The 56,229-nt window shown below is 64.7% G+C and carries 54 protein-coding genes (2 of these 54 running past the window's edge); 31 read left to right on the plus strand and 23 right to left on the minus strand.

All coding sequences use genetic code 11. The annotated features are described in order from the left end of the window. A protein-coding gene (locus tag ACVWZM_RS26425; RefSeq protein ID WP_057015947.1) for a single stranded DNA-binding domain-containing protein crosses the window boundary here: on the plus strand, positions 1-587 show its 3' portion. It extends 22 nt beyond the left edge of the window; the window shows 587 of its 609 coding nt (coding positions 23-609); the start codon falls outside the window, past its left edge; the stop codon is at positions 585-587. 175 nt (positions 588-762) lie between these two features. Here the strand turns inward: ACVWZM_RS26425 and ACVWZM_RS26430 are convergent, their stop codons facing one another. Further along, a complete protein-coding gene (locus ACVWZM_RS26430) occupies positions 763-1,899 on the minus strand; it encodes an alpha-hydroxy acid oxidase (RefSeq protein ID WP_016846679.1) in 1,137 nt (378 codons plus the stop codon). A 142-nt stretch (positions 1,900-2,041) separates the two neighbouring features. On the opposite strand from ACVWZM_RS26430, the gene ACVWZM_RS26435 reads away from it, so the two are divergent. The 12 genes from ACVWZM_RS26435 (at position 2,042) to ltrA (ending at position 15,471) form a co-directional block, all read left to right on the plus strand. Then, positions 2,042-2,215: a hypothetical protein gene (locus ACVWZM_RS26435; RefSeq protein ID WP_162832399.1), complete on the plus strand. Its 174-nt coding sequence runs from the start codon at positions 2,042-2,044 to the stop codon at positions 2,213-2,215. Between the two features lie 216 nt (positions 2,216-2,431). Beyond that, positions 2,432-3,778, plus strand: coding sequence for a phosphoglucosamine mutase (glmM, locus tag ACVWZM_RS26440; RefSeq protein ID WP_016846677.1), 1,347 nt, complete (start codon positions 2,432-2,434; stop codon positions 3,776-3,778). 305 nt (positions 3,779-4,083) lie between these two features. Beyond that, a complete protein-coding gene (locus tag ACVWZM_RS26445) occupies positions 4,084-5,334 on the plus strand; it encodes an MFS transporter (protein WP_057017932.1) in 1,251 nt (416 codons plus the stop codon). Between the two features lie 301 nt (positions 5,335-5,635). Further along, entirely contained in the window at positions 5,636-6,481 is an 846-nt protein-coding gene (locus ACVWZM_RS26450) for an outer membrane protein (RefSeq protein ID WP_057017933.1), read from the plus strand. Positions 6,482-6,854: 373 nt separating this feature from the next. Continuing rightward, positions 6,855-7,568, plus strand: a complete 714-nt coding sequence (locus tag ACVWZM_RS26455; protein WP_456856776.1) for an outer membrane protein — start codon at positions 6,855-6,857, stop codon at positions 7,566-7,568. Positions 7,569-7,649: 81 nt separating this feature from the next. Then, positions 7,650-8,240 (plus strand): glutathione S-transferase family protein, encoded by a 591-nt coding sequence (locus ACVWZM_RS26460; RefSeq protein ID WP_057017935.1) that lies wholly within the window; start codon positions 7,650-7,652, stop codon positions 8,238-8,240. An 18-nt stretch (positions 8,241-8,258) separates the two neighbouring features. Next, on the plus strand, positions 8,259-8,729 hold the full coding sequence (locus ACVWZM_RS26465; RefSeq protein WP_057017936.1) for a GNAT family N-acetyltransferase: 471 nt from the start codon (positions 8,259-8,261) through the stop codon (positions 8,727-8,729). 168 nt (positions 8,730-8,897) lie between these two features. Next, the gene (locus ACVWZM_RS26470; RefSeq protein ID WP_057017937.1) at positions 8,898-9,110 is read left to right on the plus strand and encodes a hypothetical protein; all 213 of its coding nucleotides are present in this window, start codon (positions 8,898-8,900) and stop codon (positions 9,108-9,110) included. A gap of 78 nt (positions 9,111-9,188) precedes the next feature. Continuing rightward, complete coding sequence (locus ACVWZM_RS26475; RefSeq protein WP_057017938.1) at positions 9,189-10,361, plus strand: phosphoserine transaminase; 1,173 nt, start codon at positions 9,189-9,191, stop codon at positions 10,359-10,361. 228 nt (positions 10,362-10,589) lie between these two features. Beyond that, entirely contained in the window at positions 10,590-12,179 is a 1,590-nt protein-coding gene (serA, locus tag ACVWZM_RS26480) for a phosphoglycerate dehydrogenase (RefSeq protein WP_057017939.1), read from the plus strand. A 260-nt stretch (positions 12,180-12,439) separates the two neighbouring features. After that, positions 12,440-13,612, plus strand: coding sequence for a thiolase family protein (locus ACVWZM_RS26485; protein WP_057017940.1), 1,173 nt, complete (start codon positions 12,440-12,442; stop codon positions 13,610-13,612). 482 nt (positions 13,613-14,094) lie between these two features. Continuing rightward, positions 14,095-15,471, plus strand: a complete 1,377-nt coding sequence (gene ltrA / locus ACVWZM_RS26490) for a group II intron reverse transcriptase/maturase (protein WP_456816111.1) — start codon at positions 14,095-14,097, stop codon at positions 15,469-15,471. Positions 15,472-15,561: 90 nt separating this feature from the next. Here ltrA and ACVWZM_RS26495 read toward each other — a convergent pair whose 3' ends face one another. Further along, the gene (locus tag ACVWZM_RS26495) at positions 15,562-16,020 is read right to left on the minus strand and encodes a MarR family winged helix-turn-helix transcriptional regulator (RefSeq protein ID WP_076830085.1); all 459 of its coding nucleotides are present in this window, start codon (positions 16,018-16,020) and stop codon (positions 15,562-15,564) included. Positions 16,021-16,101: 81 nt separating this feature from the next. On the opposite strand from ACVWZM_RS26495, the gene ACVWZM_RS26500 reads away from it, so the two are divergent. The 3 genes from ACVWZM_RS26500 (at position 16,102) to ACVWZM_RS26510 (ending at position 20,333) form a co-directional block, all read left to right on the plus strand. Then, entirely contained in the window at positions 16,102-17,535 is a 1,434-nt protein-coding gene (locus ACVWZM_RS26500) for an MFS transporter (RefSeq protein WP_253589067.1), read from the plus strand. Positions 17,536-17,716: 181 nt separating this feature from the next. Next, positions 17,717-19,390 carry a mucoidy inhibitor MuiA family protein gene (locus tag ACVWZM_RS26505; RefSeq protein ID WP_253589068.1) on the plus strand — a complete coding sequence of 558 codons (1,674 nt, stop codon included), beginning with the start codon at positions 17,717-17,719 and terminating at the stop codon, positions 19,388-19,390. A gap of 169 nt (positions 19,391-19,559) precedes the next feature. Beyond that, on the plus strand, positions 19,560-20,333 hold the full coding sequence (locus ACVWZM_RS26510) for an enoyl-CoA hydratase-related protein (protein WP_456855302.1): 774 nt from the start codon (positions 19,560-19,562) through the stop codon (positions 20,331-20,333). Positions 20,334-20,772: 439 nt separating this feature from the next. Here ACVWZM_RS26510 and ACVWZM_RS26515 read toward each other — a convergent pair whose 3' ends face one another. The 5 genes from ACVWZM_RS26515 to hemP form a co-directional block, all read right to left on the minus strand. Further along, positions 20,773-22,125: an esterase-like activity of phytase family protein gene (locus ACVWZM_RS26515; protein ID WP_057015588.1), complete on the minus strand. Its 1,353-nt coding sequence runs from the start codon at positions 22,123-22,125 to the stop codon at positions 20,773-20,775. Positions 22,126-22,233: 108 nt separating this feature from the next. After that, entirely contained in the window at positions 22,234-23,037 is an 804-nt protein-coding gene (locus ACVWZM_RS26520) for a heme ABC transporter ATP-binding protein (RefSeq protein ID WP_456855303.1), read from the minus strand. Next, positions 23,034-24,134, minus strand: a complete 1,101-nt coding sequence (locus tag ACVWZM_RS26525; RefSeq protein WP_456855304.1) for a FecCD family ABC transporter permease — start codon at positions 24,132-24,134, stop codon at positions 23,034-23,036. The genes ACVWZM_RS26520 and ACVWZM_RS26525 overlap by 4 nt, the downstream gene beginning before the upstream one ends. Continuing rightward, entirely contained in the window at positions 24,131-25,081 is a 951-nt protein-coding gene (locus ACVWZM_RS26530) for a heme/hemin ABC transporter substrate-binding protein (RefSeq protein WP_076829927.1), read from the minus strand. Before ACVWZM_RS26530 ends, ACVWZM_RS26525 begins: the two co-directional genes overlap by 4 nt. A gap of 8 nt (positions 25,082-25,089) precedes the next feature. After that, positions 25,090-25,296 carry a hemin uptake protein HemP gene (gene hemP, locus ACVWZM_RS26535; protein ID WP_057015592.1) on the minus strand — a complete coding sequence of 69 codons (207 nt, stop codon included), beginning with the start codon at positions 25,294-25,296 and terminating at the stop codon, positions 25,090-25,092. Between the two features lie 251 nt (positions 25,297-25,547). Here hemP and ACVWZM_RS26540 point away from each other — a divergent pair, with 251 nt between their 5' ends. The 6 genes from ACVWZM_RS26540 to ACVWZM_RS26565 all read left to right on the plus strand — a co-directional run bounded on the left by ACVWZM_RS26540 (position 25,548) and on the right by ACVWZM_RS26565 (position 31,132). Beyond that, a complete protein-coding gene (locus tag ACVWZM_RS26540; protein ID WP_456855305.1) occupies positions 25,548-27,893 on the plus strand; it encodes a TonB-dependent hemoglobin/transferrin/lactoferrin family receptor in 2,346 nt (781 codons plus the stop codon). Between the two features lie 147 nt (positions 27,894-28,040). After that, complete coding sequence (locus ACVWZM_RS26545) at positions 28,041-28,373, plus strand: antibiotic biosynthesis monooxygenase family protein (RefSeq protein ID WP_021080657.1); 333 nt, start codon at positions 28,041-28,043, stop codon at positions 28,371-28,373. Then, a complete protein-coding gene (hutX, locus tag ACVWZM_RS26550) occupies positions 28,370-28,894 on the plus strand; it encodes a heme utilization cystosolic carrier protein HutX (protein ID WP_456855306.1) in 525 nt (174 codons plus the stop codon). Before ACVWZM_RS26545 ends, hutX begins: the two co-directional genes overlap by 4 nt. A gap of 225 nt (positions 28,895-29,119) precedes the next feature. Then, complete coding sequence (gene exbB / locus ACVWZM_RS26555; RefSeq protein ID WP_375167051.1) at positions 29,120-29,857, plus strand: tonB-system energizer ExbB; 738 nt, start codon at positions 29,120-29,122, stop codon at positions 29,855-29,857. 3 nt (positions 29,858-29,860) lie between these two features. Then, a complete protein-coding gene (exbD, locus tag ACVWZM_RS26560; RefSeq protein ID WP_076829938.1) occupies positions 29,861-30,307 on the plus strand; it encodes a TonB system transport protein ExbD in 447 nt (148 codons plus the stop codon). 3 nt (positions 30,308-30,310) lie between these two features. Further along, positions 30,311-31,132 carry a TonB family protein gene (locus ACVWZM_RS26565; protein ID WP_456855307.1) on the plus strand — a complete coding sequence of 274 codons (822 nt, stop codon included), beginning with the start codon at positions 30,311-30,313 and terminating at the stop codon, positions 31,130-31,132. Positions 31,133-31,329: 197 nt separating this feature from the next. Here the strand turns inward: ACVWZM_RS26565 and ACVWZM_RS26570 are convergent, their stop codons facing one another. The 4 genes from ACVWZM_RS26570 to ACVWZM_RS26585 all read right to left on the minus strand — a co-directional run bounded on the left by ACVWZM_RS26570 (position 31,330) and on the right by ACVWZM_RS26585 (position 35,835). Beyond that, on the minus strand, positions 31,330-32,172 hold the full coding sequence (locus ACVWZM_RS26570; protein WP_016840579.1) for a carbohydrate ABC transporter permease: 843 nt from the start codon (positions 32,170-32,172) through the stop codon (positions 31,330-31,332). Positions 32,173-32,218: 46 nt separating this feature from the next. Continuing rightward, positions 32,219-33,175: a carbohydrate ABC transporter permease gene (locus tag ACVWZM_RS26575; RefSeq protein ID WP_026193343.1), complete on the minus strand. Its 957-nt coding sequence runs from the start codon at positions 33,173-33,175 to the stop codon at positions 32,219-32,221. 128 nt (positions 33,176-33,303) lie between these two features. Further along, the gene (locus ACVWZM_RS26580) at positions 33,304-34,650 is read right to left on the minus strand and encodes an ABC transporter substrate-binding protein (RefSeq protein ID WP_057015596.1); all 1,347 of its coding nucleotides are present in this window, start codon (positions 34,648-34,650) and stop codon (positions 33,304-33,306) included. Positions 34,651-34,791: 141 nt separating this feature from the next. After that, positions 34,792-35,835: a C-terminal binding protein gene (locus tag ACVWZM_RS26585; protein WP_028340530.1), complete on the minus strand. Its 1,044-nt coding sequence runs from the start codon at positions 35,833-35,835 to the stop codon at positions 34,792-34,794. Between the two features lie 276 nt (positions 35,836-36,111). Between ACVWZM_RS26585 and ACVWZM_RS26590 the strand changes: the two genes are divergently transcribed. Continuing rightward, positions 36,112-37,797, plus strand: a complete 1,686-nt coding sequence (locus ACVWZM_RS26590) for a methyl-accepting chemotaxis protein (RefSeq protein WP_057015598.1) — start codon at positions 36,112-36,114, stop codon at positions 37,795-37,797. Positions 37,798-37,908: 111 nt separating this feature from the next. Here ACVWZM_RS26590 and ACVWZM_RS26595 read toward each other — a convergent pair whose 3' ends face one another. Together ACVWZM_RS26595 and ACVWZM_RS26600 are read right to left on the minus strand one after the other, a co-directional pair. Next, a complete protein-coding gene (locus tag ACVWZM_RS26595; protein WP_229160502.1) occupies positions 37,909-38,880 on the minus strand; it encodes a Bug family tripartite tricarboxylate transporter substrate binding protein in 972 nt (323 codons plus the stop codon). A gap of 263 nt (positions 38,881-39,143) precedes the next feature. Continuing rightward, positions 39,144-39,527, minus strand: a complete 384-nt coding sequence (locus ACVWZM_RS26600; protein WP_456782594.1) for a nuclear transport factor 2 family protein — start codon at positions 39,525-39,527, stop codon at positions 39,144-39,146. Between the two features lie 135 nt (positions 39,528-39,662). Here ACVWZM_RS26600 and ACVWZM_RS26605 point away from each other — a divergent pair, with 135 nt between their 5' ends. Beyond that, complete coding sequence (locus tag ACVWZM_RS26605) at positions 39,663-40,619, plus strand: LysR family transcriptional regulator (protein ID WP_076829948.1); 957 nt, start codon at positions 39,663-39,665, stop codon at positions 40,617-40,619. A gap of 1,996 nt (positions 40,620-42,615) precedes the next feature. Beyond that, the gene (locus tag ACVWZM_RS26610; protein WP_253589081.1) at positions 42,616-43,143 is read left to right on the plus strand and encodes a hypothetical protein; all 528 of its coding nucleotides are present in this window, start codon (positions 42,616-42,618) and stop codon (positions 43,141-43,143) included. Between the two features lie 10 nt (positions 43,144-43,153). Here ACVWZM_RS26610 and ACVWZM_RS26615 read toward each other — a convergent pair whose 3' ends face one another. The 3 genes from ACVWZM_RS26615 to ACVWZM_RS26625 form a co-directional block, all read right to left on the minus strand. Next, positions 43,154-43,387, minus strand: coding sequence for a hypothetical protein (locus ACVWZM_RS26615; RefSeq protein ID WP_253589082.1), 234 nt, complete (start codon positions 43,385-43,387; stop codon positions 43,154-43,156). A 176-nt stretch (positions 43,388-43,563) separates the two neighbouring features. After that, positions 43,564-44,532, minus strand: a complete 969-nt coding sequence (locus ACVWZM_RS26620) for a DMT family transporter (protein WP_253638666.1) — start codon at positions 44,530-44,532, stop codon at positions 43,564-43,566. Between the two features lie 225 nt (positions 44,533-44,757). Then, positions 44,758-45,603 carry a metal-dependent phosphohydrolase gene (locus ACVWZM_RS26625; protein ID WP_253638667.1) on the minus strand — a complete coding sequence of 282 codons (846 nt, stop codon included), beginning with the start codon at positions 45,601-45,603 and terminating at the stop codon, positions 44,758-44,760. A gap of 129 nt (positions 45,604-45,732) precedes the next feature. On the opposite strand from ACVWZM_RS26625, the gene ACVWZM_RS26630 reads away from it, so the two are divergent. Next, on the plus strand, positions 45,733-46,134 hold the full coding sequence (locus ACVWZM_RS26630) for a DUF1330 domain-containing protein (RefSeq protein WP_456782591.1): 402 nt from the start codon (positions 45,733-45,735) through the stop codon (positions 46,132-46,134). 122 nt (positions 46,135-46,256) lie between these two features. On the opposite strand, the gene ACVWZM_RS26635 is transcribed toward ACVWZM_RS26630, so the two are convergent. Beyond that, complete coding sequence (locus ACVWZM_RS26635; protein ID WP_253625434.1) at positions 46,257-46,871, minus strand: TetR/AcrR family transcriptional regulator; 615 nt, start codon at positions 46,869-46,871, stop codon at positions 46,257-46,259. 75 nt (positions 46,872-46,946) lie between these two features. Between ACVWZM_RS26635 and ACVWZM_RS26640 the strand changes: the two genes are divergently transcribed. Beyond that, positions 46,947-47,351: a hypothetical protein gene (locus ACVWZM_RS26640; protein WP_456855308.1), complete on the plus strand. Its 405-nt coding sequence runs from the start codon at positions 46,947-46,949 to the stop codon at positions 47,349-47,351. 205 nt (positions 47,352-47,556) lie between these two features. Here the strand turns inward: ACVWZM_RS26640 and ACVWZM_RS26645 are convergent, their stop codons facing one another. From ACVWZM_RS26645 to ACVWZM_RS26665, 5 genes are all read right to left on the minus strand, one after another. Continuing rightward, complete coding sequence (locus tag ACVWZM_RS26645) at positions 47,557-48,774, minus strand: alpha-hydroxy acid oxidase (protein ID WP_456855309.1); 1,218 nt, start codon at positions 48,772-48,774, stop codon at positions 47,557-47,559. Positions 48,775-48,919: 145 nt separating this feature from the next. Next, entirely contained in the window at positions 48,920-49,729 is an 810-nt protein-coding gene (locus tag ACVWZM_RS26650; protein ID WP_057015610.1) for an MlaD family protein, read from the minus strand. A gap of 257 nt (positions 49,730-49,986) precedes the next feature. Then, the gene (locus tag ACVWZM_RS26655; protein WP_028343500.1) at positions 49,987-50,916 is read right to left on the minus strand and encodes a DMT family transporter; all 930 of its coding nucleotides are present in this window, start codon (positions 50,914-50,916) and stop codon (positions 49,987-49,989) included. A gap of 218 nt (positions 50,917-51,134) precedes the next feature. After that, complete coding sequence (locus ACVWZM_RS26660; protein ID WP_456855310.1) at positions 51,135-51,521, minus strand: hypothetical protein; 387 nt, start codon at positions 51,519-51,521, stop codon at positions 51,135-51,137. Positions 51,522-51,933: 412 nt separating this feature from the next. Then, positions 51,934-52,707, minus strand: a complete 774-nt coding sequence (locus ACVWZM_RS26665; protein ID WP_016842683.1) for a helix-turn-helix transcriptional regulator — start codon at positions 52,705-52,707, stop codon at positions 51,934-51,936. A gap of 81 nt (positions 52,708-52,788) precedes the next feature. Between ACVWZM_RS26665 and ACVWZM_RS26670 the strand changes: the two genes are divergently transcribed. From ACVWZM_RS26670 to ACVWZM_RS26680, 3 genes are read left to right on the plus strand one after another with little or no spacing between them, the layout of a single operon-like run. Continuing rightward, a complete protein-coding gene (locus ACVWZM_RS26670; protein ID WP_456855311.1) occupies positions 52,789-53,445 on the plus strand; it encodes an acyl-homoserine-lactone synthase in 657 nt (218 codons plus the stop codon). Further along, entirely contained in the window at positions 53,405-54,769 is a 1,365-nt protein-coding gene (locus tag ACVWZM_RS26675; protein WP_456855312.1) for a cytochrome P450, read from the plus strand. The genes ACVWZM_RS26670 and ACVWZM_RS26675 overlap by 41 nt, the downstream gene beginning before the upstream one ends. A 53-nt stretch (positions 54,770-54,822) precedes the next feature. Continuing rightward, the gene (locus ACVWZM_RS26680; protein WP_244558900.1) at positions 54,823-55,026 is read left to right on the plus strand and encodes a hypothetical protein; all 204 of its coding nucleotides are present in this window, start codon (positions 54,823-54,825) and stop codon (positions 55,024-55,026) included. Positions 55,027-55,079: 53 nt separating this feature from the next. Here ACVWZM_RS26680 and ybaK read toward each other — a convergent pair whose 3' ends face one another. Next, positions 55,080-55,562, minus strand: coding sequence for a Cys-tRNA(Pro) deacylase (gene ybaK, locus ACVWZM_RS26685; RefSeq protein WP_076829980.1), 483 nt, complete (start codon positions 55,560-55,562; stop codon positions 55,080-55,082). 347 nt (positions 55,563-55,909) lie between these two features. Between ybaK and ACVWZM_RS26690 the strand changes: the two genes are divergently transcribed. Next, on the plus strand, positions 55,910-56,229 hold the start of the coding sequence (locus ACVWZM_RS26690) for an adenylosuccinate synthase (protein WP_076829982.1). Its footprint extends 973 nt past the window's final position; the window shows 320 of its 1,293 coding nt (coding positions 1-320); its start codon is at positions 55,910-55,912; its stop codon lies beyond the right edge, outside the window.

Below are 56,229 nucleotides of genomic sequence, written 5' to 3' on the forward strand. Positions count from 1 at the left end.
CCGCATTGCTTCTTGTTGCCTTTGCCTCGGCTGCATCCGCGCAGCAGCCGCCGGCGGTGCGTATCCGCGGCACCATCGAGGCCGTCGACGGCGCGATGCTGTCGATCAAGTCGCGCGACGGTGCCGACATGAAGGTGCGGACCACTGACAACGTCGCGGTGTTCGGCGTCGCCAAGACCGATCTGTCGGAGATCAAGCCCGGTTCCTATATCGGTGTCACCGCGATGCCCGAGCCCGACGGAACGCAGAAGGCGATCGCGGTTCACATCTTCCCGGAGAACCAGCGCGGCGCCGCCGAAGGCTTCCGCCCCTGGGACCTGCGCGCCAATTCGACCATGACCAACGCCACCGTCGCCGAGACCGTGAAGGGCACCGACGGCCAGAACATCACGGTGAAGTACAAGGACGGCGAGAAGAAAGTCGTGGTGCCGCCGGGCACCCCGGTCGTCACCTTCGTCGCCGGCGACAAGTCGGAGCTGAAGCCGGGCGCCAAGATCATCATCTTCGGCGCGCTGAAGAAGGATGACGGCACGCTGGAAGCCAACCGCGTCAATGTCGGCCGCGACGGGATTGCGCCGCCGATGTGAGGCAGAGCAGGCTCCGCTGTCGTCCCTGCGAAAGCAGGACCCATAACCACAGGGTTGAGTTGTTGAAGCGCGCTGTCGCCGCGGCGTTGCGAAACGACGGCCATCGGTGGTTATGGGTCCCGGGTCGCGCTTCGCTTGCCCGGGACGACGTGTTGAGAGAGGCTGCCGCTCCGCGCTAAACCGCCAGCACGTGATCGTCGATCTCGGCGATGGTGTTGACGCCGCACAGTCCCATCGTGGTGGTGAGCTCCTTGCCCAGAATATCGATCGCCTTGGCGACGCCTTCCTGGCCGCCGGCGCCGAGGCCATAGGCATAGGCGCGGCCGATCATGCAGGACTTCGCGCCGAGCGCGAGCGCCCGCATGACGTCCATGCCGGTGCGGATACCGCCGTCGAACATGATCTCGAGCTTCGAGCCGACCTCATCGACGATCTCCGGCAGCACCTCGATCGAGGACGGCGCGCCGTCGAGCTGGCGGCCGCCATGGTTGGAGACCACGATCGCCTGGGCGCCGGTCTTGGCGGCAAGCTCGGCGTCCTCGACGTCGAGGATGCCTTTAAGGATCAGCTTGCCCGGCCAAATGCTGCGGATCCAGTCGATGTCCTTCCAGTTCAGCGAGGTGTCGAACTGCGAGGCGGTCCATTCCGACAGTTTCGTCAGATCCTCGGTGCCTTTGACGTGGCCGGCAATGTTGCCGAAGGTGCGGCGCTTGCCTTGCAGCACGCCTGATACCCAGGCGGGCTTGGTCGCGAAGTCGATCAGCTTCGACAGTGACCATTCCGGCGGCACCGTCATGCCGTTCTTGATGTCCTGGTGGCGCTGGCCGATCACCTGCAGGTCGACGGTCAACACCAGCGCCGAGCATTTCGCCGCGATCGCGCGCTCGATCAGCGACTTGATGAAGCCGCGGTCCTTCATGACGTAGAGCTGGAACCAGAACGGCTTGTCGACGGCGGCGGCGATGTCCTCGATCGAGCAGATCGACATCGTGCTCTGGGTGAAGGGAATGCCGGCCGCCTGCGCGGCGCGGCAGGCATAGATCTCGCCGTCGCCATGCTGCATGCCGAGCAGGCCGACCGGCGCCAGGATCAGCGGCATCGCGGCCGGCTCGCCGAGGATCGTGGTCGCCAGGGTGCGCTTGGACACATCGACCAGGATGCGCTGGCGGAACTTGATCTGCTGCAGATCTTCCGAATTCGCGCGCAGCGTGTCCTCGGTGTAGGAGCCGCGGTCCGCATAATCGAAAAACGCCTTCGGCACCCGGCGCTTGTGCAGCTGGCGCAGATCTTCGATGCAGGTAATGTGCTTCATGGACGGTCCCGGCCCTTCTTCTGTGTCGCAAGTTCGATATCGCGAGCCTTGTTTTAGGCAGCAAGTCTTGCGGGTGTTCGATCTTGCCGTCATCTAGCATGGATGGGAGGCCTGCCAAATCGAAGACGGATGGGAGAGCGCGATGACCCAATCAGGCTCCAAACCGAAAGCAGACGAGAACGCCGAGAAGCGCCGGCTCGACGAGGCCCTGGAAGAGGGGCTGGAGGAGACGTTTCCCGGTTCCGACCCCGTCAATGTCACCCAGCCGGCCCCCAGCAAGGGCGACCAGCACGTCAAGCGCAACGGCAAAGGGTAGGGGACGGCGTTCGTTCCCCAGGTTGCCGAAAGAGTAATAATGTTATATCTTTCAGTGCCTTAATGTAGAGGCACGGGGTTTAGCCCCGGTAATGATTCATCATATTTTTTGAAGTCCTTTTAGCGCCTGGCAGTCTATAAGGCCGATGCACGCTAGACTGGTAGGCGTTCAGGACTCTCTCGCCGGGTGGTTCGAGAGGTCCGTCTTGGGGGTTACATGAGCCGCAAATATTTCGGGACCGATGGAATTCGGGGCCGCGCCAATGGGCTGATCACGCCGGAGCTCGCGCTCAAGGTGGGGCAGGCCGCAGGGTTGGTGTTTCAGCGTGGCGATCATCGCCATCGCGTCGTGATCGGCAAGGACACGCGGCTGTCCGGCTACATGATCGAATACGCCATGGTCGCGGGCTTCACCTCGGTCGGTATGGACGTGCTGCTGGTCGGCCCGATGCCGACCCCGGCGATCGCGATGCTCACCAAGTCGATGCGCGCCGATCTCGGCGTCATGATCTCGGCGTCGCATAATCTTTTCGAAGACAACGGCATCAAGCTGTTCGGCCCGCAGGGCTTCAAGCTGTCGGACGATGTCGAGAAGCAGATCGAGCAGCTGCTCGACGAATCGCTCGACCGCCGCCTGGCGCAGAGCGCGAGCCTCGGCCGCGCCCGCCGCATCGACGGCGTCCATGACCGCTACATCGAATTCGCCAAGCGCACGCTGCCGCGCGATCTCTCGCTCGACGGCCTGCGCGTCGTGGTCGATTGCGCCAATGGCGCCGCCTACAAGGTGGTGCCGGAAGCGCTGTGGGAGCTCGGCGCCGACGTGGTGCCGATCGGGGTCGAACCCGACGGCTTCAACATCAACAAGGAATGCGGCTCCACCTCGCCGGAAGCGCTGTCGCGGAAGGTGCGCGAGATGCGCGCCGACATCGGCATCGCGCTCGACGGCGATGCCGATCGCGTCATCCTGGTCGACGAGCGCGGCCACATCGTCGACGGCGACCAGCTGCTCGCGGTGATAGCGCAGAGCTGGAAGGAGGAGGGGCGCCTCGCCAAGCCCGGCATCGTCACGACCGTGATGTCCAATCTCGGGCTGGAGCGCTTCCTGCAGGGCCTCGGGCTGCAGATGGTCCGCACGCCGGTCGGCGACCGCTATGTGCTCGAGCAGATGCTGAGCGGCGGCTACAATCTCGGCGGCGAGCCGTCGGGCCATATCATCATGTCGGACTATTCGACGACCGGCGACGGTTTCGTCGCGGCACTGCAGGTGCTGGCCGTGGTGCAGAAGCTGCGCCGCCCGGTGTCGGAGATCTGCCGGCGTTTCGACCCGTTGCCGCAAATCCTGAAGAACGTGCGCTATCGCAGCGGCAAGCCGCTCGACGACGCCGAGGTCAAGTCCGCGATCACCGACGGCGAGAAGCGCCTCAACGGCCATGGCCGTCTGTTGATCCGCCCCTCCGGCACCGAGCCGGTGATCCGCGTGATGGGCGAGGGCGACGATCGTATCCTGGTGGAAGAGGTCGTCGACAACATCGTCAGCGCACTCGGCCACGCCGCCGCGGCTTAAGCCCCGTCCGGCCTCGTCAGCTCGTGATCCTGAGGAGCGCGCCCTTGCGCGCGTCTCGAAGGATGCACGGCCCATTGTCGCAATGTGGCGAGCGCCGGGCCGTGGACCCTTCGAGACGCGCGGAGCCTGTCATCGGGCCGCGCTTTGCGCGGACCCGTTGGCGCTCCTCAGGGTGACGGGGATAGAGTTTGGCCGCCGGCTGGCCACACAGCGCATCGCTGCCATCGGCTAACGCAACTGGTTTGCCTCACCTCCGCGTCGTACGACACGGAGGTATTTTTGCGAATCTGTCCGGGAATGCTGCATTGAACAAACCCGTCGTGAGCAAACAGGCGCTGGGCGAGCCGGTGGCGGTGCCGGAGCTGACGGCCGCGAAGGTTGCCGCCGCTGCGGGGCCGGCCTATGTCGTGCTTGCCGGCATCAGCTTCTCGCACTTCCTCAACGACACGATGCAGTCGCTGATCGCTTCGGTCTATCCGATCCTGAAGGACAATTACGCGCTCGACTTCGCGCAGATCGGCATGATCACGCTGGCGTTCCAGTTCACGGCGTCGCTGCTGCAGCCGCTGGTCGGGCATTTCACCGACAAGAAGGCGCAGCCGTTCTCGCTTGCGATCGGCATGGGCTTCACCTTTTTCGGTCTGTTGCTGCTCAGCGTTGCGCATACCTATGGGGTCATCCTGATTGCGGCTTCGCTGGTCGGCCTTGGCTCCGCGGTGTTCCACCCGGAATCGTCGCGTATCGCGCGGCTGGCGTCAGGCGGACGTTACGGTTTCGCGCAATCGGTGTTCCAGCTCGGCGGCAGTTTCGGCACCTCGATGGGGCCGGTGCTCGCAGCACTGATCGTGGTGCCGTTCGGTCAGCCCTCGATCGCCTGGTTCTCCTCGATCGCGTTCCTTGCCATCGTGATCCTCTGGCGCATCGGCGTCTGGTACAAACCGCAGATATCGGGCAAGAAGACGGCCGCCAGCGCGCGGCATCCCGACCATCCGGATCAGCGGCGCGTGAAGATCGCGCTCATCGTGCTGGTCGCGCTGCTGTTCTCCAAGCAGCTCTATGTCTCGAGCCTGTCGAGCTATTACATCTTCTATCTGATCGACCGGTTCGGTGTCTCGACGCAGGCGGCGCAGCTCTATCTGTTCGTCTTCCTTGCCGCCAACGCCGCGGGTGCGTTCATCGGCGGTCCGCTCGGCGACCGCTTCGGCCGCAAATACGTGATCTGGTTCTCGATCCTCGGCGCGCTGCCGTTCACGCTGGCGCTGCCCTATGCCGGCCTGTTCGCCAGCGCCGTGCTGACGGTGGTGATCGGTTTGATCATCTCGTCGGCGACGTCGGCGATCATCGTGTTCGCGCAGGAATTGATGCCGCATCGCTTCGGCATGATCTCTGGCGTGTTCTTCGGCGTCGCCTTCGGGATCGGCGGTCTCGGCGCCGCCGTGCTCGGCAAGCTCGCCGACCACACCTCGATCGCCTTCGTCTATCAGCTGTGCGCCTTCCTGCCGGCGATCGGCCTGCTCGCGGTGTTCCTGCCGAGGATGCCGCGGGCCGTGCGCTGAACGCCCGGCCGCGGACGCGACGCCCGCGTTAAGCATTCGCTAACACACCCGGCCCGCGTGCCTTGCGAACGGCGCGGATGCGTCAACGCTTCATTAGCACTTTTGGCGGGATCGCGATGTTTCGTCGCCAACCTGCGTCATTTATGGACCCATAAGCGACAGCCGCAGAGAAAGGTGAGAGAAAATCAACCTTAAAAATTAGGGTTAAGTGCCGCTTAAACATTTCCTGCCATCGTCCGGGCCGTGAGTTTCAGACGTGGGGCTTTCGTGTCGCCTCACTTGGCCCAAAAGGACGAAGCCAATGCGTAGCGTAAAGACCCTGATTGCCGCCGGTGCGGCATCTCTGTTGTCCTCGGCGGCGTTCGCCGCCGACATGCCCATCATGCCGCCACCTCCGATGGCGTATGCTCCTCCGCCGGTCCAGGATTTCGGCGGCTGGTATCTGCGCGGCGACATCGGCATGACCAACACCCAGGCCAAGCTGCACGTCAACGCCTACGACACACTGCCGGCCGGCACTGCCTTCAACCAGTATGGCCACGGCTTCGACGGCGGCGTGCTCTACGGCATCGGCGTCGGCTATCAGTTCAACAGCTGGTTCCGCGCCGACATCACCGGTGAGTATCGCTCGAAGGTGAGCTTCAACGGCACCGATTTCTTCACGTTCCCCGGGCCCAGCCCGCTGAGCGACGCCTATCATGGCGGCATCCAGAGCTGGGTTGGCCTCGTCAACGTCTACGCTGATCTCGGCACCTGGGGCTGTTTGACCCCGTTCATCGGTGCCGGTGTCGGTGCCGCGACGATCAAGACCTCGGCCTTCTCCGACGTCGCGACGTTCCCGAGCGGGTCGGGCCTCACCAGCTCCTTCATCGCCGATGGCGCCACCAAGACCAACTTCGCCTGGGCGCTGCATGCCGGTGTCGCCTACAAGGTCACCAACAACTTCACGGTTGAACTGGCCTATCGCTACCTCGACATGGGCACTGCCGCCCACGGCCAAGGTCACTTCTTCGACGGCACGCCGGCCGGTCCCTCGAGCTTCCAGTACCGCGACATCACCTCGCAGGACGTGAAGCTCGGCGTGCGCTTCAACTTGCCGTGCTGCGACGTGCCGCCGCCTCCGCCGCCGCTGATCCGCAAGGGTTAATTTCGGGCCTTCACGGTTAACGATTGCAACGGCGCGGGACCATCCCGCGCCGTTTTTCTTTGCCGCGTCATGTCGCGAACTTGCCGCGTCATGTCGCGCACTTCTGCAACTTGCATGCTCGAAAACGGGCGGCGACAACGATTGGTTAAGGTTAACAGGCGATGATCAGCGCGAAATCGGTGCGGTGGATGGAGCGTTGCAATGCGTAGGTTGGTGCTGGCGGCGATGATGATTGGAACGGTGACCCGGCGCGCAGGCTGCCGACCTGCCGGACTTTCCGATCCTGCGCGGCTCCTATGTCGATGCACCGAGCAGGAGCGGGAACTGGGAAGGATGGTACGTCGGCGGCCAGATCGGCTATTCCTCCGGCGACATCGATTTCAGCCACGCGCCAAGCGCGATGACCTCCTTTATGCTGCGCGAGAGCGTTCTGGCCGACCCGGTTTCGGGTTGGGCCCTGCTGCCGAAGAACCATGCGCAGAGCAACGGGTTCGGCGCGTTCGTCGGCCGCAACTGGCAATGGGACGACGTCGTGCTCGGCGTCGAGGCCAACTACAATTACCTGAACGGCCTCGAAAGTTCGGCGGGCGACTCGATGACGCGGCAGATCGTGAATCCCAAGGGCGAGACTCCTCCGAGCGGGCACACCTACACCTACAACACCACGTTGTCGGGGAGCGCCGCCTTGCAGGTCAAGGACGTCACGACCTTCCGTGGACGCGCCGGATGGGCGGCAGGCAACTTCCTGCCTTACATGTTCGGCGGTGTTGCGGTGGGACGCATGTCCGTGTCGCGTTCGGCGACGGTGTCGTTTGACAAGTACGATGCCTGGGCCGAGACCCAGACGGTCGGCAACAACACCGTTACAATTCAGCATAACGACTACCTGGGCTCAGGCAGCGCCGCCCAGACGGAGCAGCGGGTGAACAACTATGCGGTCGGCTGGACCGCGGGCCTCGGCCTTGAATATTGCGTGGTCGGCGGGTTGTTTCTCCGCGGCGAGTGGGAATATGTGCGCTTCGCGGCGGTCAAGAATATCGCCGTCGACATGAACAGCTTCCGGGTCGGCGCCGGCTACAAGTTCTGATCGCCGCTGCCGTAGCCGGCGACGGTTGACAGACCGGGGAGCGACTGCTGCTCTGTCGCCTCACGGTCGGAGCGCGATCACATGAAAATCTACGGCGACGCCAATTCAGGCAACTGCCTGAAGGTGAAATGGGTGTGCGACAGGCTGGCGCTGCCGTACACATGGGTCGAGATCGACACCATGAAGGGCGGCAGCCGGACCGCGGAATTCCTCAAGCGAAACGGCTGGGGCCAAGTGCCGACGATGGAGCTGGATGACGGCCGCACGCTGGCACAATCCAACGCCATCATCCGCTATCTCGCGCGCGGCAGCGACCTGATCCCGAGCGATCCCTATCGCGCGGCGCAGATGGATGCCTGGATGTTCTGGGAGCAGAACAGCCACGAGCCTTATGTGGCCGTCTGCCGCTTTCAGGCCGTGTATCTCGGCAAGGCCATCTCGGAGATCGATCCGAATCTCATCAAGCGCGGCTATGTCGCGCTCGATCATCTGGAGCGGCATCTTGCGGGGACGCAATTTTTGGTCGGAGACGCGTTCTCGCTCGCCGACGTCTCGCTGCTCGCCTATACCCGTGTCGCGGAGGATGGCGGCCTCGAACTCGCGCGCTATCCCGTGATCCGTCGCTGGATCGCCGATGCCGAGCGCGTGCTCGCGCTGCCGCCGGTCCGCTGACCTCAGGTGAATGCCGCCATGACTGAAGCTTCATCCATCACGATCCGCCGCGCTCGCCGCGAAGACGTCGCCGCCATCGTCGGCATGCTTGCGGACGATCCGCTCGGCAGTGCGCGCGAGCGGATCGAGGATCCGCTGCCGCAAAGCTATTACGAGGCCTTCGCGCGGGTCGAGCGTGATCCCAATTTGCAGCTCGTCGTCGCCGTCGACGGGGACGGCGTCGTCGTCGGCTGTCTGCAACTCGCGGTTCTGCCGGGCATCAGCTCGCAAGGCGGCTCGCGCGGCCTGCTCGAGGACGTTCGCGTTGCAAAGCATTGCCGCAGCCGCGGCATCGGCGAGAAGCTCGTGCAGTGGGCGGTCACGGAGGCGCGCGCGAGAGGTTGCATGCTCGTCGAGCTGCTGACGCATCAGACGCGGGTCGATGCGCAGCGCTTCTATGAAAGGCTCGGGTTCGCGCGCAGCCATGTCGGGATGACGATTCGCTTTTGAAACGCGTGCAAGAAGTTGTGCCATCTACCGGGCAATACCTGCAGCAGCGGATAGTCTGCGATCCGGTTAACAGCCAATAAACTAAGCCGGTCTCCGTGATTTTACGGGTCGGAACGAGTCCGGTATGTCGGACGTCTCCCACGGGGCGGCGGGCAACTGGGGATTGGAATGTCGGATTATTCGATCGTGCGGGTCGGCAACGAATACATCGTGCAGGCCGGCGAGAAGCGCATTCTGAAAGTATCGAGCCGGCGCAGGGCAGTTAAGATCATGACTCTGGCGGCAGATTTACTCGATCAGGAGACGATCCAGCACGTCGAGGACGCCCCATCAATCAGCCGTGATGCCCGGATTGTTCCAGACGAGTCTGAACTTTCTTGACGTTTGGGTACCTTTCCACTATCCCCGACCGCGGGAAACCTCTCCCCACCGAGAGGCAGCTATCTGGAAGGGTAGATTATGACTGCAGCGAAGCCCGCTTCGCGGCCTGAAGTGCCGCATTTTTCCTCCGGCCCCTGTGCCAAGCGCCCCGGCTGGAACCCCAACAATCTCAAGGACGCTGCCCTCGGCCGCTCGCATCGCGCGAAAGTCGGCAAGGCCAAGCTCAAGCTCGCGATCGAACTGACGCGCGAGGTGCTTGAGGTGCCCGCCGATTACAAGATCGGCATCGTGCCGGCGTCGGACACCGGCGCGGTCGAGATGGCGCTGTGGTCGCTGCTCGGCGCGCGGCCCGTCACCACGCTCGCCTGGGAATCCTTCGGCGAGGGCTGGGTCAGCGATATCGTCAAGGAATTGAAGCTGAAGGACGTCACCAAGCTCAATGCGGCTTATGGTGAAATCCCCGATCTCTCCAAGGTCGATCCGAAGTCGGATATCGTCTTCACCTGGAACGGCACCACCTCGGGTGTGCGCGTGCCGAACGCTGACTGGATCAGCGCGGATCGCGAAGGCCTGACGATTTGCGACGCGACCTCGGCCGCCTTCGCGCAGCCGCTCGATTTCGCCAAGCTCGATGTCGTCACCTTCTCCTGGCAGAAGGCGCTCGGCGGTGAAGCCGCGCACGGGATGCTGATCCTGTCGCCGCGCGCGGTGGAACGGCTCGAGACCTACAAGCCGGCCTGGCCGCTGCCGAAGATCTTCCGCCTCACCAAGGGCGGCAAGCTCAACCAGGGCATCTTTGAAGGCGAGACCATCAACACGCCGTCGATGCTCTGCGTCGAGGACTATCTCGATGCGTTGAACTGGGCGAAGTCGATCGGCGGCCTGAAGGCGCTGATCGCCCGCGCCGATGCCAACACCAAGGCGCTCGCCGACTGGAAGGCGAAGACGCCCTGGATCGACTTCCTGGCCAAGGATCCCGCGATCCGTTCCAACACCTCGGTGTGCCTCAAGTTCACCGATCCCGCGATCACCTCGCTTCCATCGGACGCACAGGCCGACTTCTGCAAGAAGCTGGTCGCGCTGGTGGAGAAGGAGAACGCCGGCTTCGACTTCGCGTATTACCGCGATGCGCCGGCGGGTCTGCGGATCTGGTGCGGCGCCACCGTCGAGGCCAAGGATGTCGAGCTGCTGACGCAGTGGATCGACTGGGCGTTTGCCGAGACCAAGGCAGCGTTGCCCAAGGCGGCATAAGTTTTCTCTTGTCACCTCTTCCCGTTCTTACGGGGAGAGGTCGGATCGCTCGGCAGCGCAATTGCGCGCCTGAGCGATCCGGGTGAGGGGCCCTTTCGGCTTGTTCCTCGCTCGTGGCTGCCCTCACCCCAACCCTCCCCGCAAGAGCGGGGAGAGGTAGAAGTGATCAGAGACTTCACCAGATCGGTCCAGGAGACCCGCCCGCGGCAGGGCAAAGGAACAATCGAGATGACAAAACCCAAAGTTCTGATTTCCGACGCGCTGTCTCCCGCCGCCGTCCAGATCTTCAAGGATCGCGGCGTCGAGGTCGACTTCCAGCCCAACCTCGGCAAGGACAAGGAAAAGCTCGCCGAGATCATCGGCAATTACGACGGCCTCGCGATCCGCTCGGCCACCAAGGCGACCGCCAAGCTCATCGAGAAGGCGACGAGGCTCAAGGTGATCGGCCGCGCCGGCATCGGCGTCGACAATGTCGAGATCCCGGCCGCGACCGCCAAGGGCATCATCGTGATGAATACGCCGTTCGGCAATTCGATCACGACCGCCGAGCACGCGATCACGCTGATGCTGGCGCTGGCGCGCGAGATTCCGCAGGCCGACGCCTCGACCCAGGCCGGCAAGTGGGAGAAGAACCGCTTCATGGGCGTCGAAATCACCGCCAAGACCCTCGGCGTGATCGGCTGCGGCAATATCGGCACGATCGTCGCCGACCGCGCGCTCGGCCTGCGCATGAAGGTGATCGCGTTCGATCCGTTCCTGTCGCCGGAGCGCGCCAAGGACATCGGCGTCGAGAAGGTCGAGCTCGACGATCTCTTGAAGCGCGCCGACTTCATCACGCTGCATACGCCGCTGACCGAGAAGACCCGCAACGTGATCGATGCGGTCGCGATCGCCAAGATGAAGAAGGGCGTGCGCATCATCAACTGCGCGCGCGGCGGCCTGGTCGACGAGCAGGCGCTGGTCGACGCGCTGAATTCCAAGCATGTCGCGGGCGCCGCCTTCGACGTGTTCGTCGAGGAGCCGGCGACCTCGAACGTGCTGTTCGGCCATCCCAACGTGATCTGCACCCCACATCTGGGCGCCTCCACCACCGAGGCGCAGGAAAACGTCGCGCTGCAGGTCGCCGAGCAGATGTCGGACTATCTGTTGTCGGGCGCGATTTCCAACGCGGTCAACTTCCCCTCGATCACCGCGGAAGAGGCGCCGAAGCTGAAGCCGTTCATCGAGCTTGCCGAGAAGCTCGGCTCGTTCGCCGGCCAGCTCACCGAGAGCGGCATCCTCAAGACTGAGATCACCTATGAGGGCCACGTCGCCGAGATGAAGATCAAGGCGATCACCTCGGCGGTGCTGTCGGGCCTGCTGCGGCCGATGCTGGGCGAGGTCAACGTGGTCTCGGCGCCGGTCGTCGCCAAGGAGCGCGGCATGGTGGTGGACGAGGTCGTCCGCGCCGCGCAGAGCGACTATGAAAGCCTGATCACGGTCACAGTCACCACCGAGCGTCAGGAGCGTTCGGTGTCCGGCACCGTCTACGCCGACGGCAAGCCGCGTCTCGTCGACATCAAGGGCATCCGTGTCGACGCCGAGTTCGGCAAGTCGATGATCTACGTGACCAACGAGGACAAGCCGGGCTTCATCGGCGCGTTCGCGAGCCTCTTGGGTGATGCGAAAATCAATATCGCGACCTTCCATCTCGGCCGCGTCAAGCAAGGCGGCGATGCCATTGCGCTGGTCGAGGTCGACGGCGCGGTGCCGGCGGAGCTGCTCGCCAAGGTACAGACACTGCCGCAGGTGAAGCAGGCCAAGGCACTGACGTTCTGAGCCGCTGACGTTTTAAAGGCGCTGGCGTTTCAAACGCTGTTTGAGCGGTCCTCGTCATCGCCCGGAACGCCCGGCATGACGGAAGGAAGATACCGCTCAAGCAGTCCATATTCCGATCTGCGGAACATGACGCCGTCTCCGGTCCCGGAGGCGGCGTTTGTCGTTCCGGGGCGTCCGGTATTGCTGTTGCGCCCGCCGAAAAATGTGTACGAACGGGCCACGACGCGCCACAATGACCGTCATCTCAGAGGGAGAAAACAATGCGTGAAGCCGTAATCGTTTCCTACGCGCGCACCGGCCTGGCAAAGTCCGGCCGTGGCGGATTCAACATCACCCCGCCGATGTCGCTCGCCGCGCACGCCATCAAGCACGCGGTCGACCGCGCCGGCGTCGACAAGGAATATGTCGAGGATTGCTATCTCGGCAATTGCGCGCATGGCGCGCCGAACATCGGCCGCCAGGCGGCGCTGCTCGCCGGCCTGCCGAAGTCGACCGCGGGCGTCTCCGTGAACCGCTTCTGCTCGTCGGGCCTGCAGACCATCGCGATGGCCGCCAACTCGATCCGTTCCGACGGCTCCGATTGCATCGTCGCCGGCGGCGTCGAGAGCATCTCGATTCCCGGCGGCGGCTCGCCGAAGGAATCGATCGATCCCGAGCTGCTCAAGACCGCGCCCGACATCTTCATGGCGATGATCGATACCGCCGACATCGTGGCCGAGCGCTACAAGCTCAGCCGCGAATACCAGGACGAGTATTCGCTGGAGTCGCAGCGCCGCATGGCCGCCGCGCAGCAGGCCAACAAGTTCAAGGACGAAATCGTCCCAATGAAGACGAAGATGAAGGTGGTCGACAAGGCGACCAAGGCCGAGTCGATCGTCGACTACGTGGTCGATCGCGACGAGTGCAACCGCCCCGAGACCACGCTGGAGGGCCTCGCCAAGCTCGAGCCAGTCAAGGGCCCGGGCAAGTTCATCACCGCCGGCAATGCCAGCCAGCTCTCCGACGGCGCCGCCGCCGTGGTGCTGATGGAGGCCAAGGACGCCGAGAAGCGCGGCCTCAATCCGCTCGGCCGCTTCGTGGCCTGGGCCTCGGCCGGCTGCGAGCCCGACGAGATGGGCATCGGTCCGGTGTTTGCGGTGCCGAAGCTGCTCAAGCGCCACGGCCTGAAGGTGGACGACATCGATCTCTGGGAGCTCAACGAGGCGTTCGCCAGCCAGTGCCTCTATTCGCGCGACCAGCTCGGCATCGATCCCGAGAAGTATAACGTCAATGGCGGTTCGATCGCGATCGGCCATCCCTTCGGCATGACCGGCGCCCGGCTCACCGGCCACCTGCTGCAGGAAGGCCGTCGCCGCAAGGCCAAGTGGGGCGTCGTGACCATGTGCATCGGCGGCGGCCAGGGCGGCGCCGGCCTGTTCGAGATCTACAGCTAAGCGCGATCGACACTGATCGTGTGCGAACGAGCGGCCCGGCGGCAACGCCGGGCCGCTTTTCATGTGTGCCGAGTATGAACGACAGCTTGGAGGTGGAAGTCCTCTATCCAGCCTGATGACGGCGAAGGATTAGCGAAGCGCAAGGGCGTCATCGCGAGGTGGGGTCTGAAGACAGCGTGGAGCAAAGCCGCGGCTCGATGGACAATTACCGGATAACGAGGCCTACCCGGCCGGACGAGCGAGCATGTGATCGCGAAGTCCATAGTCATCAAGGGTCGGGGTGGTAAATCCGGCGAGCGTGCGGTGAAGGCGGTCGGTCTTACCTCGGGAGGTCTGTGCTGTGTCCCGGTAACGGGACTGAGGTCGTCGTAAGGCGACTTGACCGCAGCGCAGAAGTCAGCAGCGGGCATAGTAGGCGGTGGCGTGCCGTCGAAGGCCCAAACGGTGGAAGTGGCCAGTAGAACGGTGATCTCGCGCGAGCCATGCGGCAGAAGAATCAGGTCGAGCTGAACTTGGGCACCGGAGCGAAGGGTGAAGCCCCGAACGCCGCCGCCCAAGAGTCCGAAGCGCGCGCGGCGGCCACCGCCCTCGAACGCCCGGCGGCCGCAGGGCCGTCGATGGAAGCGGTAATCGAGCGTGAGAACCTGAAGACGGCGTTGGCGCAAGTGACGCGCAACAAGGGCGCGGCGGGCGTCGATGGGATGACCGTCGATGAGTTGCCGGCCCACCTGAAGGAGCACTGGCTAGCGATCCGAGCCCAGTTACTTGAGGGCACCTACAAGCCGCAGCCGGTGCGGCGGGTGGAGATACCGAAGACGTCGGGCGGCCTGCGGCCGCTCGGCATCCCGACGGTGCTCGACCGCTTGATCCAGCAGGCGGTGATGCAGGTGCTGCAGGCGGATTGGGACGGGACGTTCTCCGAGACCAGCTTCGGCTTCCGGCCGGGGCGCTCGGCGCATCAGGCGGTGGAACGGGCGCAGACGTACATTGCGGCCGGCCACAGCTTCGTGGTGGACATCGACCTGGAGAAGTTCTTCGACCGGGTCAACCACGACATCCTGATGAGGCTCGTTGCCAAGCGGGTGACTGACAAGCGCCTCCTGAAGCTGATCCGCGGATTCCTGAATGCGGGTGTGCTGGAGAGAGGGCTGGTCAGTCCGACGGAAGAGGGTACGCCGCAGGGCGGTCCGCTCTCGCCGCTATTGTCGAACCTGATGCTGGATGTGCTGGACAGGGAACTGGAAAGACGCGGCCATCGCTTCGTGCGCTACGCCGATGACTGCAACATCTATGTGCGCAGTCGGAAGGCGGGCGAGCGGGTGCTGGCGGGCATCGAACGGTTCCTCGAAAAGCGCCTCAAGCTCAAGGTCAACAAAGCCAAGAGCGCGGTCGCCAAACCGAGCGTTCGCAAGTTCTTGGGCTTCAGCTTTATCGGTGGGAAAGAACCGCGTCGGCGCATCGCGCCGCAGGCACTTGCCCGCTTCAAGGCGAAGGTCCGAGGACTGACACGACGCACCTGCGGCCGAAGCCTCGCGCAGATTGCCAAGGAACTATCGCGCTATCTGATCGGATGGCGCGGCTACTTCGGCATCTGCCAAACCCCGTCGGTGTTGCGCACACTTGACGAATGGCTCAGGCGGCGGTTGCGCGCCATCGCCTGGAAACAATGGAAGCGCGGTGACACTCGCTTTGCCGAGCTGCGACGCTGCGGCGTCGGCCGGGATCTGGCGGCACAAACCGCCGGCAGCCCGCATGGCCCTTGGCGGCTCGCGAACAGCCCCGCGCTCACCATCGCCATGCCAATCGCGTTCTTCAGGGCACTCGGCTTGGCTTCCGTCGCGGCACAGCAGCCCGCATAATCCACCGAACCGCCGGATACGGACCCGTATGTCCGGTGGTGTGGGAGGGGAGAAGCCGCGAGGCTTCCCCCTATCCCGATTTGGAGCCGGCTAGCTCGCCGGTGAGGTAAGCGCGCGCTCGTCAAACTCGAGCGAGGCAATCAGTTCGAGCGTCTGCCGGAGATCGGCGGCCTGCCTTGCGCCGAAGGCGGTCTCGAAGCGCTCCTGCGCCTTGAGCCATGCGGCCTGTGATTCCTCGAGCCTGGCTTCGCCGCGCTTGGTGAGCCGCACCAGCCGGCTGCGCCGGTCGCTCTTGTCGACGGTGATGGTCAACAGACCGTCGCGCTCGAGCGGCTTGAGGTTGTGGTTCAGCGCGGTGCGGTCGAGCACCAGGGCTGCGGCAAGCTCGCCCATCGTCGGCGCGCCCGACCGCCTGACATAGACCAGAATCGCCCGTTGCGTGCCGCGCAGGCCGGATGTCGCAAGGACCTGATCGTAGAGCTGCGACACCCGCCGCGTCGCCTTGCGCAATGCCGTGAGATTACACCGGCTGGGCTCCGTTTTCGCCATCGCTGCCTCCGAGGACTTGACAGATACATGCATATGCACCTAATGGCAATAGATGCATATGCACGTATTTCGGAGGGTGTGATGTCGGAGGTAGAGGCGGAGACCATCGATCTGGTCGTCGAACCTGATGCGCGGCCGCAGTCCGGCGTCGCCACCGCAACCCCGCGCCAGGTGCTTGCGATCGTGTCGGTCGGAATTTGCCTCGCCAATCTCGATCTGTTCATCGTCAATGTCGGGCTGTCGAACATCGCGCAGGAATTTCGCGCCGCCTCGCTTGAGGATTTGTCCTGGATCCTCAATGCCTACGCCATTGCCTACGCGGCGTTGCTGGTGTTCTTCGGCCGGCTCGCCGAACGCCACAGCCGCAATCTCAGCTTCCTGCTCGGCGTCGCGCTGTTCACGGCCGCGTCGGCGGCATGTGCGCTGGCCTCCAGTGTCGAGTTCCTGGTCGTCTCCCGCGTGGCGCAAGCGGCCGGTGCGGCATTGATGACGCCAACCTCGATCGGCCTGCTGCTGGCGTCGTTTCCGCCCGAGCAACGCGCCGGGGCGGTGCGCACCTGGACGGCGATCGGCGGCCTTGCCGCCGCACTGGGCCCGCTCGCGGGAGGCGTGCTGGTCACCTTCGACTGGCGCTGGATCTTCATCGTCAATGTCCCGATCGGCGTCGTCGCACTGATCGTCGGCTGGCTGAAATTGCCCGAAGTGCCCGGTCACGACGTGCCGCGTCCGAGTTCATGGGCTGCGCTGCTGGTGACCTCCGGTATCGGTGCGCTGACATTTGCGATCGTGAAGGCGAACGATTGGGGATGGAGTTCGCGCGGCGTCGTGCTTGGCTTTGCCGTCGCGACCGTCTCGCTCGCCGCCTTCGCGTGGCATTGCCTCAGATCGAGGAATCCCTTCGTCGATCCTGCGCTGTTCGCGGTCAGGCCGTTCACCGGCGCGTCGTTGGTGATGGCGCCTTATTCGGCGGCCTTCGGCGCCATGCTGCTGTCCTGCGCCTTGTGGGAGCAGACGGTATGGGGCTGGTCGGCGTTGAAGACCGGCCTTGCGATCGCTCCCGGCCCGCTGATGGTGCCGATCACCTCGCTGCTGTTTGCCGGCCGGCTGATTGCGCGGTTTGGCGCCGCGGCCGTCGTCTCCGCCGGAATCCTGCTGTTCGCGGCCGGCCTCGCGATCTGGGCGACGCTGCTCGGGGCCGACCCCAATGCGCCTGCCGTCGTCGCGGGCGTGATGCTGATCGGTATCGGCGTCGGGCTGACCTTTCCGACCCTGATGGGCGTCGGCGCCGGCGCGCTGCCGCCGTCGTCGTTTGCCACCGGCTCCGGCGTCATCAACATGATCCGGCAGGCGGCACTGGCGATCGGCGTCGCGATCTTTGTGGCGATCCTTGCAACGCCGGTCTCGATGACCGAGCGGATCGCAGCGTTTCAGCGCGGCTGGTGGATCATGATCGCGATCACCTTGGCCGGCTTCGTGCCGAATTATCTGTTCATCCGGCGCAAGGCAGATCGCTAACGCCCGAAAGACATCGCCGCGCCATGCGGCAGCCGCGGCGGCGCCATCGTCGCGCCGCAGGGAAACCTCAATCGAACCAGTCCCTTCCTCGCTGCGTCTCACCACGAGAAACGGCGCGCAGTCGAGCCCGGCGCGCCGTTCGTCTCGCGCGCGATGCGGCGTTTTTTTCCGGAGGGATGTCATGTGTAGGATTGCGAATTATCTTGTGACCACCAGCCTGGTGCTGGCGGGTGCGCTGGTTGCCGGGCCGCTGCAAGCGGCCAATCTCGATGCGGCCTCGCAGGTCGATGCCGTGACCGTCTATCCCGATGGCGCGAGCGTCACCCGCGTCATCACGCTGGATCTGCCTGCCGGCGACAACACCCTCATCGCCAGGGATTTCCCGATCGGGCTCGATCCGTCCTCGCTGCGGGTCGAAGGCGAGGGCGGAGCGAAGCTCACGATAGGCGCGATCGACACCAAGCTGCCGGGGCCGCTGCTGCCGCAAAATCTCTCCGAGATCGACAAGCGCATCGAGGCGCTGAACGATCAGCGCGCCGATTTGCAGGGACTGATCAGCGCGGCCGAGGCGCGGCGCAAATTTGCCGAGCGGTTTGCCGAGGCGTCACCCGCGGGCCTCGGCGAAAAGGGCGAGGCGCGTCCGCTCAGCGAGTGGCGCGCGGCGTTCTCGGCGGTGGCCGACGAGGTCGCAACCGCCGACAGCGCGATCCGTGACGCCGAGCGCAAGATCCGCGTGATCGACCGCGACCTTGCGCAGCTCGCAGCCGATCGCACCAGCAAGCCGCCGAGCAAGGTCGAGGTGCGGATCGATGTCGCCTCGCAAGCGGCGACCAAGGCGACCTTGCGGGTCACCTATGCGGTTCCCAACGCGCGCTGGACGCCGCTCTATGACGCCCGGCTCGACACCGGCGCCAAAGACCGCAAGCCCGCGATCGAACTGGTGCGCCGCGCTGAGATCACCCAGTCGACCGGCGAGGACTGGTCGAACGTGGCGCTCGTCGTCTCCACCGTGCGGGTCGCGCGCGGCGGCAATGCGCCCGACCTCCGCTCGCTGATCGTGCAATATCCGCAGCCGCCGCGACCGCTGGCGAAGCTTTCGGGAGAGGCCAGCATGCGGTCGCGCGAGGCGCTGGCACCCGCGCCGGCCGCCGACGCGGTTCAGCAATTCCGCTTTGGTGGGGGACGCATGGACGAACTGGAAGCCACCGCCGAGGTCGGCGCCTTCCAGGCCACCTTCAAGATTCCCGGCCGCGTCAGCGTTGCCGCCAATGAGGGCGCGAAGAGCCTGCGCATCTCGACGGCGACCATCACCCCCGATCTCGCGGTTCGCGCCGTTCCGGTGATCGACCCGACCGCGTTCCTGGAAGCGAGCTTCGTGCAGGCCGACGATGCGCCGTTGCTGCCGGGGCAAATCTCGATCTACCGCGACGGTATCTTTGTCGGCCGCAGCCGGATGGCCACCGCCGCCAAGGACGAGACAGTGCGGCTCGGTTTCGGCGCCGACGACAAGGTCAAGATCGAACGCACGGTGGTGAAGCGCAACGAGGGCTCCGCCGGCCTGATCGTGACCACGTCGAAGACCGACGAGCGCGCCTTCAAGACCACGGTGCGCAACGGCCACGACTTCCCGATCAAGGTCGCGGTCCAGGATCAGCTCCCGGTCAGCGAGAACGACGATATCGTGGTGGAGATGCTGCCGTCGTCGACGCCTGCCACGACCACCAATCTGCGCGACAAGCGCGGCGTGCTGGAATGGGCGTTCGAGGCCAAGGCCGGTGATATCAGGGACATCAATTTCGCCTGGCGAATGCGCTGGCCCAAGGACAAGGGCGTCGTGATGGTGCCGGCGGGCTAGAGCCCGTGCCGGGGCTCTAGCGTTGTTGCTTGACGCGTTTTCTTCACGCGAACCGGAACCCACTTCGCTTGAAAACGCTATGAGGACCTGCGTCATCTGCCGATGACAACCCTGCCGATCTCGGGCATCACTTTGCCAAAGGCAACAAAGCCTGAGATCGGGAGGATCCATGAGCTACCAGCACATCATCGTCGATGATCCGCGTCCGCGCGTCCGCCGCATCACGCTGAACCGCCCCGAGAAGCGCAACGCGCTGAACAATCGCCTGCGCGGCGAGATCTTCGAGGTGCTGGAGCAGGCCGACCGCGATCCCGAAATTTCGATCTCGATCCTGCGCGGCGCCGGACCCTGCTTCTCGGCGGGCTACGATCTCTCCGCCGACAATCGCGTCGACCAGCCCTATCACTCGGCATCCGGGCCCGGCCAATGGTCGCGCCATGTCGTCGAGGGCTGGTTCTCGATCTGGGATCTCGCAAAGCCCGTGATCGCGCAGGTGCACGGCTATTGCCTCGCCGGCGGCACCGAGCTCGCGACCGCCTGCGACGTGGTCTACGTCGCCGACGACGCCCAGATCGGCTATCCGCCGGTGCGGCTGATGAGCCCGCCCGACATGCAGTATCACCCGTGGCTGGTCGGCATGCGCCGTGCCATGGAATTGATGCTGACGGGCGACGCGATGTCCGGCCGCGAGGCCGCCGAATGGGGCTATGCGACCCGGTCGTTTCCGCTCGCCGAGCTGGAGACGAAGACGCTGGATTTCGCCGAGCGCGCGGCCAAGGTGCCGATCGAGCTGCAGCAGCTCAACAAGCGTAGCGTCCACCGCGCGATGGAAATCATGGGCGCCCGCGCCGCGATGCGTGCCGGCACCGAGATCCAGGCGCTGGCCTTCACGACCGAGGCCAGCAAGGCCTACATGGCTTCCGCCGCGACGGCGGCAGCGTGAAGGCCCAGCTCGACCAGCGCGACACGACGTTCGGAGATTACCGGACGAAGAAGGAGTGACGATCACGGAAGCCGCGCGCTGAGCTGTATCACCGTCACCCTGAGGAGGCCGCAAAGCGGCCGTCTCGAAGGGCGGCGGCCCGGCTGTCTCCGCGCGGCTGCATCGGTGGCCGTGCATCCTTCGAGGCTCGCCCAGCGGCGCAATTGCGCCGCAAGGCTCGCACCTCCAGCGACAAAGGCGTAGCCTTTGCGCGGGGATGACGGAATGGCCGTCGTGCCGGGATGAGCATCACGCTATCCGCATATTCGCTGTCATGCCCCGCCTTGAGCGGGGCATCCAGTACGCCGCGGCCCATCCACTAAGTTCGGACGTCTCTGCAATACCGGGTCGCCCGGCCGAGCCGGGCAACGACACGCGTGTGATCGGCGAAAGCAGCCCTTCACTTCGCCTTCAGGAACTCGCCGACCTCGAGCAGCACGAACTCGTCGTCATCGGCCTTGTTCGGGTCGCGGCTGGAGGAGAACGGCAGGTTGTTGTCGTTGCCGACGATGATGTGGGTCTCGTCGACCCGGTCGACATTCTCGATGGTGAAGAACGGGAAGGTGTAGACGCCGTCGTTGAGCGGCTTGCGCGCCTTCTTGTTCGGATCGCGGATCTTCATCAGGTCGATATAGGCGATCTTGCGCACCGGCTTGCCGACATTGGCATCGGACAGCTCGATCTTGTAGACGCGCTTGAACTTGGCGAGGTCAGGAAAACAGTTCTCGCCGCGCTGGCCTTGCGGGCAGGCCTTGTCGGCGGTGCCTTCGCCATTGTCGCGCTCGATCACGAGGCCCTGGGCCGGATCGATCATGTTGAAGTCGCCGATCGCATTGCCGTTCTGCTCGAACGCATATTGCCAGTAGCGTCCAGTGAACTTCTCCGCCGCGACGTCGAATTCCAGGATGCGTGAGGCCTCCTTGCCGTCGACCTTCTCCCAATCCTTCTTGTCGGCATCCCACAGCGGCCCCTCGAGCAGGCCGTAAAGGAACTTGCCGTCCTTGGAGGAAGCAAAACCTTCATAGCCCTTGGAGCGGCGCAGGTTGACGTTGGTGTAGCTGGCGCCGGGCGCGCCTGGCGACTGCACCGCCCAGTGATCCGGCGAGCGCACCGGCTTGCCGTCGGCGACGGTCTCGAACACGGCGAGGATCTTGCCGGTCTTGTCGGCCTTGAGGATGTAGGGCCCGAATTCATCGCCGATCCAGAAAATGTCGTTGATGATCTGGAAGCCTTCGGTGTCGAAATCGGCACCGGTCAAATAGCGCTTGGCGGTGTCCTCGTGGACGATGCGGAACGGCACCTTCCTGTCGGGATCGTGCAGGAACACCGTCTCCTGACGCTCGATCTTGCCGCTCGCCCAGTCGATCTTGTGCCGGTTCAGGTACAGCATCGAGTCCGCCGAGTTGTAGCGCGAGCCCATGCCGTTGTCGGTGATCACCCAGAACGAGCCGTCGGGCATCACCTTGATGCCGGAATGGCCCTGCAGCGGCTGGCCCTTGAACGGCAGCGACACGCCGGTCGGCCGCTCGTACGATTTGCCCATCACGGTGCCGATGGCGTCGACGCGCTTGCCGGTGGTGTATTTGCCCGAGGTCTTCAGATCATCAGGGGCGTCGGCGGGCGCGTCGATGAAGCTCTCCGCCGGCATCACGGCGTGTCCCGCCAGCGTCGCCGGGAATTCGCCCTCACCCTGCGCGAATGCCGATGTGGCGAGCAGGATCGAGGCGACGGAGCAGAGCAGGGACAGGCGCATGGTTGATCTCCCAAAGGATAAACGATGCGGTGTTCTCCGAGCCGCCTGTTACAGCCGGCTGACAGTTTTGTGAACCGCGGATGTTGCGGCGGGATAAGGCTTGCGGCGTTACGTCGCCTTGCCCGCCGGCTGCATCGTCTGCGGCAGCAGGAACGGCACGCCGTTTCCGGTATAGGCGATCGCAGCGTCGATCTCGAAGATCTCGCGCAGCGTCTCGGCCTTCATCGCCGCCGTACGGTCGCCGTCGACGGCAAGCCGGCCGCGGTGCAGCAGCAGGATGCGGTCGGCGAACCGCATCGCGAGGTTGAGGTCGTGCAGGATCGCGATCACCGCGGTGCCGCGGGCGGCGCGCCGCCGGGCCGTTTCGACCAGGTCGATCTGGTGGCGCAGATCGAGGCTCGAGGTCGGCTCGTCCAGCAGCAACAGTCCCGGTCCATGCAGCGCTTCGCCGCAGGCGAGCTGCACCAGCACGCGGGCGAAATGCGCCCGCTGCTGCTCGCCGCCGGACAGTGTCGGCAATTGCCTGAAACGGAAACGCGCGAGCCCGACCTCGTCGAGCGCCGCCTCGACCAGCGCGCGCGCCACGGCACGCGGGCTTTCGCCGGCGCCCATGCTGACGATTTCCTCGACGGTGAACGGGAAGGTGACGTTGACATGCTGCGACAGCATCGCGCGGTGCTGCGCCAGCGCGCGCGGTCGGTAAGTTTGCAGGTCGCGCTGCCTCAGCCTGATCGCCCCGCGGGACGGACGCAGGTCGCCCGACAGCATCCGCAGTAGGGTCGATTTGCCGGCGCCGTTGGGACCGACGATCGCGACCATCTCGCCGGCGCCGATCTGCAGCGACACCGCATCGACCAGATCAGTGCCGCCGACCGTCATCGATACCGACTGTGCTTCGAGCAGGGCCGTCATAGCGACACCAGCCCGCGCTGCCGCAGCAGCATGGCGAGGAAGAACGGCGCGCCGATCGCTGCCGTCAGGATACCGATCGGCATTTCCGCGGGTGCCACGATGGTGCGCGCCACGGTGTCGGCGCCGACCAGGAGGATGGCGCCGAGCAGCGCGGAGGCCGGCAGCAGCAGCCGATGCGCGGGCCCGATCACCAGCCGCAACAGATGCGGCACCACGATGCCGACGAAACCGACCACGCCGCAGACCGAGACCGCGACCCCGGTCATCGCCGACACCAGCACGATCGAGATCCGCTTCAGCCGTTCGACGTCGACGCCGCTGTGGAACGCCTCCGCCTCGCCGAGCACCAGCACGTCGAGCCCGCGCGCGATCGAGAGGCAGGCGGCCAGCGCGACCGCCAGCACCGGCGCCAGCGCCGTGAGCTTGCTCCAGGTCGCACCGCTGAGCGAGCCGAGCAGCCAGAAGGTGATGTCGCGAAGCTGGCGATCGTCGGCGACGAACACCAGAAGGCCGATGCCGGCATTGGCGATCGCGGCGATCGCAAGCCCGGCCAGCAGGAAGATCGCGATCGATGTCCGGCCGCCGCGGTTGGCGATGCCGTAAAGCACGACGGTCGTGATCAGCGAGCCGGCAAAGGCCGCGATCGGCAGCAGCTGGTGTTGCAGGAAGCGCAGACTTTCGCCGAGATGGCTGTCGGTGAACACGATCGCGGCCGCCGCGGCAAACGCGCCGCCGGAGGAGACGCCGACCAGCGCGGGGTCGGCGAGGGGATTGCGGAACAGGCCCTGCATGATCGAGCCTGATACGGCAAGGAGGCCGCCGACCATCGCCGCCGCCGCGATCCGCGGGATGCGGATCGACCACACCACGAGTTGGTCGCGTGCGAGCAGCGGGTTGGCGACACGATCAGCCCAAAGCCCAAGCGCCGCCGGAAGCCGAGCCATTGGAATGCCGGCAGCCCCGACCGTCAGGGCGACGAGGGCGGTGCCTGCGAGCGCCGCAAGCAGGCAGAGCAGGGTGAGTGTCGCGGCCGGCCGCAGCGACATGCCGGCGCGCCGTCGTTTCGCACGCCGGCGGCGTTCGGCCAGCACGCTCATTGCCGGCAATTCGCGGTCAGCGCTGCCGGCTTGAAGTAGTCGGCCTCCGGCGCCAGCGCCGGATAAAGCTTGACCGAGAGGTCGCGTGCCGCGGCCGCGGTGCGCGGTCCGAAGCCGAGCAGATAAAGGCCTTCCATCGAGATGAAGGCCTTGTTGGCCGCGACCGGCGTCAGCGCGAAGGCCGGATGCGCGAACACGGCATCCGACGTCAGCGAATCCTTGCCGCGATCGATCGACAGCACGACATCCGGTTTCGCCGCCACGATGGCCTCGTCATTGACCGGCTTGTAGCCGTCGTAACCATCGATGGCGTTGACGCCGCCGGCAAGCCGGATGATCTCGTCCGCCGCGGTCTTGTGGCCCGCCGCCATCGCCCGGCCGTTCAACAGCGACATCACGAACATCACGCGCACCGGCTTCGTTACCTTGGCACGCAGCGCGCGCAGTTGCGCGAGATCGCTCTCCACCGCCGTGGTCAGGCAGGCGGCGCGCGGATCGGCGCCCATGGCGTGGCCCACCAGTCTGATCTTCTCGACCAGCCCGGCCTCCGAGAACGTCTCCGGCACCAGCACCAGCGGCACCTTGGCCGCCTCGAGCACGTCCATGGTCTCCTTCGGCCCTGAGCCCTGCACCGCGAGCACCAGCGACGGGTGCAGGCCAAGCACGCCCTCCGGCGACAGCTGACGCATGTAGCCGACGTCGGGCTTCTCGCGCAGCGCAGCCGGCGGGTAGAGGCTGGTCGCATCGACGCCGGCGATGCGGTCCTCGAAGCCGAGGGCGTAGAGGATCTCGGTGATCGCGCCGCCGATCGAGACGATGCGCGACGGATTGTCGATCACGACGTCGCGGTCGCGCGCGTCATGCACGGTGATGCCCTCGGCCGTCACGGCTTCGATCGGCAGCAGGCAGGAGAAGGCGAGCAAAGCGAGCGTGCGACAAATTGTCATCGGGGCCGTCACTTGGTCAGGATCAGCTTGTTCTGCGAGGTCAGCCGCAACCGGTAATGTTCTTCGCCGTGCATGATGATGATCTCGCGCTCCGCAGCGAACAGGTCGCGGCTGTCGAGACGATTACCGCGCATGATCAGCGTTTTGGCCGCGCCGGATGCAGGCTCGGTCTGCTTTCCGGCTGCGTCGATATTGTCTTCGGAAGCTGCGGACATATTGTGGTGCTGCGCCTGCGAAAATTTTCAAATGGTGTTTGCTTGTATAAGCGGACGAAGGCGCATTCCAACGGCGGCACTTTACAATCGATATAAACAGCGCTGCCGCATTCTTGACCGTTTTGTTGCCGGCTCGTAACCAATCCTCACGCGAGGCAAGCGGTGGCTTGATCGCGATGTAGCCAGCAAGCCGCTCGTCAGAGAGCGCACGCCAGCCAAACCAGAAAAGCGATGATCAGGCTGGGGCTAGAATGGCTGACGGGGCTAGGGTTTCGCGCGCCCTGATTTTGGGCGCGTTGGTATTTTCATTTGTGGCAGCACTGCCGGAACGCGGCTTCGCGCAGACCGCCGATCCGTCGGCGGCGCGTCCTTCGACCGAGCGGCCGAAGCAGGCCAAGCGGAAGCCGAAGCCGGCGGCCGAAGCTCAGGCGGCGCCGGCGGCGATGAACGCGCGGGCGCAGATCGGCGCGGTGCCGGTGCAATCGCTCGACACCATCACGGCGGTGGCCTCCAAGACCGAGGAGCGCGCGATCGATGCGCTGGCGCCGGTCAGCTCCGTCACGCTGGAGAAGATCCAGGGCCTGCAGCCGAACCGGCTCTCGGACATATTCTACAACGTGCCCGGTGTCTCGGTTCAGGAGCGCGGCGACGATCCGGCGACCGTCATCAACATCCGCGGCTTGCAGGATTTCGGCCGTGTCGCTGTTGTCGTTGACGGCGCGCGGCAGAACTATCAGCGCACCGGCCACAACGCCAACGGCTCGTTCTTCCTCGATCCCGAATTGATCGGCGGCGTCGACGTGGTGCGCGGCCCGACCGCGAACATCTACGGCTCCGGCGCGATCGGCGGCGTGGTCTCGTTCCGCACCAAGGATATCGACGACGTGGTGCGTCCCGGTGAGCGCTGGGGTGTCGACATGTCGGGCTCCTACGGCACCAACAAGGACCGCGGCATGGGCTCCGTGTTCGGCGGTGTACGCGTCGATCCGAATGTCGATGTGTTCGGCGGCGCGGTTTATCGCACCCAGGGCAATTACAAGGACGGCGCGGGCACCGAGATCGGCAACACCGGCAACGATATCGCGGCCGGCCTGATGAAGGTGACGTTCCGCCCGGCCGAAGGCCACGAGTTCAAGATCGGCGGCATCTTCCAGGACTACCAGTACAATATCGGTCAGCCGAACCGCGGCCCGACCACGACGGCGGCGCCGCTGGCGGCAATCGCGGGCTCCTCGGTCTACGCTTCCGACGCGAAGAACTACACGGGCACCTTGAGCTGGCGATATTCCAAACCCGGCGACATGCTGTTCGACTGGAACATCTCGGTCTACGGCAACCGCACCGACAACGACCAGGTCAAGACCTACAACAACCGCATCACCACCGGCGGCGGCGTCTGCACGCTCGCCAATCCCGGCAACAACATCTCCGGCTGCGTCGGCGACAAGCGCGGCTATTTGCTGGATACGGTTGGTGTCGACGTCAACAACACCTCGCGCTTCAATTTCGGCGACTGGCGCAACGCCGTGACCTACGGTTTCGACGCCTTCCGCGACGATGTCGAGACGTTCGATTCGCGCGGCAATTCCAACATCACGACGCCGGGCGGCCAGCGCACCGTGTCCGGCGGCTTCGTGCAGCTGAAGCAGAACTATTCGACCTGGCTCGAGCTGATCAGCGCTGTCCGCTACGACCATTACGAACTCAATTCGATCAACACCACGACCAGTGGCGACCGGCTGTCGCCGAAGATCACGCTCGGCGTCACGCCGGTTGCCGGCTTCACGCCCTATGTCAGCTATGCCGAAGGCTATCGCGCGCCGTCCATCACGGAGACGCTGATCGCGGGCGGTCACGCCACCGGCGGCGGGCCGGCGCTGTTCAACTGCCCTGACGGCACCAGCGGCCTGTTCTGCTTCCTGCCCAATGCAGCGCTGCGGCCGGAGGTCGGCAAGAACAAGGAAGCCGGCATCAACCTGAAATATGACGGCATCTTCAACGCGAGCGACTCGTTCCGCGGCAAGGTCAACGTGTTCCGTAACGACGTCGACGGCTATATCGACCTCGTCGCCTCGGCGCCGACCCTGACGCCGTTCGGGCGGTTCAGCCAGTTCTACCAGTACCAGAACATCGCCCACTCCCGCATCGAAGGCTTCGAGCTCGAGACGATGTATGATGCAGGCGACTGGTTCGTCGGCGTCGCCGGCCATCTGATGCGCGGCCGGAACACCCAGACCAATGTCGGGCTCGCCACCATCACGCCGCGCAAGGTGACGACGACGGGCGGCGTCCGCCTGCTCGACCGTTCGCTGATCGTTGCTGCGCAATGGTCCTCGTTCGGCGCCAACAACGACCTGCCGGCGGGCTATCTGCCCTCGACCGGCTACGAGCTCGTCAACCTCTATCTGACCTGGAACGCCACCAAGGACATCACCTTCACGGCATCGGTCGACAACCTCTTGAACCAGTACTACCGGCCTTATGCGATCCCGGGCTCCTCGACCGACGGCACGACGCAGAACGACGTGCTGTTCTCGAGCCCCGGTCCGGGCACCGTTTACAAGGCCGGACTCAGGATTCACCTAGGTGGAGCGTAACGCGAGACGCCGATCATTCCATCCAGGTTGCTCCGGCCGCGCTGGTGCCCCCAGCGCGGCCTTGGCGTATTCCTTGGCGCGTTCATGTTATTAACGAGATCAACCGGCAGGATCCCGGCATCCGCCGTCAAACAGGAGAGAGTTTTCATGTTCATCGCAATGAACCGGTTCCAGGTGATCAAGGGCAAGGAGCAGGCGTTCGAGACGGTCTGGAAGACGCGCGAATCCTATCTCGGCGATCTGCCGGGCTTCATCGAATTTCATCTGGTGAAGGGCCCCGAGGCCGAGGACCACACGCTCTATGCGACCCATACCGTCTGGGCCAGCAAGGCGGCGTTCGAGGACTGGACGAAATCCGATGCGTTCCGCCGCGCCCATTCGCGCGCCGGCAACGAGACCGGCGGCAGCCTCTATCTCGGCCATCCCAAATTCGAGGGTTTTGAGGTTCTGATCACCGAGCGCGCGAAGAGCCCGGCATGACGGAGACGGCCGCGCAGAACGCGGAGCTTGCGGGATTGAAGGCCTATATGGCCGACAATCCCGGCACGCTCATCGAGGACGTCGCGCGCGAGCGCAAGGTGACGCCGCGCGCGGTGCTCGAGGCGCTCCCCGAGAGCATGGTGCGGATCGGCGCCGGTGAATTTGCCGCCGCGATGCAGGACATCGCGGAGTGGGGCGAGGTGACGCTGATCGTGCATACCGATGACGCAATCTTCGAGTTCACCGGCGCCATTCCGAACGGCGCGGTCGGTCGCGGCTATTTCAACCTGATGCAGCCGAAGGGCCTGCACGGCCATCTGAGGCACGATCGCTGCGCGGCGATCGCGTTCGTCGAGCGGCCCTTCATGGGCAAGGTGTCGGCGTTCATCGCCTTCATCAATCGCGACGGCGGCATCATGTTCAAGGTGTTCGTCGGCCGCGACGAGACGCGCGCGCTGCGTAGCGATCAGCTGGTGCGCTTTCATGCGCTGGCGGACCGCCTCGCACCGAACGCGGGCTGAAGATTTCTTCTCCCTATCCCCGCTTGCGGGGAGAGGGTCGGGGTGAGGGGACCCTCCGGGCACCGTGCTCGTGGAGAGTCCCCCTCACCCGGCTCGCAACTTGCGATGCGATCCGACCTCTCCCCGCAGGCGGGGCGAGGTGAGATGCGGTTGGAGGTGAGTATGCTAATTCGCACGTTTGGCAGAAGTAGCCAGCTATCAATCGTCGTCCAGTTGATTGCGGTCGTGACTGCATCTCTCCCAAGCAGTAGCCTTGCCGCATCCGACGCCGCACTGCTGCCGCGCAACCTCTCGCCCTGGGGCATGTTCGAAAGCGCCGACATCGTCGTGAAGGCGGTGATGGTTGGGCTCGCCTTCGCCTCGCTCGTCACCTGGACGATCTGGCTCGCCAAGACCGTCGAGATCCGCCGCAAGACCGCGCTCGCCCGGCAGCGGATCGGCCTCCTTGAGCGCGACACCCAGCTTGCCGAGGTCGAGCAGGCGAGCCGCGACGGCAGCGATGCGGTAGCGCAGATCGTGCAATCGGCCTCGCGCGAGGCTGCGCTGTCCGGCGGGATGTTCGACGACGGCTTCAAGGAGCGCATCGCGCTGCGGCTGGAGCGGGTCGAGGCGGCGATGTCGCGGCAGATCGCGCGCGGCACCGGCGTATTGGCGACGATCGGCGCCACCGCGCCGTTCGTCGGCCTGTTCGGCACGGTATGGGGCATCATGAACGCCTTCATCGGCATCTCCGAGGCCCACACCACCAATCTCGCGGTGGTCGCGCCCGGCATCGCCGAGGCGCTGCTTGCGACCGCGCTCGGCCTGGTCGCCGCGATCCCGGCGGTCGTGATCTACAATCACCTGACCCGTTCGATCGCGTCCTACCGCGCATTGCTCGGCGACGCCTCCGCCATGGTGATGCTGCTGGTCAGCCGCGAGGGCGATCGCAGCCTGTTCCGGCTGGCACGCGCTGCGGAGTAGGCGATGGGCGCGAAGCTTGGCACTGGCGGCGCATTCGGCGGCCGGCGTCGTGGCGACGACGATCTGGTCGAGGCGCATGAGATCAACGTCACCCCGTTCATCGACGTGATGTTGGTGCTGCTGATCATCTTCATGGTGGCGGCGCCGCTCGCGACCGTCGATCTCGGCGTCGATCTGCCGGCCTCGACCGCCGAGCCGCAGCCGCGGCCGGACAAGCCGGTGTTCGTCACCGTGAAGTCCGATCTCTCCGTCGCGGTCGGCGAGGACGTGATCGCGCGCGAGACGCTGACGTCGACGCTCGATGGCGCCACACAAGGCAGGAAGGACGAGCGCATCTTCCTGCGCGCCGACAAGGCGGTCAGCTATGGCGATCTGATGGAGGTGATGAACCTGCTGCGCAACGCCGGCTATCTCAAGATTGCGCTGGTTGGCCTCGACGGGCGTAGCTGATCCATGAATGCGTACGCGCTTCATGATGCGGGCGGCGAGATCTGGCTGCGGCGCTGGGGCCTGTCGGTGGCTGTGATCCTGGCGGCGCATGCGGCAGTGCTCGCGGTTGGCATGAGCTGGGTCCCGGCGCCGCCGCCCGGCGTTGCGGTGCCGGCGGTGCTGGTCGATCTGACGCCGATCACCTCGGCGCCGGAGATTTCGGAGACCGAGCTGCCGCCGGGGCCGGCAATGCAGGAGGCCGACGCGTCGCCGCCGGAGCCTGCCGCCGCGCAGCCAGTGCCGCAGGAGATCGCGCCGACGCCGATGCAGGAGAAGCCCGACGTCGTCGCGCCGCCGGAACAGAAGCCGCAGATCACGCCGCCGAAACCCGAGCCCGCGAAAGTCGTTCCGGAGACGAAGGTCGAACCGGTCAAGCCGAAAGTGGTTCGTCGGGAAGCAAAGCAGCCGTCCGAGGCAACCCCGGCACCGCGCACCATCGCGCCAAGCCGCGCCGAACGGCAGGGGCCGGCAGCATCCGCGATCAGCGCCGGCGCAGCCGCGTCAGCGATCGCCGCTTATAACGCCCGCGTCCGCGCGCATCTGTTGCGCTTCCATTCCTATCCCGCAGGCGGCAACGGCCAGCGCGGGGTGGTCCGCCTGGTGTTCACGCTCGGCCGCGGCGGGCAGGTGCTGTCGAGCCATCTCGGCGGCTCCTCCGGCAATCCGACCTTCGACGCGCGCGCGTTGGCGATGGTGCGCCAGGCCCAGCCGTTTCCGGCGTTTCCGTCCGAGATCACGCAGGGCTCGATGGGCTTTTCCGTGCCGGTCGCGTTCGTGCCGCGGTAGTGCGCGACCTCGTTGAGAGAGGCCGCACATCTATTCCCGTCATCCTGAGGTGCGAGCCTTGCGGCGCACTTGCGCCGCTGGGCGAGTCTCGAAGGATGTACGGCCCGGCTGCTGGCCGTCGATTCTTCGAGACGCGCTTCGCGCTCCTCAGGATGACGGGGATAGATTGAGTTCGCTTCAATACGCCGGAAGCTCCGTTACTCCTTCACCGCCCCCGTCAGCGACGACACGTAGTAGTCGACGAACAGCGAGTAGAACAGCGCGACCGGCAGCGAGCCGAGCAGCGAGCCGGCCATCAGCGCGCCCCACTGGTAGACGTCGCCGGTGACGAGCTCGGTCAGGATCGCGACCGGCACCGTCTTGTTGGCGCCGCTCTGGATGAAGGCGAGCGCGTAGATGAACTCGTTCCAGGACAGTGTGAAGGAGAAGATGCCGGCCGAGATCAGGCCGGGCACCGCGAGCGGCAGCGTGATCCGCCACAGGATCTGCAACCGCGTCGCACCGTCGACCAGCGCGCATTCCTCGAGCTCGTAGGGGATCGACTTGAAATAGCCGATCAACAGCCAGGTGCAGAACGGCACCAGGAAGGTCGGATAGACCAGGATCAGCGCCAGCGGAGAATCGAACAAGCCGAACTGCACGATCACGGTGGCGAGCGGAATGAACAGGATCGACGGCGGCACCAGATAGGCGAGGTAGATGCCGAGGCCGACATAGGGACTGCCGCGGAAGCGCAGCCGCTCGATCGCGTAGGCGGCGAGCGTCGAGGCGAACAGCGACAGGAAGGTCGAGCCGATCGCGACCAGCATGGTGGTCTTCAGCCAGCGCGGATAGGCCGTGTCGAACAACAGATGCTTGATATGCGCGAGCGTCGGCGAGGTGATCCAGAACGGATTGTGCTCCTTGTAGTTCAGCAGCTCGGCGTTCGGTTTGAACGAGGTGACCGCCATCCAGTAGAACGGAAACAGCAGGATCAGGATGAAGCAGGCGAGCGGCAGATAGATCATCACCACGCGCCGGGCGCGGGAGTCCCACGCCATCGTATCGGGCGTGGCGCTGGCGACGTTGGAGGATTGGGCTGCAACGTCAGTCATTGGCTTCTCCCTGCTGCCATTTGCGGCGCGCGAGGCCGAAGTAGCTGAACAATGTTGCGAACACCAGGAACGGGATCATCGAGACGGCGATCGCGGCACCCTCTCCGAGCTCGCCGCCGGCGATGCCGCGCTGGAACGCCAGTGTCGCGAGCAGATGGGTCGAGTTGACCGGCCCGCCGCGGGTGATGGCGTAGACCAGCTGGAAGTCGGTGAAGGTGAAGATGATCGAGAACGTCATCACGATCGCCAGGATCGGCATCATCATCGGGAAGGTGATGTAGCGGAAGCGCTGCCAGGAGGTGGCGCCGTCGAGCATCGCCGCCTCGTAGAGCGAGGGCGAGATGGTCTGCAGCCCCGCCAGCAGCGAGATCGCGACGAACGGGATGCCGCGCCAGATATTGGCGGCGATCAGCGAGAACCGCGCCGGCCAGGGCGAGCCGAGGAAGTCGACATTGCTGTCGCGCCAGTGCAGCACGTCGACCAGGAGATAGGAGATGATCGAGAACTGCGGATCGTAGATCCACCAGAACGCCAGCGCGGAGAGCACCGTCGGCACGATCCACGGCAGCAGCACGATGGCGCGGATCAGGCTCTTGAACGGAAAATGGTTGTTGAGCAGCAGCGCCAACCAGAAGCCGAGCGCGAACTTTCCGAAAGTTGCGATCGCGGTGTAGAAGATCGAATAGAACACCGCGTTCCACCACAAGGGATCCTTGAGCAGATACTGGAAGTTCTCAAGTCCGATGTAGATGCCGCGCTGGCCGATCGTGGTGTCGGTGAAGGCGAGCCAGATGCCGAGGCCCAGCGGATAGGTGAGGAACACCAGCAGCAGGCCGATCGCGGGCGCAAGGCACATCACGATCAGGAACGGCTTGTAGTCGAACAGGCGCGCGAGCCAGCCCGGCTGGTGCAGCGCCGCGCCGCGTGAGGGGAGGGTGGTGACAGACATCAGGTTCTTGTCTCGGTCCGACTTCCAGGGGCATTCCGGGATGGTGCGTTAGCACCAGACCCGGAATCTCGAGATTCCGGATTCGACGCTACGCATCGCCCCGGAATGACAGCGGCTTGAGGTCGATCTTACCGGCCCTGCCGCCGGAAGTACCGCTTGGCGCGCTGTTCGGCTTCGGCGGCTGCGGCTTCGGGCGTTGCGGCATCGGTCGCGACCGAGGCGCACATCTGCACCAGCACATAGTCGGCGTTGACGGCGCCGGTCGCGGTCGAGATCGGCCCCTTGTAGCCGTTGTAGTAGGGGCTCCGCATCGTGTCCTTGAAGATCGCGACCTTGGGGTCGCTCGACCACACCGCGGCGTCGGCATAGGCCGCCAGCGGCTGCGACCAGTAGCCGGAGTTGGCGTTGAGCCACGGCTCGTACTGTTCGTGCTCGAGCATGAACTGCAGGAACGCCTTCGCGGCGTTGGGATACTTGCTGTGCTTGAACACCATTGCGTTCAAGGTCAGGCCGGACATCGGAGAGGTGGGAGCCAACCCCTTGATCAGGAACTGATGCGCGGTGTCGTCGGCGATCGCCTTGGTCGCGGGATCGTTCTTCAGCGAGAAATACAGCGAGACGCCGTTTGCGGTCAGGCCGATCTCCTGCGACGAGTAAGCGCGGTTGTTGGAGACGTCGTTCCAGGACGGGGTGCCGGCGATGAAGGTCGGATAGAGTTCCTTCAGATATTTCAGCGCCGCGATCGTCTCCTTGCTGTTGATGATGATGTTGCCTTCCTCATCGAGCAGCGCGGCGTTGTGCGACCACAACAGCCAGTTGGCGAAGCCGTTGCCGTCGCCGACCGCGTTGCCGAGTGCGAAGCCCGCGGGCTTGCCGGCCGCCTTCAGCTTCTTGCAGAGGTCGAGGAAGCCGGCGTGGTCCTCCGGCACCTTGTCGAAGCCGGCGGCGTTGACCAGCGACTTGCGGTAGACCAGCGGGCCGCCCGAGGCGCCGAACGGCAGGCCGACCCAGCTCTTCGACTTCGAGCGCATGCCGTATCGGCGCGCCAGCGTGAGCCATCCGCCATAGCGCTTGTCGAGATAGTCGGCGACATCGGTCAGCTCGATCAGCTTGTCGATATAGATGTGCGGTGCGTCGCCGAAGCCGATGATGATGTCGGGGCCGGCGCCGGAGTTCGAGGTCACGGCGGTCTGCTGGTTGATGTCCTCCCAGCCGACGAAGTCGACTTTGATCTCCACGCCGGTCTTGTCGGTGAATTTCTTGGCATTGGCGCGGAACACGTCCTCGTCGGCCTGGACGAAGCGTACCGGCCGCAGCATGCGCAAGGTGGCGTCCTTTTCGATCGGCAGCGACGGCGCCGCCACGTCGGCTGCCTTCACCTTCGACGCCTCCTGCGCCGAAGCGCCGGTAACCGCCAGCGCCGCCGCGGAAGCCCCCAGCACCAGCGCGTCGCGACGCGTGATCTCGTACTTCATGTCGTTCGCACTCCCGTTCTTATTGTTTCGTTGTTTTTTCCTTCCCGGCGTTTGGCCGCCGGTGAAGGTGTCTTGGTCTCGGCGCCTGCCGCGCAAAGGGCCCGCAAGAGACGGGCCCCGCACGAAAAACGCATTCCCGCCCTAGCTGTTCGGACCGCGATCCATGCTGACGGGCTGCCAGCGGCGCAACGCGGTGTTTTGCAGCACCGACGGGTTGACGCAGCTTACCGGCCACATGCCTTGCAGCACTAGTGACAATTCGTAGCCCACCCGGCGCTTGCGCGCCTCGTCAAAACGTGCCGACGCCGACGCGACATGGGCGGTCAAGGTAACATTGTCCATCCCGAGCATCGGATTGTTGTGCGACGGCGGCTCCTTTTCCAGCACGTCGAGCGCGGCGTGGGCGATCCAGCCCTCTTGCAGCGCCTTGATCAGCGATTCCTCGTCGACCGTGGCGCCGCGGCCGGTGTTGATGAAGATCGCCGACTTTTTCATCTGGCGAAAATGCTTCTCGGTCAGCATGTGGTGCACTTCGGGCCGCGCCGGGGCGTGCATCGAGACGAAATCCGACTGAGACAGCACCTCCGACAGCGTCGAGGGGATCACGCCGTGGTCGTACATCAGGGTTTCCTGGATGAAGGGATCGTAGGCCACCATCCTGAGGCCGAACGGCGCGGCGCGCTTGGCCACAGCGCGAGCGACCCGGCCGAACGAGATGAAGCCGAGCGTCTGGCCCATCAGGCGCGGAATCTTCAAAAGCGCCGGACGGCCCTCGGCCCAGCGGCCGGTGCGCACCATCTTGTCCTGCTCGATCAGGCGGCGGAAGCCGGCGAGCAGCAGCATCATGGCGTGGTCGGCGACCTCCTCGATGAAGGTGTCGGGAATGTTGGTGACGGGGATGCCGCGGGCGGTCGCGGCCTTGACGTCGACCGAGTCGACGCCGACGCTGCCGAGCGTGATCACCTTGCAGTTCTCGAGCGCGTCGATGACCGCCTTGGTGATCGGCATGCCCTTGGCGTAGATCGCGTCCGCGGTGCGTGCCGCCGCGATGAATTCGGCCTCGTTGGCCGGCGCCTCGACGATCTCGGCGCCGATCGGATCGAGCGCCTCGCGCTCATAATCGTAGCCGCCGCCGGCGACCGTGAAGCTCGCGCCCTTCGGCGTGACCACCCTGAATTTCGACATTGTCTGCTCCCGATGTGAGTCTGCTGTTCTTGCTTCTTGCTGGTTTGCTTCTTGATCTTGATTCTTCTTGCTTCTTGGAGCGCGGCTGGGTCGCCGCCTTCCCATGCTTGTACGCGAGCCGCGCTGTTCTCTCCACAATTGCCGGTTGGTCCGCGGCCTGATTCTCCGGGCTTCTACGGGGAACCTCCGTAACCATCAGGTAAAGGGTCTCACATTACGGTGCGCGGAATCAATCCGCCAATCGCGTCGCGTTCCCCGCCTCTTCTGGAGACCCCCGTGAAGCTGTCAAATCTGAAGATCACCCCCAAGCTCGGCATTCTGGTGGGGGTGACCCTCCTTGGCCTGTGCACGGCCGGCATCCTCGCCGGTCACCTGATGCAGCGGGAGATGATGAATGCGCGCATCGACCAGGCCAAGGCCATCGTCGAGATGGCGAAGAACATGGCGGCGGGCCTGAAGAAGGATGTCGACGCCGGCAAGCTGACCAAGGAAGCGGCACTGGCCGAGTTCGGCAAGCGCGCCAACACCCTGACCTACGACAACGGCGCCGGCTATCTGTTCGGCACCGACTACAGCGGCATCACGGTGCTGGCGCCCGATCCGAAGCAGGTCGGAACCAATCGCATGGACATCGTGACCAATGGTCGCAAGCTCTCGCAGGAACTGATGGACGGCGTGAAGGCCAAGGGCGAGATCCTGCTGTTCTATGATTATGTGAAGCCCGGCCAGGAGACGCCGATCCGCAAGCTCGGCTACGCCGTCGCGGTCCCCGGCTTCGATATGTATCTCGGCACCGGCGCCTATCTCGACGATATCGATGCCAAGATGCGGCCGATTGCCTGGCTGCTCGGCCTCGCGATCCTCGGCATCGGCATCGTTTCCGGCTCAGTCGCCTGGCTGATCGGCCGCAGCATCTCCCGTCCGCTCAACCTGCTCGGCGCCCGCATGCGCGACATCGCCGACGGCAAGCTCGACGGTGACATCCCCGGCGTCGGCCGCGGTGACGAGGTCGGCGGAATGGCGGCCACGGTTCAGGTCTTCAAGGACAACGCGGTTCGCATCCGCGGCCTGGAACAGGCCGAGGCCGAGACCAAAGCACGCGCGGAGGCCGAGCGCCGTGGTGCGATGGAGAATATCGCCAACGATTTCGAGCGCAGCGTGAACGGCATCGTCCGCACGGTGGCCTCCGCCGCCGCCGGCATGCAGACCACGGCGCAGTCGATGACCGCGACCGCAAGCGACGCCAGCGCGCGGGCCGCGACCGTCGGCGCTGCGTCCGACAGCGCCTCCAACAATGTCGGCACCGTCGCCGCTGCCGCCGAGGAGCTCTCCAGCTCGGTTGCGGAGATCTCCCGCCAGGTGGCGCGCTCCAGCGAGGTCGCGAGCCAGGCGGTGGCCGATGCCGAGCGCACCAACGCGACCGTGCAGGCGCTCTCCACCGGCGCCGAGAAGATCGGCGAGGTGGTCAAGCTGATTCACTCGATCGCGGCTCAAACCAACCTGCTCGCGCTCAACGCCACCATCGAGGCGGCGCGCGCCGGCGAATCCGGCCGCGGTTTCGCGGTGGTCGCCTCTGAAGTGAAGGCGCTGGCCAACCAGACCGCGAAGGCGACCGAGGAGATCTCGGCGCAGGTCGCCGCGATGCAGGCGTCCACCGGCGAGGCGGTGACCTCGATCGGCGGCATCACAGCGACGATCGCGCAGATGAGCGAGATCACCGCCTCGATCTCGACCGCGATCGACCAGCAGGGCGATGCGACGCGCGAGATCGCGCGCAACATCCAGCAGGTCGCGGCCGGCTCGAGCGAGATCTCCGCCCATATCGGCGGCGTCACGTCAGCGGCCGCCGCCACCGGCACCGCGGCCGGCGACGTGCTGTCGAATGCCCGCGAGCTCGACACCCAGTCCGGCATGCTGCGCAACGCGGTCGACGAGTTCCTGCAGAAGGTGCGCGCGGCGTAAGGTTTGTAGGCCTGCCCAAACGTCATTGCGAGGAGCGTAGCGACGAAGCAATCCATCTTTCCGTGCATGCGGATCGATGGATTGCGTCGCTTCGCTCGCAATGACCGGGGCCTACTGCTTCTCGATTCCGGCGTCGGCGATCAGCTTCTCCCACAGCACGAGCTGCTCCTTGAGGAATGCCTCGAACTCCTCGGGCGTGCCGGAGAATGCCTCCATGCCGCGCTCGGCGAGTTGGCTCTTGATGTCCGGCCGCTCGACGATCTTGCGGATCTCCGCATTCAGCCTGACCACGACGTCCTTCGGCATGTTGGCGGGGCCGAGATAGCCCTGCCAGGAGGTGATATCGAAGCCCTTCACGGTGTCGTCCATCGTCGGCAGGTCCGGCAGCAGTGCCGACTTCCGCTTGGTGGTGACGGCGAGCGGCTTCAGCACCTTGGCGTTGACGTGCGGCAGCCCGGTCGGCACGTCGATGAACATCATCGAGATGCGGCCGGCGATGACGTCGGTCAGTGCCGGCGGTGAGCTCTTGTAGGGCACATGCAGCAGGTCGATGCCGGCGAGGCGCGCGAAGGTCGCGCCGGAGACGCTCGCCGATGACGAGCCACTGGCGTAGCTGTACTTGCCCGGCTCCTTCTTGGCGAGCGCGATCAGCTCGGCGACCGAGTTCGCCGGGATGTCCGGATGGATCACCAGCATGAAGGGCAGGTCGCCGGTGCGCGCGATCGGCGTGAAATCCTTGATCGGATCGTAGTTCATGGTCTTGAGCAGATACGGATTGGCCGAGTGCGTCGTGTTCGTGGTGACGAACAGCGTGTAGCCGTCGGGGGCGGAGCGGGCGACATAGTTCGCCGCGATCGAGCCGTTGGCGCCGGCCCGGTTGTCGATCACCATGCCGACGCCGAGCGCAACGCCGAGCTCCTTGGAGATCAGCCGCGTCGTGGTGTCGGTGCCGCTGCCGGCGGCAAACGGCAGCACCAGCGTGATGTTGCGGGTGGGATAGGTCTGGGCAAGTGCCGCCCCGGATATCGCCGCAAGCGCGGCGGTGGCTGCGGCCGCCAGGCAGCAGTATCGTCTCAATCCCATGACCATGTCGTCGTCCCCCCGCGCAGGCCCTGAACAGGCCCATTGCGGCCGAAGCTAACCCGGCCGCCATGGCCGCGGAAGCCGTGCCGGGAGCAGCCTTTCGCCGCATGGCCACTCCCGGGCCGTCGCAGGGGCACGCTGCCAAAAATATCGAAAACAACCCCATGCAAAGGAGCCGGTGGCGGCCGGTGCCCGACCAGGCTTGACACGTCGGGCAAATCAGTGTCATATTTCTAATATTCCGAAAGTCGGCCGTGAGTGCGTTACGATCCCGCCGGAAAGACCTGCGCGACGTGAAACGCCTTGGTGGTGATGAGCCACCGGCCGTCGATCCGATGAAACACCAGATGATCGATGAAGCCGGTTTGGCCGGCCCTGACGCGCACCTTGGCGATGGCCAGGTCGGACGCGGTCTGGTCGATGCTGATGATGGCCTCCTCGCGCGGCGATTTCATCGACGCCGGCGAGGGACGGCTGCGGATGAAGTCGCGGAATTCGGCGGCCGAGCGCACCGTGTGCCTGCCGTCCCGGATGCCGTGCACGATGCAGGCATCGGCGAAGACGTCGCGGAACCGGCTATCGTCGACGTCGTACATCAGGTTGAAATATCCATCGATCGCGGATGCGATGGCCTGGATGTCGCTCATTGCAAAATCTCCTTGGCGGTTGATGTGGCGGTGGCCGCACCGGATCGAACCGGTGATCTGCGCCGACAGTGGCCGATATGGTGGCGGAGTGCTACGACTGGGCGGTCATCTCTTGGATGACTGAAAGGCATCGGCATGGACGAAGTTGACGGTCGGCTGGTTGGCGGCCTGGTGGTCCTCGCGGCGCTGGCGGATGCGCGCAGTTTTGGCCGGGCCGCCGAACGGCTCGGCATGACGCAATCCGGGGTCAGCAAGGCGATCGCCAAGCTCGAGGCGCGCCTCGATGCCAGGCTGGTTCACCGCACGAGCCGCGCCGTCGAGCTCACCGAGGAAGGACGCGCGCTGTGCGAGCGGGTTGCTGCGCATCTGGCCGGGATCGGCGAAGCGGCGGCGGAGACCTCGAAATCGCGCGATGCGGTCCGCGGCAGGTTGCGGGTCAATGTTGACCCGCTGTTCTCCCGCATGGTGCTGTCGCCGAAGCTGAGCGAGTTCCTGCTGCAGAATCCAGGCATGGAGCTGCGTATCGAGACCCGCGACCGGATCGCGGATCTGGTCAGCGACGGTTTTGATCTGGCGGTGCGTTTCGGCGAGCCGGTGCCGTCGGCGCTGATTGCGCGCCGCGTGCTCGATGCGCGCGTGCTCACCGTGGCCTCGCCGATCTATCTCGAACGACACGGCCGGCCGCTTGATCCGCGGGAGCTGGCAAGCCGCGACCATCAGTGCATCCATGCAATCGATGCGGCGACCGGGCGTCCCTTCGATTGGGAGTTTCGGCGCGGCAACGAGGTCGTGCCGGTCGCGGTCAACGGGCGGCTCACCGTAACCGATTCAGGAACCAAGCTCGGCGCTTGCCTGGCCGGCTTCGGCATCGCGCAGGTGATCGATCTCGGCCTCGACGATCACCTGAGGAGCGGCGCGCTGATCGAGCTGTTTCCGGACTGGCCCGACGAGTGTTTTCCGCTCTACGTCTATTACGCCTCGCGTAACCACGTGCCGGCGAAGGTGAGGCGGTTTATCGACTTCATCACGGACACGCTGGCGGCAAAGCCATATTCGCCACGCAAATCCGCCGGCTTGCGCAAGGTCAGCTAGCCATCTCCTCGGCGTCTGCTAGAGCGGGATGGGTTTGGTTGGATTGGCTTGGCGCGCTCTCGGTTCACCTATCCCGTTGGGGAGAGGTCGGATTGCGCCTGGCGATGCGAAGCATCGTCCAGTGCAATCCGGGTGAGGGCTCTTGCTCTCTCGATAGATGGTGCTGTCCTAGGACGCAGCGCGGACCAGGACACCCCGACCGTTAAGCATCCGGACGATTTGTTTACCTTTGATTCACTCAAGTTAATTGACTGGCACACGCTTTGATTCGATCATTCCCGCACTGGGCAAGGCGGTTTCATTAAGGACAATTTTTTCAGGCCCAGAGGGGCTAGCCCGATTACCGACGCGGCGGCTCGGCAAGCAATGGAATGAGGAGCGGCCTCAGCATCACCTCCAAGGGTGCTGGGGCCGTTTCTTTTGCCGTTAGGCAGTTCGCTGACTTGCCTATGCGAATGCGGTGGCTCGGAACCGGGCGCAGACTGGGCGCCATGTTCAGGCTCAGCCACTACGATGGCGTCGAGTACACCTTTATGGCGTTGGCGGCGATATCGTTCGTAGCGCTCATCGTAGGCGTCGGCGTCCTGTTGTCGGCGTCCTGTTTATGTGATGAACCTGTCATCTCATGGATTGATCCAACCGCCTTGGCCTCAGCGTGTACCCCCTCGCCGGGGCCATTTCTTTGGATAGGAACGGCCGACGTGGATCCCGGTTACCGCAACGTCCATTGCTGACTACCTGCCCACAGCGCATGGACGAATCCACGGGAAATCGGCCCCAGCCAGTCGCCTCGCTGGGGCTGCTTCTTTGGAGCGCTCCCAAGAGCGCCCACCGTCGATTACGGTGAAGTTGCGCGTTACGCGCAAAGTGAAAGAGGCCATCAAACTGGGGCGGTCTCGATCTCAAACAAATAGAACGATGGCAACCAGAGCGATGGGGCTCAGCCCCAACGCTACAATGCTCGCCCTATAAAGTAGGTCACTAGTCATGATACAACCCCTGCGTGGGGTTGAAATCTAGCTCGGGATGACTGGCGACCAAAGTGCAGTTTGTGCCACTGCTAGGAAATTAATCGTGCGCTGGATGAGAATAGGCCGCCAGCTGAGGCGGCCTTACTTGCCGTATGCCCGCGACTGTCATTTGCACGCCGAACACCGCGCGGCTTGTTCGGCATCGGTTTGATGGCGGTCCACTCGTAGTCGCTGAGTTCGCAGCGCATGCTCCGAGGCTCCGGTTTTCGGAGCTTGAATCACGTCTCGGGCAGCGCCATCAACTGGCAACGCCCCGTGCCGTGTCGCTAATGCTCTGAATTGACTTCCGCTTTCGGCGGCATAGCGGACTGGGCCGGACTTGCTACTGGCTCGACCCGGTCGCGGATGACCCGCAACGGACTTTAGGAACGCCCCGGGCCGATAGGAACAATCCATTCCGCATGGCTTTTACGTGCGATGGACGATCTGCTCAAGCGCGCCGACCGCGCTATTGAGGATAGCTATCGCGTCAAGGAAGAAGCGATAGAGCACCTTATACGGGCCCAAAGGGTAGCCCGGGAGGTGAGAGCTACTATCGTTCGTGCCGAAAGCGCTAGGTCCCGCTATCGTCAGCTTGGGCTGGAAACGGCTGAGAGGCAGGGCGCGTTTCAGGAAAATCCTGCGGGTACCTCACCTTCCGATCAGCGGGACTGAAGCCCAATAGTCGTCGCGCGGATATTTGGTCCAGCAGGCGTTTATGCGCTGCAGAAACAGCCTCCGCCAGCTGTCTGGAACGCTGTATAGCGGCGTCGGCACGCGCGAACAGTGTCTCAAGGTCCTGTGCCATGCCAGATAACGCGGGGGGGGGGGGGCGCCGTTCCGGCGAAGGCGCCTCAAGTGAACTGCCGCCCGCTTCGCTGTATTCAGTGCCCTAATTCCAGTAAAGTGCCCTTGTCGTCGGCGGCGGTTCCGCGTCCCCCCGACTGGGGCCGGTCGCGCTTCCGCCTACGACAGGGAGCGCCGGGATGGTGTTGCCAGGTTTCCGCTTTTTCCGTCTCTCGTCTCTCGACAGAGAGCACGACGCTCGTCACCTGGCGTCGGGACGCGCAGCCATTACGCTGGGCCGCAAAGTGCTTTCGGAAAATCCTCGACCAAACATTCCAAAAACCAAGCAGCGCGAGATCAAAAAACCATCACCTCAGCAGCCTGACGGCTTTCGGATGCAAGCGGCTGTCGATAGAAAAAGGAAGGCGCAGGAGCGGCGCTCTTTTGAGCGGCAACAGCTATCTATTGCCAATAAACACGTAGCGAAGGCTGAATGCGTGATCAGGGAGCAAGTGGCCTTGATCGAGAACCTACGATGCAGCGGCCAAGACACGAAGCTCGCGGAGGAAACGTTGCGGGTGTTCGAGGCCAATCTACAGGTAATGCAAGAACACCGCGAGCTTATCGTTAGGGCCATCGAGGAGACCGAGGAAGGGCTTCAAGGCAACCTTGTTAGTTGGCCAGCTCCCGCATGGGGAAAACAGGGAGCCGATTCGGCCGAACCGTAACGTCCGGTGATCAAGCCAGCCCCTCGTCGATCTGCTCAATCGTTTTGACAATTATCGCTCGATGCTCACGCAGCGTCTTTAGATTGTGCTCAAAGCCCGTGAGCATCTCCTCCGCAACTTTGGTGTCGTGACGTTCCGCCCGCAAATTATCAAGTAAAAGTCGTTGCTTCGTGATGTGTTGCTCGGCGGTCGCGATATGCCTGTCGGACTGCGCAAGGTGTTCGACTTCGGCTTGTCGATCCATGTTTTAGCTCCACGACGCCCATCTTCAAACGCGTCCACGGAGATGTCGTTCCTTTGGGCGGTACGTCAAAATGTGCCGAAGTTGCCTATTGGCCCATCGCGTCATTTAGCTGCGCTGCAGAATTTGGTCGCTATCGGTGCTATAGCAGACTTTGGCAAGCTGTCCGCCCGGCAGATTTATGGGTTCACGGCCTCGCGCTTCGCCGATGTCTTGGCGGACCCTTGGCGCGAGGCGATGATGACGCCGGCGAGCACCAGCGCGTAGCCGATCAGATGGAACGGCGCGAGCGTCTCGCCGAGCAGCAGGATCGCCATCGCCGAGCCGAACACCGGCACCAGATGGAAGAACGGCGCGGCGCGGTTCGGGCCGATCAGCGCGACGCCGCGGTTGAAGAACAGATAGGCGAGCGTGGACGGGAAGATCAGCACATAGGCGAGCGTTGCGCCGGTCAGCAAGTCGAACTTCAGCGTCACGCCGTTGGCGAACTCCCAGGCCGCCACCGGCAGCAGCATCAGCGCACCGCAGCAGGTGGTGAACGAGATCAGCGAAAGCTGATGGATCTTCGGTCGCCGCGGGATCAGCGCCGAATAGAGCCCGAACGATACCAGCGAGGCGCCGAACATGATGTCGCCGCGGTTGAAGCTGATGCTGGCGAGCGCGGAGAAGTCGCCGCGCAGGATGATGGTCAGCACACCGGCCAGCGAGATCGCGATGCCGGCCAGCTGCGCCGGCGTCAGCCGCACGCCGAACAGGATCAGTGACCACAGCGCCACGAACAGCGGCCCCGCCGACTGGATCAAGAGCGCGTTGAGCGCCTCGGTATACTGCATCGCCCAGTAGGAGATCGCGTTGTTGAAGGCGAAGCCGACCGCGGACAGCAGCAGCATCAGCGGCAGGGCGCCGCGCAGCTTCGGCCAGTCCAGCTTCAGATGCGGCCAGGCGAACGGCAACAGGATCAGGAAGACGCCGAACCAGCGGATCGTGGTCAGCGTGACCGGCGGCACATGGCTGCCGACATGCCGCGCCAGCACGATGTTGGCGGCCCAGAACAGCGATGTCAGGCTGAGCAGCAGATAGGGCTGGTTATTGAGCCAGCTGAGCGGCGAGCGGCGTGGGGTTGTGGCAGGTGCGGGCAAGGTGGTCATTATCGGGCGGATGTTGTGCCCGAATCCGGCGCCGCGACAAGACGAAAGAGCGGATTGGAGCCATGCGCGGGGGCTCAATCTGACGCGGAAGCCACACTGCCGCGGAATAACAGAACCCGTCATCCTGAGAGACCGTGAATGAATGCCTCTCGATGCCGCAACATACTCGATGTCGTCCCGGCGAAAGCCGGGACGACGAGCGGAGAGATTGCGCTGCATCCTTGCCTATCTCTGCGGCCCCGACAGCGAGATGTCGCGCTCGGCGCGAAACACGTTGCTGTAGAGATTGGCGATCCATTGCCGTCCGCTCGAGGTGATGTTGAGGTAGCGGATCGCCTTCTGCACATGCGGTGCGACGCTGTCCCAGTAGAACCGCGGATAGCGGTCGACGAGATCGGCCGGCGAATCGTAGCCGAGCTGGCGGTTCAGTCCGGCCTCCTCGAATTCGATGTACAGCGCGTTGGCCTTGCGGATGTAGTGGGGATCGCCGAGCTGGCCGATCAGGTCGGCCGCGCGCAGCAGGGTGGCCTCTTCGCCGAAATCCTCATCGTCATCAGGCGCGCTCAGCGGAAAGCGGGTGCCTTCGATGGCACGCACGATGCGCTCCTTGTCGAGCAGGGTGACGCCCTTGAGCCGCTCCATCACGAAGATCTTGGAGCGGTCGACGTGGTAGGACATCAGCGCCGCATCCGACGAGCCGCGCGGCAGGATGATCTTGCGGCCGTCGGCCTCGACCAGATAGCCGTCCTGGCCGTCGGCCTCGAACAGCCCGCGCACATAGCCGATGTCATGGGTGAGGCAGGCGATGATGACATGGGCATAGTCTTCGGCGCTCATATGCGAGTGCAGCGCGCGGCCGCGCAGGATGTCGTGGCCGGCCAGCGTCACCAGCATGGTGTGCTCGACATTGTGATAGAGCGCGTCGCTGTTGCCGATGCATTCGAGCGCGATCCGGGCGATCGAGGGCACCATTTCCACCAGCTGGGTCTGCGAAGAGCCGAACCGGCGCTGCATGTACTCGCCGAGGAACTTGCCGAGCGCGTCGGCCGCTAGTTCTGGAAGGGTCATCACGGCCTTGACCTCCGAGAGCTGACCTGAGCTTACGGCTCGGCGGTATTTCAGGCTAGTCCCGCGATGTGACATAATCGTTGCGGCCGGACCGATGTGGCGGGAGTGACGGGCTTTGGGCGGGAGCGGGTGATGGGTGTCGATCTCTTGAACGTCAAAGGCCTGAACGAGCTGGACCGCGAGGCGCCGGTCGTGATGGTCAATCTGATGCGGTTTCGCGCGCGGTCGCTCGACGGCGACGGCTCGGGCTGGGATGCCTATTTGCGCTACAGCGCGCTCACCGTCCCGATGATCAAGGCGCGCGGCGGCACGCTGTTGTGGACCGGCAGCGCCGAGACTGTCGCCCTCGGCGAGCCGGCCGGCCAGAGCTGGGATTATCTCGCGCTGGTCTACTACCCGAGCGTCGCCGCCTTCATCGACATGATGACCTCGGCCGACTACGAAGACCGCTGCGACCCGCATCGCCGCAACGGCTGCGAGGAGCACGTCATCATCGCGACGCGCGAGGCCTACAGCAAGTTCAAGGTGGGGTAGCCGACGAACCCGGCTCCCATCCCGTCATTGCGAGCGTAGCGAAGCAATCCATTTCACCGCGTAGTGGAGCGATGGATTGCTTCGTCGCTAACGCTCCTCGCAATGACGGTTGACAGTGACCCTCAGGATGATGGGTTTGCGAGCGGCTGCAGCGCCGCGTGGCAGGCGCTCTGCACGACACGGCAGACATCATCGCTCGACCGCCCCGCGCTCAGCGATGCGAAGGTCGGATAGCTCGTCAGCGCGAAGATCAGGTCGACGGCGTCGCTGCGAGCTTGCTGTGACGCGCCCTTGCCCGCGATGCGGTCGATCAATCCGGTGACGCCGCGGCGGCGGCGCTCGTTGCGCTCACGCACGGCCTCGGCGAATTCGGGATCGGTCGCCATCGCGTCGTGCAGCCGGCCGACCGCGGAATCCCGGCTCCAGAATCCGCAGAAGATCTCGACCATCCGGTCGAGCGCGGCGCGCGGATCGGCCATCGTCATGGCGTCGGCGAGCTGGTGCAGCCCGCCATGGCGCGCGATCTCGTCGAACACCGCCTCGAGCAGCCCGCGCCGCGAGCCGAACTGGTTGTAGACGGTCAGCCGGGTCACGCCGGCCGCCTTGGCCACCGTATCCAGCGAGAAGCGCGCGATGCTCTCGTCGCGCAATGTGCGCGAGGCGGCCTCGATCACGCGCTCGCGGGTCTCGGCGGCGGCAGCGCTGCGCGCCGGGCTCACATAGCTGCGCGGCGGCATCGGTTTGCCTTGCTTTCGTCAGATTGACTATACATTATGTATATCTAATTTTCCAATGCCATCCGGAGCGACATCATGCAGACCGCCCTCATCATAGCGCTGTCCCTTCACGTCCTGTCATCGGTGTTTTGGGCCGGCTCGAGCTTCACCCTGGCGCGCACCGGCGGCCTCGGCGGCGAAAAGCTGCTGTTTCCGCAAATCGGCGCCGCGACGGTCGCGATCGTGACCGGCGGCACGCTCTGGCGCCTGGTCCACGAAGGCTCGTTCGGGCTGTCGGAGCAGGTTCTGGCGGGCGGCGCGATCGCGGCGCTGGCCGCGATCGCCGTGCAGGTCATCGTCGGCGGCGGCGCGGTCCGGCAGCTGCGCAGCAGCGCGGGCGATACCTCAGCCGCGCGCTCGCGCCTGGCGGTCGCCCAGCGCATCGCCGCCGCCCTGCTCGCGATCACCGCGCTGTGCATGGGCGCGGCGCGCTATGCGTGAGCCTGAAGTCTTTCCCGTTCCGATAGAATCGCAACGGGGCTCTAAAGCGCGATGAGATTGGGTTGAATCATCATCGCGCTTTAGCTCCTTGTATGAGCATGATCTTTTCGGAAAACCGCTTCGCACTTTTCCGGATCATGCTTTGGACTCTTGTTGTGACGCGTTTTCTTCACGCGAACCGGTATCCACTTCGCTCGAAAACGCTCTAGAACTTCCGCACCAGGTCCGGAGTGATCTCCTTCAGGCTGCGGATGCCGAGCAACGCGAGGTCGCGGTCGATCTCGGCATGCAGCAGCGAGATTGCGCGCGCCACGCCGGCCTCGCCGGCGACCACGGCGGCATAGAGGAACGGCCGGCCGATCCAGACGAAGTCCGCACCGAGCGCCAGCGCCTTGATCACGTCGGTGCCGCGGCGGATGCCGCCATCGACCATCACGGTCATGTTGCCCTTCTGCGCCGCGATCTCCGGCAGCGTGCGCAAGCCGGAGACGGTGTAGTCGAGCTGGCGGCCGCCATGGTTGGAGACCATGACGCCGTCGCAGCCATGCTCGCGCGCCAGCCGGGCGTCTTCCGGCGCGATCAGCCCCTTGACCACGAGCTTGCCGGGCCAGCGCTTGCGGATCAGCTCGACATGCTTCCAGGCCAGCTGGTCGCGGCTGCCGATGTTGCGCATCAAATTCTTGGACAGCACCGGCGGGCCCTGCTTGGCGTCCATGTTCTCGAAATGCGGCATGCCGTGGTTGAACACGGTGCGCGCCCAGGTGTTGAGCAGCCAGTCGGGATGGGTGATGGTGTCCCAGAACACCCGCGGCGTGATCTCGAGCGGCACCTGGAAGCCGTTGCGGATATTGTTCTCGCGGTTGGGCGGCACCGGCACGTCGGCGGTGACGACGAAGGTGTCGTAGCCGGCGGCGGCGACGCGGTCGACCAGCGGCTCGATCCGCTCGGGAAGGCCGGCGAGATAGGCCTGGTACCAGGCCGAAGGATTGGCGGCGCGAACGTCCTCCAGCGTGATCAGCGAGGAGGCCGACAGGATCATCGGGATGTTGGCGGCAGAAGCGGCGCGCGTCAGCACGATGTCGCCGCGATAGGCGCAAAGCGCGGACGAGCCCATCGGCGGAATGCCGAACGGCGAGGCGTAGGTCTTGCCGAACAGCGTCGTGGTCTGGTCGCGGCCGGAGACGTCCTGCAGCACCCGCGGCACGAAGCCGTATTCCTCGAACGCCCGGCGATTGTCGGTGCGGGCCATATCGGTCTCGGCGCCGCCGGAGATGTAGCCGTAGAGGAATTTCGGCAGCAGCCGGCGCGCCTGCGGCTCGAAATCGTCGAGCGTGAGATAGCGCCGCAGATGCCGGGGTACGGCGGGTGCAGCGCGGTTGACGGTTACGGGAGGCGGAGAGGGGGCTGCGGTCCGGTCGTGCACGTTGAGCGTTTCCGTTGTTCTTGGTTCTTGGTCGGAAGGCCAGACTAGAGCATGATCCGGAAAAGTGGATACCGGTTTTCCGAAAAGATCATGCTCAAACAAAGAGATGAGATCATGATGCGATTCCATGGAAACGCATCATGATCTAGCGCCTGCCGGCGGGCCCGACAAATTTCTCGTTGAACTTGTTGACGGACTGGCTGACGTCGCTGAGCGTCTTGCGGGTCTCGGCGATCATGGCGCCGGATTTCTTGTCGAAGCTCTGGATCAGCTCGCGCAGCGAGATCACGGTCGGCAGCAGCTCGCCGCCATATTTGTCGCTGCCGAAGCTTTTCAGGAACTTGTCGGCCGAGTTCATCTTGGCGTCGACCGCGCTGATGCCGTCGTCGGCGGCGTCGATGAAGCCGGCGATCAGCTCGCCATTGCCGGACAGCGAGTTGGTGAAGTTCTCGAGCCCGAGCAGCGAGTCCTTGATGTCGGCCTCGTTCTCGCTGATGACGCGGTCGACATTGCGCAGCGCGACCCGCAGCTTCTCCTGGATCCCCATCGTGCCTTCGGCGTCGGCCGTCAGTTCGGGAATGCCGTCGGCGCCGAGCGTCGGCGGCGGCGCATCGTCGGTGCCGCCGGTGAAGGATATCGAGGCGATCCCGGTCAGGCCCTGGAATTCGAGGCCGGCCTGGGTATCCTTCTTGATCGGGGCGTTGCCTTCGATCCGCGTCATCGCCACCACGCGGTGCCGGTCGAGCCTGATCGAGACCACCTCGCCGATCCGCACGCCGGCGAAGTTGACGCTGCCGCCGCGGCGCAGGCCGGAGGCCGAGCCCTCGAAGATGACGCGGAACGGCACCATCCGCTTGATGCCGGCATAGCGCTGATAGCCCAGCCAGCCCCCGAGCGAGCCGGCGATCAGGGCCAGCGTCAGGGTGCCGATCAAGAGATTGCTGGCGCGCGCCATGCGTAAAACCCGTCTGCGAAGCAGACCCTAGGAGATAGCGGATTTGCCGCCGATAGTCACCGCGGGCTTTCCTTACCTCGCCCCGCTTGCGGGGTCGAGACGAGCGAAGCTCGCTCTTAGAGGTCGGATCGCATGCAGCGCAGCGGAATGCGGTCCGGGTGAGGGGAGTCTCCGCGCATTCGTCTCTCGCCGTCCTCGCGGAGCGAGCCCCTCACCCCAACCCTCTCCCCGTAAGAACGGGGAGAGGGAGAGGAGAATTACGCGCTCTGCTTCCGCGATGCCGCGAAGACGCCGGCCAGCACCAGCGCGAAGCCGATGAAGTGGAAGGCCTGCGGATGCTCGCCGATGAACACGATCGACATGATGGTGCCGAACACCGGAACCATGTGGAAGAACGGCGCGGCGCGGTTGGCGCCGATCAGCTGCACACCGCGGTTGAAGCACAGATAGGCCAGTGTCGAGGGGAACACCGCGACATAGAACAGCGACAGCAGATTGTTGATCGTGAGCTGCATCACCGGGCGCGCGCCGAGTTCCCAGATGTAGAGCGGGATCAGGACCAGCGCGCCGCAGCCGAAGGTGAAGGCGGCGACCGACAGGCCGTGGATTTTAGGCCGCTTCAGGGTCAGTACCGAATACAGCGCGAAGATCACCAATGCGACGATGAAGATCAGATCGCCCTTGTTGAACTCGATCTTCGACAGCGTCGTGAGATCGCCGTGCAGCAGGATCACCAGCACGCCGGCGAGCGACAGCAGCACGCCGAACAATTGCGCCAGTGTCAGCCGCGCGCCGAGCAGGATCAGCGACCACAGCGCGACCACCAGCGGTGCCGCGGATTGCAGCAGCAGCGTATTGAGCGCCTGGGTGTGCTCGAGCGCCCAGTATTGCAGCGTGTTGAAGGCGCTGATGCCGGTGATCGACATCAGCACCATGATGCCGAGATTGTTGCGGATCACCGGCCAGTCGCGGACGAGGTGCTTCCAGGCAAACGGCAGGATGATCAGGAATGCCGCCGACCAGCGCAGGAACGACAGCGTCACCGGCGGAATGTGGCCGGCGGCGAGGCGGCCGACGATCGCATTGCCGGCCCAGCATGTCGCGGTGATGCAGAGCAGCAGATAGGGCTGGTTGGCGATCCAGGAGCCGGCCGCAGGCGTTGATGTGGTGGAATCGGAGGCAGACATGAAGAGGGCCCGGGTTCACGACGCCGCGGCCTGCCCGGCTGGCACCGCCGGGCCGGTATGGATCTCCCCGGCTCGGATCACAGACACGGATTTCGTCATTCCATCAATGGGGATAGACGCATCGCGACCATGCGCGAAGGCCCCTTCACCAAGGCGGCATGACGGCGCCTGGCCGGGCCAGCCCCGCGCCGGTCGCGCAGGGGATCGAACATTTGGTCCTAGCCGGTCTCCGGCGGCCTAGTCTGGCGCTTGACGATCTGCTCGGCGAGCTCGATCAGGATCCGCTTGGTGTCGGGGTCCTGCACGTCGCGAAACACCCGCAGCATGCGCAGTTCGAGCAGGGACTGCAGCGATTCCGCCGTCTGGCCGGCCTGCGCCGGCGCTGCCGTGACCGGCCGGCGGTTGAGGATGTCGGCGGCGATTCCGAGCATCTCGGCGACCGTCGCCAGGCGACCGGCATCGATCTTCACCGTGCCGTCGACGCCGTTCTTTTGCAGAGAGGCGCCGGCGCACAGGATCTCGGCGAGATCCGCCTGTGACAGCCCGATGGCGCGCCAGCGCGCCTGCACCAATTGGTCGATTTGGTCGTCCTGTGATGTGCTCATGATGCGTTCAGACCATCTCCAGCTAGGTCCGTGGACAGCATTTCCGCTACAAAAGTTGGTAGCAAATGAACCGGCGGTTCGTCGCGATGGGACTTCTACGGATCATGCGGCTGGACAACGGGTCCTGCCGTACCGGGCAACGTGCAGGATGATCGGCGCCTCGACGCCGGCCGGGCAGTCGCGCCGGACGAGCACCGGAGTGCGCACCCTGGTCTGGGATGCTCGCATCAGCGTCATCCGGCCACGGCCCTTATTATCAAGACCGTGCGCGAATGCAATCAGGGGGCGATCGGGAAGATGAACCCAACCGGATGTGTGACCGCGCCACATATCGCGGTGTCTGGTCCTGGCAGGGCGATGCGGTCGGCATGGCGGCAGCCCCGGGAGCGCCGCCATGGCTGCGCGGCGCCGCTCACAAATCGATGATTCCGAGCGCGATGCTCTTGGCCACCCCATGGGTCTTGTTGGATGCCTCGAGCTTGCGCAGCGCCTGCTTGATGAAGCCTTCCACCGTCTCCGGCGAAATGCCGAGGATCTGCGCGGTGTCGGCCACGGTCTTGCCGCGCGCCGCCCAGGCGATCACTTCCTTCTCCCGCCCGGTGAGCTTGATGGTTTCGGCGGCGTCCGCGGGCTTGAGGATGGTCGGCGCGTTGCGCTGGTCGCGGTTGACGATGTCCATCGCCCGCTGCACCCAATAGATCATCAACAGATGCAGTTCATGGCGATGGCAGACGAACAGCTTGTCGAAGTCGCGCGGCTCGTCTTCCCAGAAGAACACCGTCGAGCTCGAATGCACCGCGCCGAGCCGGTCGCGATAGTGGAAGGGAACGACGAAGCCGTCCTTGAATCCGAACTCCCGGGCGGCATCCATCGTCTTGACCTCGGGCGGTCGCTTGCGTCCGCTGCGCTCCGGCAGCTTCAGGCTGCTCCAGCTGAACGGCGTGTTGGTGCGTCGTGACCGCGCCAGCGCCGGATCGGCATGAACGAACTCGTTCTGCACATACGCCCGCTTCCAGGCATCGGGAAATGTGCCGATATGATAGGGCAGATCAAGGTCGGGCCGGCCGGCATCGACAAAGGCAAAGCCCGAGAAGCCGTAATTCTGGACAACGCGATGCAATGACGAGCTGAGCTCGTCGATGGTATCCGACGCCTCGATGGTCGAAATCGCGTCTACCAGGCCCATTGACGAAAACCCCCGGTTTTAGGGGGTACCACAGTTAACCCCTTTTGTTCCAGATGTTCCCGCATTTGGAGGAAGGGACAAATGCTTCATTCATTGGACGGCTACCACGCCCTCATTACCAGGGAAAAGCTTGATCCGGCGCATGTCGGGGCGATGTTGCGGCTGCGCAAGCGCCTGTTCGTCGACCATTGCGGCTGGCTTCTGACCACGGTCGGGGATGTCGAACGCGATCAGTTCGACTGCTGGTATACCGAGCACTGCCTGTTGTTCTCCGGCGTCGAGCTCGTCGGCGGCTTCCGGGCTATCCGCACCGATTATCCCTATCTCACCAAGTCGGTCTTCCCGCAGCTTGCGCTGCGTCGCTTTCCGAGCAGCCGCGACGCCTGGGAGATCAGCCGTTTCGGCGTGCTGCCGAACGTTGCGAGGTCGCAGGCCGCACGCGTGACCTACGCGCTGATGTTCCGCTTCGCCGAGCTGCGCGGAGCGAAGGCGCTGGTGGCGCTGGCCGACCTCTCCTATGAGCGTTTTCTCACCCGCATGGACATCCGCACCCGCCGCTACGGCCCGCCGCAGGTGATCGGCAATGATCGCATGGGCCGCCCGCTGACGGCGCTCGCCGGAGAAATTCCGCTCGGTCTCGCCGCCAATCCCGGCCTGACCAAATTCCTCGATCTTGGACGGCAATTGGAGATCCACGATGCTTCACATGTTCTCGGACGTTCGAGCATTCCAGCGTGATCCGCTGCGTCTGCTGCTGACGCGCGGCAACGAGTCCGCGCTGGGGCTGGTGCCGTTGCAGCTCGGTCCCGCGCCGGTGTTCCTGGTGAACGATCCGGATCTGCTGCGCCCGATTCTCAAGGCGCCGGAGACCGACATCGGAAAGGGCAAGCTGATCAAGAAGCTGACGCCGGTGCTCGGCCGCAGCTCGCTGATGCTGAGCGGCGAGGAGCACAAGCGGCGCCGAGCGGTGCTGCAGAAGCACATGGCCAAGGGCAGCGTCGAGAAATTCCTGCCGCATATGTGCGCCGAGATCCGCGCGGTCGGCGCCAGCCTGGCGCGGCTCGGATCGTTCGATCCGCACCATGTCACCGCGATGCTGGCGCTGCGGACGATCTGCGTCGCGATCTTCGGCTCCCAGGTGATGTCGTCCGGCGACGAGGAAGCCCTGGTTCAGGCGGTGGGCGCGATCGAGGACGATCTTGCGGAAGAGATGTTCCGCGCATTGCCGTTCGGTCCGGTGGCCTGGTATCGGCGGCGCAAGAACCGGGTCTGTGCCAAGCTTGCGATGTCGACGGTGGTGCAACGTCTGCGCAGCAAGGCCGGCTCGAGCAGCGCGCTGCGCGATCTCGAGGCGCTCGGTCTGACCGATCGCGATCTCGAGGACGAGATCCTGACATTGCTGCTGGCCGGCCATCACACCACAGGTTCGACTGCGGCGTGGATGTTCTACCAGATGGCCACCAATCCCGCCCTGATGGACGAGATTGCCGACGAGGCGGCGGAGTGCCTCGGCGACGACGGCGAGCTGCGGCTCGAGGCGGTGAAGCGCGCCAATCTGAGCGCGACGTTGGTCAAGGAGGTCTGCCGGCTCTACCCCAGCGCCTGGTGGTTCTCCCGCGAGGTGATGCAGCCGGTGACGATCGGTGGGCGCGATCTCAAGGTCGGCACCTCGCTGTTGATCTGCCCCTGGCAGCTGCAGCGCGATGGCAGGCATTTCGAGGATCCGGACCGCTTCCTGCTGACGCGGCGCTACAACACCGACGCCTACATCCCGTTCGGCGCCGGTCCGCGCGCCTGCGCCGGGATGGGGGTTGCGATGCTCGAGCTGCAACTGCTCGCGCTCGAGATCGCCGCGGCCTATCGCTTCACCGGCGTCAGCCCGAATCCGGCGCCGTGGCCGAAAGCCTCGGTGACGCTGATTCCCCCGCCGATGACCATCGACATCGAAATCCGCGAGATGCGCCCGCGCATCCCGCATCTCGGCGACGAAGCCGAGCATCTGCCGTACATCCCAACCGTGGGTGCGGCGTCCATCAGCACACTACAATCGGTATCCCAATGACAACTCAGCTAACAACGGCCAGCGCCGGGCAAAGGGCCATGGATCAAGTGCAAATGCGCAGTTTGCGCGACGTCATCGCTGTCTTGATCGAGCAGCGCAGCATCGTGAGGGCGGCCGGCGCAAGCTTCGCCGCGCATCTGCTCGACCTCGCGATCATGCAGCTGCGGCTCAACGTCAACGATATTACGGCGGAGGAATTATCCGGTCTGTCCGACTTCGTCGGCGCGGAGTTCATGAGGGACAAATCCTCGCATTGATCGCGGCGACCGGTCTTCGGATCAGTCTTGCGCAGGATCGGTCTCGCGTAGGTTCAGTCCTGCGTCGCCACCAGCGGCTTCATCGTGGCGCCGGCGGCAAGCGCGGCGTCGTTCGGATCGATCTCGATCTGCAGGCCGCGCTGGCCGCCATTGACGAAGACCGTGACGTGGGTGAGGGCGGTCTCGTCGATCGCGGTCGGCACCTTCTTCTTCTGGCCGAACGGGCTGATGCCGCCGACATGATAGCCGGTCAGCCGCTCGGCATCGGCCGGGCGCATCATCCTGGCCGACTTGCCGCCGAGGGCGGCGGCAAGTTTCTTCATGCTGACCTCGCAGTCGGACGGCACCACGGCGCAGACCGGTTTGCCGTCGACCTCCGCCATCAGCGTCTTGAGCATGCGATTCGGGTCGACGCCGAGCGCCTCGGCCGCCTGCAGCCCGATGCTCTCGGCGCTGGAATCGTAGACATAGGTGTGAAGCTTGAAGGCAATGCCGAGCTTGCGCAGCGCCATCGTCGCTTGGGTGGAATTGGGCATGGACCCTGCCGGTTAATCTAGGTGAATGATCGCCGTAATAGGAGCTGCGATCAATCCACAGCAGATCCAGCGTCACGTTGCCGTAACATTAAATTCCCGCCAGCCCGGCGCAGCCGGGCGCAGCATGGAATTTAATGGGGATATCAAAGGGTTGTAGGTCGTCTAAAAGGCGTAAACGAGCCCCTTCTTGCTTGCGCAGCCGAGCCGCTTCCTTTATCCGGTAGGCGCCTTGCGTGCGCGCGGCCGGGCGCCGCGATTTAGGCTGGGCATATCAATGCAGGTCGCTGTGGGCGGACGCGTTTTCGCCGCGATCATGGTCTGAAACACCTGAAGGGAACATCTTCGCAATGGCCAATGTTGTCGTCGTCGGCGCCCAATGGGGTGACGAAGGGAAGGGCAAGATCGTCGACTGGCTGTCGGAACAGGCCGACATCGTCGTGCGCTTCCAGGGCGGCCACAATGCCGGCCATACGCTCGTGATCAATGGCGAGACCTACAAGCTGGCGCTGCTGCCCTCCGGCGTGCTGCGGGCGAACAAGCTCGCGGTGATCGGCAATGGCGTGGTGTTCGATCCGCAGGCCTTCCTCGACGAAGTCGCCAAGCTGAAGGGGCAGGGCGTCGCGGTCGGACCGGACAATCTGCGGATCGCCGAGAACGTCACGCTGAT

The sequence above is a fragment of the Bradyrhizobium sp. USDA 4501 genome, assembly GCF_054062115.1.

Bases quoted from the DNA above. Each gene is read 5' to 3' on its own strand.
- ACVWZM_RS26430 (WP_016846679.1), bottom strand. From the start codon at position 1,899: ATGAAGCACATTACCTGCATCGAAGATCTGCGCCAGCTGCACAAGCGC.
- ACVWZM_RS26435 (WP_162832399.1), top strand. From the start codon at position 2,042: ATGACCCAATCAGGCTCCAAACCGAAAGCAGACGAGAACGCCGAGAAG.
- glmM (WP_016846677.1), top strand. From the start codon at position 2,432: ATGAGCCGCAAATATTTCGGGACCGATGGAATTCGGGGCCGCGCCAAT.
- ACVWZM_RS26450 (WP_057017933.1), top strand. From the start codon at position 5,636: ATGCGTAGCGTAAAGACCCTGATTGCCGCCGGTGCGGCATCTCTGTTG.
- ACVWZM_RS26460 (WP_057017935.1), top strand. From the start codon at position 7,650: ATGAAAATCTACGGCGACGCCAATTCAGGCAACTGCCTGAAGGTGAAA.
- ACVWZM_RS26465 (WP_057017936.1), top strand. From the start codon at position 8,259: ATGACTGAAGCTTCATCCATCACGATCCGCCGCGCTCGCCGCGAAGAC.
- ACVWZM_RS26470 (WP_057017937.1), top strand. From the start codon at position 8,898: ATGTCGGATTATTCGATCGTGCGGGTCGGCAACGAATACATCGTGCAG.
- ACVWZM_RS26475 (WP_057017938.1), top strand. From the start codon at position 9,189: ATGACTGCAGCGAAGCCCGCTTCGCGGCCTGAAGTGCCGCATTTTTCC.
- serA (WP_057017939.1), top strand. From the start codon at position 10,590: ATGACAAAACCCAAAGTTCTGATTTCCGACGCGCTGTCTCCCGCCGCC.
- ACVWZM_RS26485 (WP_057017940.1), top strand. From the start codon at position 12,440: ATGCGTGAAGCCGTAATCGTTTCCTACGCGCGCACCGGCCTGGCAAAG.
- ltrA (WP_456816111.1), top strand. From the start codon at position 14,095: ATGCGGCAGAAGAATCAGGTCGAGCTGAACTTGGGCACCGGAGCGAAG.
- ACVWZM_RS26495 (WP_076830085.1), bottom strand. From the start codon at position 16,020: ATGGCGAAAACGGAGCCCAGCCGGTGTAATCTCACGGCATTGCGCAAG.
- ACVWZM_RS26500 (WP_253589067.1), top strand. From the start codon at position 16,102: ATGTCGGAGGTAGAGGCGGAGACCATCGATCTGGTCGTCGAACCTGAT.
- ACVWZM_RS26505 (WP_253589068.1), top strand. From the start codon at position 17,717: ATGTGTAGGATTGCGAATTATCTTGTGACCACCAGCCTGGTGCTGGCG.
- ACVWZM_RS26510 (WP_456855302.1), top strand. From the start codon at position 19,560: ATGAGCTACCAGCACATCATCGTCGATGATCCGCGTCCGCGCGTCCGC.
- ACVWZM_RS26515 (WP_057015588.1), bottom strand. From the start codon at position 22,125: ATGCGCCTGTCCCTGCTCTGCTCCGTCGCCTCGATCCTGCTCGCCACA.
- ACVWZM_RS26520 (WP_456855303.1), bottom strand. From the start codon at position 23,037: ATGACGGCCCTGCTCGAAGCACAGTCGGTATCGATGACGGTCGGCGGC.
- ACVWZM_RS26525 (WP_456855304.1), bottom strand. From the start codon at position 24,134: ATGAGCGTGCTGGCCGAACGCCGCCGGCGTGCGAAACGACGGCGCGCC.
- ACVWZM_RS26530 (WP_076829927.1), bottom strand. From the start codon at position 25,081: ATGACAATTTGTCGCACGCTCGCTTTGCTCGCCTTCTCCTGCCTGCTG.
- hemP (WP_057015592.1), bottom strand. From the start codon at position 25,296: ATGTCCGCAGCTTCCGAAGACAATATCGACGCAGCCGGAAAGCAGACC.
- ACVWZM_RS26540 (WP_456855305.1), top strand. From the start codon at position 25,548: ATGGCTGACGGGGCTAGGGTTTCGCGCGCCCTGATTTTGGGCGCGTTG.
- ACVWZM_RS26545 (WP_021080657.1), top strand. From the start codon at position 28,041: ATGTTCATCGCAATGAACCGGTTCCAGGTGATCAAGGGCAAGGAGCAG.
- hutX (WP_456855306.1), top strand. From the start codon at position 28,370: ATGACGGAGACGGCCGCGCAGAACGCGGAGCTTGCGGGATTGAAGGCC.
- exbD (WP_076829938.1), top strand. From the start codon at position 29,861: ATGGGCGCGAAGCTTGGCACTGGCGGCGCATTCGGCGGCCGGCGTCGT.
- ACVWZM_RS26565 (WP_456855307.1), top strand. From the start codon at position 30,311: ATGAATGCGTACGCGCTTCATGATGCGGGCGGCGAGATCTGGCTGCGG.
- ACVWZM_RS26570 (WP_016840579.1), bottom strand. From the start codon at position 32,172: ATGGCGTGGGACTCCCGCGCCCGGCGCGTGGTGATGATCTATCTGCCG.
- ACVWZM_RS26575 (WP_026193343.1), bottom strand. From the start codon at position 33,175: ATGTCTGTCACCACCCTCCCCTCACGCGGCGCGGCGCTGCACCAGCCG.
- ACVWZM_RS26580 (WP_057015596.1), bottom strand. From the start codon at position 34,650: ATGAAGTACGAGATCACGCGTCGCGACGCGCTGGTGCTGGGGGCTTCC.
- ACVWZM_RS26585 (WP_028340530.1), bottom strand. From the start codon at position 35,835: ATGTCGAAATTCAGGGTGGTCACGCCGAAGGGCGCGAGCTTCACGGTC.
- ACVWZM_RS26595 (WP_229160502.1), bottom strand. From the start codon at position 38,880: ATGGGATTGAGACGATACTGCTGCCTGGCGGCCGCAGCCACCGCCGCG.
- ACVWZM_RS26600 (WP_456782594.1), bottom strand. From the start codon at position 39,527: ATGAGCGACATCCAGGCCATCGCATCCGCGATCGATGGATATTTCAAC.
- ACVWZM_RS26605 (WP_076829948.1), top strand. From the start codon at position 39,663: ATGGACGAAGTTGACGGTCGGCTGGTTGGCGGCCTGGTGGTCCTCGCG.
- ACVWZM_RS26610 (WP_253589081.1), top strand. From the start codon at position 42,616: ATGGTGTTGCCAGGTTTCCGCTTTTTCCGTCTCTCGTCTCTCGACAGA.
- ACVWZM_RS26615 (WP_253589082.1), bottom strand. From the start codon at position 43,387: ATGGATCGACAAGCCGAAGTCGAACACCTTGCGCAGTCCGACAGGCAT.
- ACVWZM_RS26620 (WP_253638666.1), bottom strand. From the start codon at position 44,532: ATGACCACCTTGCCCGCACCTGCCACAACCCCACGCCGCTCGCCGCTC.
- ACVWZM_RS26630 (WP_456782591.1), top strand. From the start codon at position 45,733: ATGGGTGTCGATCTCTTGAACGTCAAAGGCCTGAACGAGCTGGACCGC.
- ACVWZM_RS26635 (WP_253625434.1), bottom strand. From the start codon at position 46,871: ATGCCGCCGCGCAGCTATGTGAGCCCGGCGCGCAGCGCTGCCGCCGCC.
- ACVWZM_RS26640 (WP_456855308.1), top strand. From the start codon at position 46,947: ATGCAGACCGCCCTCATCATAGCGCTGTCCCTTCACGTCCTGTCATCG.
- ACVWZM_RS26650 (WP_057015610.1), bottom strand. From the start codon at position 49,729: ATGGCGCGCGCCAGCAATCTCTTGATCGGCACCCTGACGCTGGCCCTG.
- ACVWZM_RS26655 (WP_028343500.1), bottom strand. From the start codon at position 50,916: ATGTCTGCCTCCGATTCCACCACATCAACGCCTGCGGCCGGCTCCTGG.
- ACVWZM_RS26660 (WP_456855310.1), bottom strand. From the start codon at position 51,521: ATGAGCACATCACAGGACGACCAAATCGACCAATTGGTGCAGGCGCGC.
- ACVWZM_RS26665 (WP_016842683.1), bottom strand. From the start codon at position 52,707: ATGGGCCTGGTAGACGCGATTTCGACCATCGAGGCGTCGGATACCATC.
- ACVWZM_RS26670 (WP_456855311.1), top strand. From the start codon at position 52,789: ATGCTTCATTCATTGGACGGCTACCACGCCCTCATTACCAGGGAAAAG.
- ACVWZM_RS26675 (WP_456855312.1), top strand. From the start codon at position 53,405: ATGCTTCACATGTTCTCGGACGTTCGAGCATTCCAGCGTGATCCGCTG.
- ACVWZM_RS26680 (WP_244558900.1), top strand. From the start codon at position 54,823: ATGCGCAGTTTGCGCGACGTCATCGCTGTCTTGATCGAGCAGCGCAGC.
- ybaK (WP_076829980.1), bottom strand. From the start codon at position 55,562: ATGCCCAATTCCACCCAAGCGACGATGGCGCTGCGCAAGCTCGGCATT.